Source organism: Pseudomonas sp. NFPP07, from assembly GCF_900115645.1.
Taxonomy (GTDB): domain Bacteria; phylum Pseudomonadota; class Gammaproteobacteria; order Pseudomonadales; family Pseudomonadaceae; genus Aquipseudomonas; species Aquipseudomonas chlororaphis.
Window position 1 is genome coordinate 1 of record NZ_FOXG01000013.1, and the last position, 48,836, is coordinate 48,836.

Here is a 48,836-nt window from a genome sequence, read left to right on the forward strand (position 1 = left end):
TAGGTTGGGTGTGTAAGCGCTGTGAGGCGTTGAGCTAACCAATACTAATTGCCCGTGAGGCTTGACCATATAACACCCAAGCAATTTGCGCGTAACAGCCAGATTGCGGTGTGTGAAGACGAAACGAACCGAAAGTTCGAGAAAACACACAAACTATCGCATACCCAATTTGCTGAAACGTCGAAAGACGGCTCGGCACACCGAATTTCTTGACGACCATAGAGCATTGGAACCACCTGATCCCATCCCGAACTCAGAAGTGAAACGATGCATCGCCGATGGTAGTGTGGGGTTTCCCCATGTGAGAGTAGGTCATCGTCAAGATTAAATTCCGAAACCCCAATTGCGAAAGCAATTGGGGTTTTGTTTTTGTGCGACAAAAAATGCCTCATCCCTCGCAACATTCACGTTGGTCCTCTCAGCTGTCACTGCTGCGTGACAGTGCTAAGGTTCGGCCCTAGCTTTTGCATTTTCCAAGGAAGCCCTTATGCCGGACGCCATGTCCCTCAGCGCTGGTTTTATGGTGGTTCACGGTAACCGCCTGGACGAGTTGCGCAGCCTGGTGGTCAGCTGGATGCGGCGTTACCCCTTGGCGCCGCTGGAGAATGAGATCGCCCTGGTCCAGAGCAACGGCATTGCCCAATGGCTGAAGCTGGCCTTGGCTGAGGATCCTGAGGATGACGACATGGGTGGCTGTGGCATCGCTGCTGCCATCGATGTGCAGCTCCCCGGCAGTTTCATGTGGCAACTTTATCGCATGGTGCTGGGACGCGATGAAATCCCGCCCAAATCACTACTGGATAAAGCGCCGCTGACCTGGCGCCTGATGCGGCTTTTGCCCGAACTGATCGATCAGCCGCACTTCGAGCCCCTACGCCGTTTCCTTACTCACGACACGGATCTGCGTAAGCGCTATCAATTGGCCGAGCGCCTGGCTGACCTGTTCGACCAATATCAGGTCTATCGCGCCGACTGGTTGGAAGACTGGGCCGCAGGCAGGCATCAACTACGCAGCGCTCGAGGTGAGCCCAAGGTCCTGACCCCCGCTAACTGCTGGCAGGCCGAACTGTGGCGGGCGTTGTTGCTGGATGTGGGGGAGGAGGGCATGGCGCAGAGTCGCGCCGGTGTTCATCAACGTTTCATCGAACGAATCCTCAACCTGGAAACAGCGCCACAAGGATTACCTTCGCGAGTGATCGTTTTCGGGATTTCCTCCCTGCCGGCGCAAGCCCTGGAAGCCCTGGCCGGACTGGCCCGCTTCAGCCAGGTTCTGCTGTGTGTACACAACCCTTGTCGTCACCATTGGGCGGATATCGTCGCCGACAAGGACCTGCTGCGCCATCAATACAAGCGTCAGGCGCGCAAGGTGGGAATGCCCGCGGTGCTCGACCCACAGACCCTGCATCAGCATGCCCACCCGCTGCTTGCCGCCTGGGGTAAACAGGGCCGTGACTACATCAATCTGCTCGACAGCTATGACGATCCCAACAGCTATCGCTCGGCCTTTCGCGACGGCCGTATCGACCTGTTCAGCGAGAATCAGCCGCAGACCCTGCTGAATCAGCTGCAGGACGATATCCTCGAATTGCGCCCGCTGGAGGAGACCCGCCAGTTATGGCCGGCGGTCGATCTGCACCAGGACAAGTCGATCCGTTTTCACATTGCCCACAGTGCCCAGCGCGAAGTGGAAATTCTCCATGACCAGCTGCTTGCGCGCTTCAGTGAGGACCCTGAATTGCGTCCGCGGGATGTGATCGTGATGGTCCCGGATATCGACAGTTACGCGCCGCATATTCGCGCGGTCTTCGGTCAGTTGGAGCGTGACGATCGACGTTTTATTCCGTTCACCCTGACGGACCAGGGCCAACGTGGCCGCGACCCACTGCTGATTGCCGTGGAGCATCTGCTCAAGCTGCCGGACAGCCGGTTCCCCGTCAGCGAAATCCTCGACCTGCTGGATGTTCCGGCATTACGCGCACGTTTTGGCATTGATGAGGCCGATCTGCCGACCTTGCATCGCTGGATCGAAGGCGCCGGCATCCGCTGGGGCATGAACGCCGAACAACGGGCCGACCTGGGGTTGCCGGAGGAACTGGAGCAGAACAGCTGGCGTTTCGGCCTGCGCCGCATGTTGCTGGGTTACGCCGTGGGACGCTCCGATGCCTGCGAGGGGATCGAGCCTTACGATGAGATCGGTGGCCTGGATGCGGCCCTGATCGGGCCGCTGGTGGCTCTGCTCGATGCCCTGGAGATAGCCTATCAGAACCTCACTTTGCCGGCTTCGCCGCCACAGTGGGGCGAGCGCCTGCAAGCCCTCACGCAGCAGTTCTTCCTGGCCAGTACCGAGCATGACGACTACCTGCTGAGCCAACTCGAAGACTTGCGCGAAACCTGGCTGGAAACCTGCGAGTCGGTTGGCCTGCATGATGAGCTGCCGCTGACCGTGGTCCGCGAAGCCTGGCTGGCTGGCCTGGACCAGGGCCGCTTGTCCCAGCGTTTCCTGGCCGGTGCGGTGAACTTCTGCACGCTGATGCCAATGCGTGCGATTCCCTTCAAGCTGGTATGCCTGCTGGGGATGAACGACGGCGACTACCCGCGGGCGCAGCCACCGCTGGATTTCGACCTGATGGGCAGCGACTACCGGCCCGGTGACCGTTCGCGGCGCGAAGACGACCGTTACCTGCTGCTGGAGGCACTGCTTTCGGCGCGGGATCAGCTGTACGTCAGTTGGGTCGGTCGCAGCATTCGCGACAACAGCGAACGCCCGTCCTCGGTGCTGATCGGCCAGTTGCGCGATCACCTGGCCAGTGGCTGGAAGCTGGCGAATGACCAGGACGATCTGCTCGACGCCATGACCCAGGAGCATCCACTGCAACCTTTCAGTGCCCGCTATTTCCATGAAGGCCATGGGCTGTTCAGCTATGCCCGTGAGTGGCAGCTGTTGCACCAGACCCCAGTGGCTCCTCAAGCGCTTGAGCCTTTGGCGCCCTATATCCAGGAGGAGCCGTTGAGCCTGGGGCAGTTGCAGGACTTCCTGCGTAACCCGGTACGGCATTTCTTCAGTCAGCGCCTCAAGGTGTTCTTCGAGGCCGCCGACGCGCCGTTGGCGGACGAAGAGCCTTTTGTGCTCGACGCGCTGCAACGCTACAGCCTGAGCGACAGCTTGCTGGAGGCGGCGTTGAACTGCGCCGATGATCCGGACCAGGCCCTGCAGGCCCAGGCGCAACGGCTACAGGCCAGCGGTTTGCTGCCCATGGCCGGTTTTGGCGAGAGCCTGCAACGAGAGCTGATCGAGCCCTTGCCGGATCTGCTGATGCGTTATCGGCAATTGCTGGAATTATGGCCAACGCCGGTCACCAGCGCCTTGCCGATTACCCTTGAACTCAAGGAAGTGAAACTCGAAGGCTGGCTGAGCGGCCTGCACCAACGTAGCGACGGCGGGTTGCTGTCGGTCACCACCATCCCCAACAGCATCGGCTCACCCAAGACCCGCAAATGGCACCGCCTGACCCGGCCCTGGGTCAATCATCTGGTGGCCTGTGCCAGCGGCTACACCTTGACCACCGCGCTGGTGGCCAGCGACGACACCTTGTTGCTGCCGCCTCTGGACCGCGATGCGGCGCTGCAAAGCCTGGGCGATCTGCTGCTGGCCTGGCAGGCGGGCATGTGCCAGCCGCTGCCGGTAGCTGTGAAAACTGCCTTTGCCTGGCTGGGCCAGAGCGACCCGGGCAAGGCCGAAGCGGCGGCGCGCAAAGCTTATGAAGGCGATGGCCAGACCAGCGATGGCGAGCGTCGGGAAAGCCCGGCCCTGGCGCGCCAGTACCCGGACTACAACGCGTTGATCGCCGACGAAACCTTCAGCGGTTGGGTTGATGCGTTGTACCGCCCACTCTTACAGGCGCCCTGGCGCTCCGCGGCCAATGGGGAGGCTGACGCATGACCCGGCAAGCACCTTTGGCCTTGGCGTTCCCGCTACGAGGCAGCCAACTGATCGAAGCCAGCGCCGGTACGGGCAAGACCTTTACCATCTCGGCGCTTTACCTGCGCCTGGTACTGGGGCACGGCGGCGAGCCGGCCGGGTTCGGTCGCGAGTTGCTGCCGCCGCAGATTCTGGTGGTGACCTTCACTGACGCGGCGACCAAGGAACTGCGTGAGCGGATCCGCACCCGCCTGGCTGAAGCCGCACGCTTTTTCCGCGATGAAACCGCCGCGCCCGACGCGCTGATTGCCGAGCTGCGCGATCAGTTCGCCGCCGAGCAATGGCCGGGTTGCGCCAGCCGCCTGGACATCGCCGCGCAATGGATGGACGAGGCCGCGGTCTCGACCATCCACAGTTGGTGCCAGCGCATGCTGCGCGAGCATGCGTTCGACAGCGGCAGCCTGTTTACCCAGACCCTGGAAACCGACCACAGCGATCTGCTGGGCGAAGTGCTGCGCGACTACTGGCGCCTGTTTTGCTACCCGATGCAGGGTGATGCGCTGAACTGGGTGCGGGCCAACTGGGGCGGGCCCGCGGCCTTGCTGCCCAGGGTGCGCGCGCTGTTTGGCAGCGAGCGGGAAGTGGACGCGGAGCAGACGCCGGCGCAGTTGATCGAAGCCTGCTTGCTGGAGCGTCGCGCGGCGTTGGTGCAGCTCAAGGCGCCTTGGCGACAATGGGCTGAGCAACTGCGGGAGATCTGCTTGCAAGGCGTCGCCAGCAAGGCCGTCGATGGCCGCAAGATGCAGGCGCGCTTCTTTGAGCCCTGGTTCGAAAAGATCACCGCCTGGGCCGAAGACGAGTCCATAGAACAACTGGATATCGGTACCGGCTTCAGCCGCCTGACCCCCGAAGGCATGGCCGAGGCCTGGAAAGGCGATGCGCCGGATCATCCCGCGCTGGACGCCATGGCCGGGCTCAAGGCCGCGCTCGATGCCTTGCCGAGCCCCGACGCCGCGGTGTTGCAACACGCTGCGCGTTGGGTCGGCGCGCGCTTCGAGGAGGAGAAGCGCCGCCGTGCCGAGATGGGCTTCGACGACATGCTGCTGCGCCTCGACGCCGCGTTGCAGGCCGAGGGTGGCGAGCGTCTGGCGACGCTGATTCGCGAGCAGTTCCCGGTGGCCCTGATCGACGAATTCCAGGACACCGACCCGGTGCAGTACCGGATCTTCGAAAGCATCTACCGCATCGAGGACAACAACCCCGAGACCGGGCTGTTTCTGATCGGCGACCCCAAGCAGGCGATCTACGCCTTCCGCGGGGCGGACATTTACACCTATCTGCGCGCTCGCCAGGCCACCAGCGGCCGCTTGCATACCCTGGGCACCAACTTCCGTTCCAGCCACGCCATGGTCAAGGCGGTGAACCACGTATTCGAGCGTGCCGAGTCCCGTGAACAGGGGCGCGGCGCGTTCCTGTTCCGGGAAAAGAACGGAGAGAACCCGGTGCCGTTCCTGTCGGTGGCCTCCCAGGGGCGCAAGGAGCAGCTACACAGAGAAGGGCAGGTGGTGCCGGCGCTGAATGTCTGGCACCTGTCCTCGGAGCAAGCCATTTCCGGGGCGCTGTATCGGCAGCAACTGGCGGCGGCCTGCGCCAGCGAAATTGTCGCCTTGCTCAACGGCGGGCAGCAGGCCAGCGCCGGCTTCGCCCGTGACGGCCAGCCCTTCAAGGGCCTGCTGCCGGCGGACATCGCCATCCTGGTGCGCGATGGCAAGGAGGCCCAGGCCGTGCGCGGCGAACTGGCCGCGCGCGGGGTGCGCAGCGTGTATCTGTCGGACAAGGACTCGGTGTTCGCCGCCCAGGAAGCCCACGACCTGCTGGCCTGGCTCAAGGCCTGTGCCGAACCGGATATCGAGCGCCCGCTGCGCGCCGCGCTGGCCTCCATCACCCTGAACCTGCCGCTGGTTGAGCTGGAGCGCCTGAACCAGGACGAGCTGGCCTGGGAGAGCCGGGTCATGCAGTTCCGCGGTTATCGCCTGATCTGGCGTACCCAGGGTGTGCTGCCGATGTTGCGACGCCTGCTGCATGACTTCCAGTTGCCCCAGGCCCTGATCGCCCGCAGCGATGGCGAACGGGTGCTGACCAACCTGCTGCACCTGTCCGAACTGTTGCAGCAGGCGGCCGCCGAGCTGGACGGCGAACAAGCGCTGATCCGCCACCTGGCCGAGCACCTGGCCTTGTCCGGGCAGGCTGGCGAAGAACAGATCCTGCGTCTGGAAAGCGACGAACAACTGGTCAAGGTGGTGACCATCCACAAATCCAAGGGTCTGGAGTACCCGCTGGTGTTCCTGCCGTTCATCTGTTCGGCCAAGCCGGTGGATGGCAGTCGCCTGCCGCTGCACTACCACGACGAGTCGGGCAAGGCCCAGGTGACGCTACGGCCAACCCCGGAGTTGATTGCCCAGGCCGACGACGAACGTCTGGCCGAAGACCTGCGCCTGCTCTACGTGGCCCTGACCCGTGCCCAGCATGCCTGCTGGCTGGGTGTCGCCGACCTCAAGCGCGGCAATCACAACAGCTCGGTATTGCACCTTTCGGCCTTGGGTTATCTGTTGGGCGGCGGTGCGTTGTTGAACGAGTCCAGCGGCCTGGCGCGCTGGCTGCAAGATCTGCAGCAAGGCTGCGAGGCCATGAGTGTCAGCGAAATGCCCAGCGCCTCCGACAGTCGCTTCCATCCGCCGCGCAACGACGCCACCCTGCTGGCACCCCTGGCTCCCAAGCGGCGCGCCACGGAAAACTGGTGGATCGCGTCCTATAGCGCCCTGCGCATCAGCGACAGCCTGGGGGCCGGTAATACCGAGGCGCCGGAAAGCCCGCAGGCGCAGAAACTCTTCGACGATGAACGCCTCGACCCCGATGCCCCACGTGAAGTCGTGGCCAGCGGCGCGGACATCCATCGCTTCCCCCGTGGGCCGAACCCGGGGACCTTCCTCCACGGCCTGCTGGAGTGGGCCGGTGACGAGGGGTTCGCCGCCGACCCCGTCGCTATCGAGGACGCCATCGCTCGGCGCTGTAATCGCCGCGGTTGGCAAGGCTGGATCAAGACCCTGAGCGACTGGTTGTGGCACCTGTTGCAACTGCCTTTGCCCGCCGGGGCGGGGCAATCGCCGGTGGTGCTCGCGCAGTTGAGCCAATACCGGGTCGAGATGGAGTTCTGGTTCGCCAGCCACAAGGTCGATGTGCTCAAGCTCGACGAGCTGGTGCGCCAGTACACCCATCAAGGCGTGCCGCGGGTGACCGCCGAACCTGTCCTGCTCAATGGCATGTTCAAGGGCTTCATCGACCTGACCTTCGAGCATCAAGGGCGCTATTACGTGGCCGACTACAAATCCAACTGGCTGGGCGTGGATGACGCCGCCTATACCGAGCAGGCCATGGAACAATCGATTCTCGACAACCGTTACGACCTGCAATACGTGCTGTACCTGCTGGCCCTGCATCGCCAGTTGCGCGCGCGTCTGGCGGACTACGATTACGACCGGCACATGGGCGGTGCCCTGTACCTGTTCTTGCGTGGCACGGGTTCGGCCAGCCGCGGCGTGTTTTTCACCCGGCCACCCCGTGAGCTGATCGAGCGCCTGGACCGTTTGTTCCAGGGCAAACCCGAGCAGCCCAGGGCCGAGCCGGCGTGGGAACAGGGAGTATTGCTGTGATCGAGGATCTGCTGACGCCGCTGGAATCCCAGCCCGACCTGGCACCCCTGGTTCGGGCCGGCGATTTGCTGCTGTTGCTCGATCGTTGGGTCGAGCGCGGCTGGTTGCGCGCCCTGGACAAGGCTTTCGTAGGCTTCCTCCATGAGCTGGAGCCACAAGGCGATCCACTGGTGCTGATGGCCGCGGCGTTGACCAGCCATCAACTGGGCCACGGGCATGTTTGCCTGGATCTGTTCGAAACCCTCAAGGAGCCGGACTTCGCCCTGTCCCTGCCGCCGGAAGGCGACCTGCAAAGCACGGCGGTGGTACTGCCGTCGCAGGTGCTGGCGACGCTGGACGGCGCGCACTGGTGCAAGGCCCTGGCGGCCAGTCGCCTGGTGGCGCTGGCGGCCGACCAGAGCGAGCAGGCTCGCCAGCGGCCTTTGGTGCTGTCGGGCAAGCGCCTGTATCTGCGCCGTTACTGGGCCTATGAGCGGCGCATCGACAATGCCTTGCGCCAGCGCCTGGCGGTGCAGGAGGAGACCCCCGCGGATTTGGCCGAGCGTCTCGGCGGCCTGTTCGGCGCGGCCAAGGCGGCGGGGCCGGTGGACTGGCAGAAGCTTGCCTGTGCGCTGGCCACCCGCGGCGCCTTCAGTATCATTACCGGCGGGCCGGGAACCGGTAAAACCACCACCGTGGTGCGCCTGTTGGCCTTGCTCCAGGCCCCGGCTGTCGAAGCCGGCAAGCCTTTGCGCATCCGCCTCGCCGCGCCCACTGGCAAGGCGGCAGCGCGCCTCACCGAATCCATCAGCCTGCAAGTGCGCTCCCTGTCGGTCGACGACAGTGTGCGCGAGAAGATCCCCAGCGACGTGACCACGGTGCACCGCCTGCTGGGCAATCGTCCGGGCACCCGGCACTTCCGCCATCATGCCGGCAACCGCTTGCCGCTGGATGTGCTGGTGGTCGACGAAGCCTCGATGATTGACCTGGAGATGATGGCCAATCTGCTCGATGCGCTGCCGGTGCACGCGCGCCTGGTGTTGCTCGGCGACAAGGATCAACTGGCCTCGGTGGAAGCCGGCGCGGTGCTTGGCGATCTGTGCCGCGACGCCGAGGCCGGCTGGTACAGCCCGCAGACCCGCAGCTGGCTCGAGGCCGTCAGCGGCGAACAGCTGGCGGAAAGCGGACTGCAGGAAGACAGCGCCGGCACTCATCCGCTGGCCCAGCAGGTGGTGATGCTGCGCCACTCCCGGCGCTTCGGCGAAGGCAGCGGTATCGGCCAGCTGGCGCGCTGGGTCAACCAGCAGCAGGCCGAGGAAGCGCGCCGCCTGTTGGCCGCCCGCAGCCACGCCGACCTGTATGGCTTGAGCCTCAAGGGCGAGCAGGACCGCGCCCTGGAGCGCTTGCTGCTGGAAGGCCACGGCGACGGGCCGCAGGGTTACCGGCATTACCTGAGCCTGTTGCGCGGCCAGCGCCCGCCTGCCGATACGGCGCTGGAAGATCCGCGCTGGACCGCTTGGGCCCGCGATGTGCTGCTGGCCTTCGACCAGTTCCAGTTGCTCTGCGCGGTGCGCAAGGGGCCTTGGGGTGTCGAGGGGTTGAACCAGCGGATCACCGCCGCCCTGTTCAAGGCGCGGCTGATCGAAAGCGATCAGCAGTGGTACGAAGGTCGTCCGGTGCTGATGACCCGCAACGATTACGGCCTGGGCCTGATGAACGGCGATATCGGCATTGCCTTGAAGTTGCCCGAGCACGAAGGCACGCAAGACGGGCGCCAGGTGCTGCGGGTGGCCTTCCCGCGCAACGATGGCCAGGGTGGCGTGCGTTTCGTGCTGCCGAGCCGGCTCAACGATGTGGAAACCGTGTACGCCATGACCGTGCACAAATCCCAGGGCTCGGAATTCGCCCACACCGCGCTGATCCTGCCCGAGGCGCTGAACCCGGTGCTGACCAAGGAACTGATCTACACCGGCATCACCCGGGCCAAGGACTGGTTCAGCCTGATCGAGCCGCGGGCCGGGGTGTTCGAAGAGGCGGTGCGGCGCAAGGTCAAGCGCCTGAGCGGGTTGATGCTCGACCTGGGTTGAACGCCGGGGAACTGGCGTTCGGCACTCGATCAGAGCGCCGCCGCCAGTGCCGTCGCGCTTGGCTGCTCCAGCCCCATGAAGCGTCTGACCCGTTCCCCCGCCGCTGCTTCGCGGATCGCTTGCGGGCTGGCGTCCAGCTGGATATTGCCGCCCTCCATGAAGATCACCCGATCGGAAATCGACAGGGCGAAGTCCATCTCGTGGGTGACGATCAACATGGTCATGCCTTCTCGGGCCAGGTCGCGGATCACATTCAACACATCGCCCACCAGCTCGGGATCGAGGGCCGAGGTCGGCTCGTCGAAAAGCATGATCTGCGGCTCCATCGCCAGGGCCCGGGCAATCGCCACGCGCTGCTGCTGGCCGCCGGACAGCTGGTGCGGGTACTTGTGGGCGTGGGCCAGCAGGCCGACCTTGTCCAGCAAGGCGTAGGCCTGCTGCTCGCTCAAGGCCTTGCTGCTGCCGTGGTAACGCGGCGCCAGGCAGATGTTGTCGAGGATGCAGCGATGGGGGAACAGGTTGAAGTTCTGGAAGACCATGCCGATGTGCCGCACGCCCTCGCGCACCTGCGGGCTGTTGAGGTTGTCGCCGGCGCTGATGAAGCTGTTGCCGAACAGCACGATCTCGCCCTGATCGATGCGCTCCAGGCCGTTGATGGTGCGGATCAGCGAGGTCTTGCCCGAGCCGGACGGACCGATGATGGAAATCACCTGGCCACTGGCGACGTTCAGGTCGACGCCCTTGAGCACCTGATGATCGCCGTAGCGCTTGTGGATGTTTTGCAGTTGCAGGGCCGGGGCGCTGCCGGCTACCGGTCGTGGGCGAGGGCGGCTGTGCTGTGGTTGTGCCTGTTGCCGGAGCCGCTCGGTGCCGGCGGCATCCAGGGTTTGCGGGGTGCGCAGGTTCAGGTCCAGGTGGCGTTCCAGGCGCTGCAGCAGCCAGGCGAACAGGGTGACGATCAGCACGTAGTACACCGCCACCGCGGCCAGGGTCTCCATCACCAGGAAGTTCTGCGCATACAGGCGCTGGCCGACGGTGAGCAGTTCGGTCAGGGAGATCACCGAGATCAGCGAAGTCAGCTTGACCACGGTGATGTACTCGTTGATCAGGGTCGGCAGGGAAATGCGGAAGGCCTGGGGGATGACGATCAGCCGTTGCAAGCCGATCAGGCCGATGCCCAGCGCGCGGCCGGCTTCCTTCTGCCCCTTGGCCACCGAGATCAGCCCGCCGCGATGGATTTCCGCCATGTACGCCGCTTCGGTCACCACCAGGGCGAGCAGCCCCGAGTAGAAGGGGTTGGACAGCACCGAACCGGTGGCTGGAAACAGCTGGGGCAGGTTGTAGACGAAGACCACCAGCACCAGCAGCGGAATGCTGCGAAAGAACCAGATGTACAGCGCTGCCGGGGTTCTGATCCAGGCGGCCGTGGAGAGTTTGGCCGAGGCCAGGAGAAAGCCCAGCAGCATGCCGATGAACCAGGCCAGGGCGCTGAGCTGGACCACGGTGACGCAGGCATGCCAGAAGCTGGGCAGGGAAAACAGGGAGATGAAGTAGGACCAGTCGAATTGCATAAACACCTCAGGCGGCTTCGGATCGCAGGCATCAGGACGGGCGCTGCGCGCTCGATCGGGGGCCGGTCACGGGCGCATCCGTGCGCCGCAGTGGCTTGTCAGTCAGTCACCGGTTCCAGGTTGTATTTGCCGAGGATCGCGGCGTACTCGCCGTTCTTGCGACTCTCGGCGAAGGCTTCCTGCAGCGCCTTGTAGGTGGCGTCGTTGCCTTTCTTGACGAAGATGCCGAGGGTTTGCTGATAGATCAGGTGCTGGCTGGTGACCACCACCCGACCCTGGGTGCGTTCGGCGATCATCTTCGCCGCGCCGGCGATTTCCACCTGGGCCTGGATGTTCTTCGACAGCAGGGCCTGGGTCACCTCAGGTGCCGAGGGGTACTCGCTGACACTGATCGCGCCTTTGTTGTTCGGCACGCAGTAGTCGCTGGAGAGCTTCTGCAACTGGCTGACCCAGGTGGTGCCCTGTTCCAGCCCCACCTTCAGGCCGCACAGGTCTTCAGGGGTTTGCGGATTCAGGCCGCTGTCCTTGGACGTCATGATCGCCGCGCCGGTTTTCGCATAGGCGATGGTCATGGCTTGGGTCTGCCGTTCCGGGGTGATGTACATGCCGGAAATGATCGCGTCGTAGCGACCGGCGTTGAGGCCGAGGATCAGGCTGGGGAACTTGGTGTCGACGAACTCGGCCTTGGCGTTCAGGTGCCTGGCCAGGGCGTGGGCCAGTTCCGGGTCGGAGCCGACCACGTTCTTCTCGCTGTCATAGGACTCGAACGGCGGGTAGGTGATTTCCATGCCGATCTTCAGCTGTCCGGGTGTCGCGGTCGAGGCCAGGCCGGCGGTGGCGCACAACAGGCCGGCGGTGAGCAGGGTCAGGCGAGCAACGTTGTTTTTGTTAAGCATCGTGGGTCTCTCCAGGGGATGGAAGCAAAGGGCAAAAGGGTGGTCAGGACGCTTGCGACTGGTGTTTCAGGTGGCCGAAGCTCGAAGGCTTGCGGGCTTTTTCCGGCAAGCGGATCTCACCGTTTTCCACGCGCTTGCGCAGGTACTGGTAGGTCTGCAGGGCCTGGCCATACATGTGTTCGCCGATGGCGATCTGCTCGTAGTCGTCCGAGGCCTTGGCGAACTGCGGCAAAGGCTTGATCTGGGTATGGAAGTCGCAGGCGTAGAACAGCGGGAACGAGTAGCGCTCCTCGCTGACGCTGCGCACCCGGTGGGCGGTGGCGACAAAGGCGCCGGCGGTCATCACCTCCAGCATGTCGCCGATGTTCACCACAAAGGCGTCGGCCAGCGGCGGGGCATCGATCCACTGGCCCAGATTGTTCATCACCTCCAGGCCCGGCTTGTCGGCCAGCAGGATGGTGAAGCACTCGTAGTCGGTGTGGGCGCCGATGCCGGGCGCATCCTGGGCCGCGTCGTCGAACGGGTAGTGGATCAGGCGCAGCTTGGAAGGCGGGCGGGTGACCAGGGCGTCGAAATAGTTTTCCTCCAGGCCCAGGGCCAGGGCGAACCCGCTGAACAGGCGCCTGCCGAGGGCGAAGACGGCCGCGTAATAGGCTTGCACCGCTTCCTTGAAACCGGGCAGTTCTGGCCATTCGTTCGGCCCCAGCAGCGGCGTGTTGGCCAGGACCAGGGGATCGTCGGCCGGTACTTCGAAGCCGATGTCGAAGGCTTCCTTGTGATCCGGCTTGCCCTTGGAATACACCTCCTCGCCCTCAGGGACGAAACCCTTGTGGCTTTTCGAGGTGCCGATGTAGTGCTGCATCTTGCTGTCCAGGGGCTGGGCGAAATAGTCCCTGGCGGCCTGGCGCAGGCCGGCGATCAACTGCGGGTCGATGCCATGACTGGTGATGTAGAGAAAGCCCACTTCGCTGGCGGCCGCTCCTAACTGCTCGGCGACGGCCAGCCGGTGCTCCAGCTCGATGCTGAACAGGCCGGCGATGTCCACCACCGGAATGTGCTTGAAGTTGGCCTTGGCCGGGGTGTTATCGATCTTCTCGGGCATGACGCAAGAACCTCACGGACGGGTTGAGTGGGTGAAGCGGTCGAAGTGTTCGCGCTCGGTCCTGGCCATCCACTGGTTCAGCGACCAGAGGTCGGCCACCGGCACGTTGGTGAAGGGCAGGTGATGCAGGTAGCCGTCGGCGCCGAACTCCGGGGTCAGGGTGCTGACCTGGTAGCCACGGGCCTTTTGCGCATGCCAGATGGCTTCCCAGTGCTGCTGGTGGAACGCCAGTTCACGGGCATATTCCGGGGCGGCGGGGTGCGGGACTTGTGGCCCCTGGTCATAGCCGACCCGGGCCTGGATATGGTGAACGCGCTCGACGAAGGCGCTCAGGTCATCGAAGGGGTCATCCAGCAGGCGTTCGCAGGTGACGACCCAGTGGCTGATATCGCTGGTGAAACGCAGGTCGGGCAATTGCCGGATCAGCTCCAGGGTGACCCAGGGATTGAACAGCGAACGGGCGCGGTGGGTCTCGAAGCTGCAGAACTGGCCATGCTTGCGCGCCAGTTCCAGGGCCTGGCCGAAGAACTCGACTTGCTGGGCCAGGGGCCAGCGGTCGTTGCCGGCCAGCACATTGACGAAGCGCGGCGCCAGTTCGGCGGCCCAGGCGAGCTTGCGCTCCAGGTCCAGCAGGTGTTCCTGGAACGCGGCCGATTGTTTTGGCAGGACGTCGTAGGCGGTAAAAACCGTGCAGATGTAGGCGAGGCGATTGCCCCGCAGGAAAGTGCCGAATTCGCCGCGTTCGCGGGCTTGCAAAGGCAGGCGGGCTTCCATACCGTCGAAGCCGGCGGCCAGCAGCTCGTCGAGGGCCTGGGCTGGGCTGGCGGTATAGCCCCAGAGTGTGCGGAATATTTCCAGTTGCATCGGCTAACCTCAAAGATGTCTTGGGCTACTCATGGCACCGCAAAGGCACTGGGCCGAAGCGGCGATACTGGGCAGTAGCAAAAGACATTCCTTGAGCCGGGTCTCTGCGGATCCGGTCTCACCGAGGGCGGTCTGGACGGCTCGCTCTCTGGCGCCGATCTTAAGCAGGCGATGCAGGCATGAAGAATAGGAAGGCTCAAATCGTTACTTCATTTTTTTCTAAACCAATAGCCTGCTACTCATACTTGGGAACCTCGCGGCGGTTTCACCGGCTGTGCTATCGTTGCGGCATCATTGTATGAAGATCAAAGAGAATTCCTGCATGAACGTGGCTGTCTCGGCGACAGAGCGCTTTTCGGGCTGGAGGCAGGTACTGCTGTCCGCCCTGGTCTGTCTGTTGAGCACTTTTGCCGTCGCGCAACCCGAGCCTGCTGCCACCAGCTTGGCAGACCAGCGCGCCAAGGCGGTGACTCAAGTGGTGCTGGGGATTCTCAGTTATGCACGCTGGCCGGTGGAGCCGGCGCAATTGCGTCTGTGCGTGGTGGGGCCGACCGAATACACCGACGACCTGGTCAAGGGTACGACCCAGGCCACGGGCCGCCCGGTTCTGGTGCAGCGCTTGCTGGCCGACAACCCGGCCATCGTCAGCGAGTGCGATGCGGTGTACATCGGCAAACTGACCGACGACCAGCGCGCCCGCCTGTTCACTTCCCTGGTCGGTCATCCGGTATTGAGCATCAGCGAGGGCGGCGACCAGTGCACAGTCGGTAGCCTGTTCTGCCTGCGCGTCAGTGACAATCAGGTGTCATTCGAGGTCAACCTGGATTCGGTGGCGCGCAGTGGCGTGCGGATTCATCCAAGCGTGCTGCAACTCTCCCGTCGTCGACCGGCGGTGCCATGAGCCTCTTCAAATCTCCTGCTCGCCCTACATTGCATTCGGTCATTGGCCGCGGGAACCTGACTGTCGCGTTGCTGGCCATTTCCATGGCCAGCCTGTCCCTGACATTGCTCGGGGTGCTGGCGTTGCGGGTGTATGCCGATCACAACCTGCATCTGATCGCGCGTTCGATCAATTACACGGTCGAAGCGGCGGTGGTGTTCAACGACAGCGCCGCGGCGACCGAAGCCCTGGCCCTGATTGCCTCCACCGAAGAGGTGGCCGATGCCCAGGTACTCGATGCCCGGGGGCGTGTGCTGGCCCATTGGGAGCGGCCGGAAATCGGTTTGCTGACCGATCTGGAAATGCAGATCGCCCGGGCCTTTCTCGAGAAGCCCATCACCGTGCCGATCATGCATCAGGGCCAGGAAATCGGCAGCATCGCCCTGACCGGGCACGGCGGCAGCCTGCTGCGCTTCCTGCTCAGTGGGCTGGTGGGGATTGTCCTGTGTATCGCGGTGAGCGCCTGGGTGGCGCTCTCCCTGGCGCGCCGGCAGTTGCGCGGCATCACCGGGCCGCTGCGCAGCCTGGCCGATGTGGCCCATGCCGCGCGCCGCGAGCGGGCATTCGACGTTCGGGTGCCGCCGGCGGAAATTGCCGAGCTGGACAACCTGGGCAACGACTTCAATGCCCTGCTCGATGAGCTGGAAGCCTGGCAAACCCACTTGCAGAGTGAAAACGAAACCCTGGCCCACCAGGCCAGCCATGACAGCCTGACCGGGTTGCCGAACCGGGCGTTTTTCGAGGGCCGGCTGATCCGCGCGCTGCGCAGCGCCAGCAAGCTCAACGAACGGGTGGCGGTGCTGTTTCTCGACAGTGACCGTTTCAAGGGCATCAACGACAACTTCGGTCACGCCGCCGGCGACGCGGTGCTGATGGCGGTGGCGTCGCGGGTGCGCGCGCAGTTGCGCGAGGAAGACCTGGTGGCGCGCCTGGGGGGCGACGAGTTCGCCATTCTGCTGACCCCGCTGCACCGCATCGAGGATGCCGAGCGTATCGCGGAAAAAATCATCGCCAGCATGGAGATGCCGATTGCCTTGCCAGGCAGTACTTCGGTACTGACTTCGCTCAGTATCGGTATTGCCGTCTACCCTGATCATGGCACCACCCCGGGTGCTCTGCTCAACGCCGCCGATGCGGCGATGTATCAGGCCAAGCGTGTCTCTCGAGGCGGGCAACACACCGCGGGGTCGGAGCCCCCCGTCGTTCACGTTCAATCCAGGAGCTAATTCTTTGTTTTCACTGACTCGACCGTTCTTGCGACTTTTCACCACCGGCCTGTTGCTGGCGCTGCTTTCATTGACCGGTTGCCAGAGCGTGCCGCCCAAGGGGCTGACCCCGCAGCAAGTGGCGGTGCTCAAGCAGGAGGGCTTTGAGCTGACGGACGAGGGCTGGGCCTTCGGCCTGTCCGGCAAGGTGCTGTTCGGCAGTGATATCGAGACACTGAATGCCGCCAGTACCGAGATCGTCGAGCGCATCGGCAAGGCCCTGGTCAGCGTGCACATCGACAAGGTCCGGGTCGATGGACACACCGATGGCTCCGGCAGGGAAAGCTACAACCAGCAACTGTCCCTGCGCCGGGCGAAAAGCGTGAGCAAGGTACTGGTGGCCACGGGCATGCGCGAAGAAAACATCCAGCTGCGCGGCCTGGGCAGCAGCGAACCGGTAGCCTCCAACAGCACGGTGGCCGGACGTACCGAAAACCGTCGCGTCTCGATTGTGGTCATCGCCGACTGATGGGCGAAGACCATCAGCGGCTTTACCCCATCAGCAGGCCCTGATCCTGTTCCCGTCATTCTGCGCAGCAGGATGATCCGCTAGAGTTTGCGCAGGTCTTTGCAGCGCTGTTGGCAGGAAGCCTAGGGCCGGAATGGATCAGGCTCGCCCTCGCATTTTTTCAAGCGAGCGATCACGTCAGCGGCAGTTTTAGTGGTGTCGATCCTGCCTGCTGCATCAAGGTAGATGTCTATCATCCGCCCCCATTTGGGTGTGATGTCGATGCACCGCTGAAAGCCCTTGTCAGTCCACCAAAAGAACATCATGAAGAAGTCTTCATCAGGGAAAATGTGGCTAACCTCGACTGAGGAGCCACCCCCTGGGGGCATGTCTCCTTTATAAATTCGGTGCTGTGTGTTCCAGATATAGCGAAACTCCTCCTGCCCATCATGTGAGAAGTTGACTGCTACGACTGGAGATGCGAAATACCAAAACGCAATAGGGGAGACCACAAGGAGTAGAAATATCCACCGGCCATATCTGAATTTAGGTTTATTTACATTCATGTACTTTGACTCCCTTCCCCCACTCTTGCGGTGTGACCGCAAGTACTTCATCCATTATCAGTTTCGCCGTGACGCCCCCGTTTGGGTATTGCCGATAGAGCTTGATGCCAATGCCAATGGAAATTCGATCCGGGGCATCGTCCCATGCTCGCATACCGTCGATATCTGCTGAGCGGTGCGGGCCTGGTAGTTTCCATTGTTCTTTGGGTTTGAATACTACTTCTTCAGCCTTCCGATACGTATCGGACCCTATTTGCTCTAATCCTGCGCCATCAAGTAGGACTCTTTCGGAAAGACCTCCGGCCATCCCCACATAGCCATAGTGGACGTTCGACCAGATATCGTAGAAGTAATCGTAATCACCCTGTTTGTGGTAAACGACGCCGTTGTACTTCCTTGAGAGTATTGGCTTGTGGTCCCATGGGCGACCCTGACCGACTCGCTCTGTCCAGATAGCCAAAGCCTTCGCTCTCTTTCCCAGCGCTAAGCTGTAGAAGTCAGGGCTTTGACCAAGACGAAGATAGAAAGGAAGTTCCTTATACTTCTTCATTTCAGCTGTTGGGCTAAAGCTGTTGAGGTCTTTCATTTGTCGCACAGACGGGCTGTTGATATTGGTATTCATCTCGCCCGCAATGTAGCTCGCCAGTTCTTCCATCTGGTCAGGGTCATTACAGACCTTTTCTTCTGGATTCTCTTCAGGAGCCTTAGAGGCCTCATTGGGATCGACTAAAGCATTTGCAGCGGCGGCCTTCTCGGTCAGCTTCGGATCAGCCAACAAGGTCGCCATCTTTTCATCGTCTACAGAGCCATCTGAGCGGAACACTCCGAGCATTGCGAAGTTGATGATTGCGGCCCCCTCCATAGGTCCCATGACAAAGCCACCGAAGGTATCGCCTGATCCTGTGATGATCGTCCCGCCGTGACTGGTAGGACTCCCCAAGTGCGCCATAGGACGACCATTCAGGATGATCGAAGGAAACCCTGTGGTAATGACTGCGCCACAGCCGCAAGTGTCACCGACTCGGGCTGCTCCCATGAAGTTGATGTTGATGTCACCAGAAGCGGAAGCAATAGGTGTCGTACCGTGACCGGGAAGCGGGCAGAGGTGTTTATCGCCCAGGCGAGCAGAAGAAAGCATTGATCGTCCTTGTGTGTTGGCGGGTCCGTGAGGCTCTTTGTCGAGCTTCGCGAACCTAACAAGTGACGATGGGCAAGGCTTTAGGACGATTCTGAACTTGGATGAAGCCCGCTCTCATTGCGATCAGCTTTCGCGATTCCGTGCAGGCTATGAGTCGGCAAACACCATCTCCCGGCTCTGCCCCATCAGCAGGCCCTGATTCTGTTCGGTCACGCTGCGGATGTAATCCCACAACAGGGTGATCCGCTTGAGCTTGCGCAGGTCCTCGCGGCAGTACATCCAGAACTGCCGGGTGATGTCTATTTCCACCGGCAGCACTGGCAGCAGGCGCGGGTCCTGGGCTGCCAGGAAGCACGGCAGGATCGCCAGCGAGCGTCCTTGCTGGGCCGCCACGTATTGGGCGATGACGCTGGTGCTGCGCAGGTTGGCGCTGGCGCCGGGCAGCACGTTGGCCAGGTACAAGAGCTCCGAGCTGAACGCCAGGTCGTCCACGTAGCTGATGAATTGATGCTCGCTCAAGTCCGCCGGGCGGCGGATCGGTGGGTGCTGGTCGAGGTATTCCTGGGTCGCATAGAGCCGCAGGCGGTAGTCGCAGAGCTTGCAGCAGACGTAGGGGCCATGCTCCGGGCGTTCCAGGGCGATGACGATATCGGCTTCGCGCTTGGACAGGCTGATGAAGTGCGGCAGCGGCAGGATATCCACCGAGATCGCCGGGTAGGCGTCGACGAAATGGCTCAGCTGCGGGGTGATGAAAAAGCTGCCGAAACCTTCGGTACAGCCCATGCGCACATGCCCGGACAGGGCCACGCCCGAGCCCGAGACCTGTTCGCAGGCCATGTGCAGGGTGCTCTCGATCGACTCGGCATAACCCAGCAGGCGCTGGCCCTCGGCGGTCAGGACAAAGCCATTGGTCCGGGATTTTTCGAACAGCAGGGTGCCCAGCGCGCCCTCCAGCGAACCGATGCGCCGCGACACCGTGGTGTAGTCCACTGCCAGGCGCTTGGCCGCGCTGCTGGCCTTGCGGGTGCGCGCCACTTCGAGGAAAAACTTCAGGTCGTCCCAGTTCAGCGAGCCGAGGGAGGTGATGTTTTTTTGCATGATGGACCGGCTTTTATGTGCGTTCTTATTAGAAGTTTGCACATCTATACTCCAAAAACAGTCCGACAACCAACTCGCGACGCACGCCTCATTTCAAGGCGGTCCCACGCCTTGGCTCCCTGCATAAGAACCTCAAGAAGTCAGGAGACCCGTATGAACGCATCCCTCAAGTCCGACGGCACCACCTTGCAGCAGGTCAAGCTGCTGATCGACGGCCAGTGGGTCGAATCCCAGACCCGCGAGTGGCACGACATCACCAACCCGGCCACCCAGCAGGTGCTGGCCAAGGTACCTTTCGCCACGGCGGATGAAGTCGATGCCGCCATCGAAGCCGCGCATCGCGCCTTCCAGACCTGGAAGCTGACCCCGATCGGCGCGCGGATGCGCATCATGCTCAAGCTGCAGGCGCTGATCCGCGAACACTCCAAGCGTATTGCCCAGGTGCTCAGCGCCGAACAGGGCAAGACCATCGCCGATGCCGAAGGCGACATTTTCCGCGGCCTGGAAGTGGTCGAGCATGCCTGCTCGATCGGCAGCCTGCAGATGGGCGAGTTCGCCGAGAACGTCGCCGGTGGCGTCGATACCTACACCCTGCGCCAGCCGATCGGTGTCTGCGCCGGGATCACCCCGTTCAACTTCCCGGCGATGATCCCGCTGTGGATGTTCCCGATGGCCATCGCCTGCGGCAACACCTTCGTCCTCAAGCCTTCGGAACAGGACCCGCTGTCGACCATGCTGCTGGTGGAGCTGGCGCTGGAAGCCGGCGTTCCGCCTGGCGTGCTCAACGTGGTGCATGGCGGCAAGGACGTGGTGGACAAGCTGTGCACCCACCCGCACATCAAGGCGGTGTCGTTCGTCGGCTCCACTGCGGTGGGCACTCACGTCTACGACCTCGCGGGCAAACACGGCAAGCGCGTGCAGTCGATGATGGGCGCGAAGAACCACGCCGTGGTGCTGCCCGACGCCAACCGCGAACAGGCGCTCAATGCCCTGGTCGGTGCCGGGTTCGGTGCGGCCGGCCAGCGTTGCATGGCCACCTCGGTGGTGGTCCTGGTGGGCGCGGCGAAACAATGGCTGCCGGACCTCAAGGCGCTGGCGCAGAAACTCAAGGTGAATGCCGGCAGCGAGCCGGGCACCGATGTCGGGCCGCTGATTTCCAAGCGCGCCAAGGAGCGTGTGCTGAGCCTGATCGAAAGCGGCATCAAGGAAGGCGCCAAGCTGGAGCTGGACGGTCGCGACGTCAAGGTGCCGGGGTTCGAGCAGGGCAACTTCGTCGGTCCGACCCTGTTCTCCGGGGTGACCACCGACATGCAGATCTACACCCAGGAAATCTTCGGCCCGGTGCTGGTGGTGCTGGAAGTGGACACCCTCGACCAGGCCATCGCCCTGGTCAACAGCAACCCCTTCGGCAACGGCACCGGCCTGTTCACCCAGAGCGGCGCGGCGGCGCGCAAGTTCCAGACTGAAATCGATGTCGGCCAGGTCGGGATCAACATCCCGATCCCGGTGCCTGTACCGTTCTTCAGCTTCACCGGTTCCCGTGGTTCCAAGCTGGGCGATCTGGGGCCCTATGGCAAACAAGTGGTGCAGTTCTATACCCAGACCAAGACCGTCACCAGTCGCTGGTTCGACGATGACAGCGTCAACGATGGCGTGAACACCACCATCCATTTGCGTTGAGGAGTCCGCTCATGAAAATCGCATTCATCGGTCTGGGCAACATGGGCGCACCCATGGCGCGCAACCTGCTCAAGGCCGGGCATCAGTTGAACCTGTTCGACCTGAACCAGGCCGTGCTCAAGGAACTGGCCGAACTGGGTGGCAGCATCAGTACCTCGCCGCGCGCCGCCGCCGCAGACAGCGAGCTGGTGATCACCATGCTGCCGGCCGCGCCCCATGTGCGCAGCGTCTGGCTGGGTGACGACGGGGTACTGGCCGGTATCGCCCGTGGCACGCCGGCGGTGGATTGCAGCACCATCGACCCGCAGACCGCCCGCGACGTGGCCGCGGCGGCCGCCAAGCAAGGCGTGGCCGTGGCCGATGCGCCGGTATCCGGCGGTACCGGCGGCGCGGCGGCGGGCACCCTGACCTTCATGGTCGGCGCCAGCGCCGAACTGTTCGCCACCCTGCAGCCGGTGCTGGCGCAGATGGGCCGCAATATCGTGCACTGCGGTGAAGTGGGCACCGGGCAGATCGCCAAGATCTGCAACAACCTGCTGCTGGGCATCTCGATGATCGGTGTCAGCGAAGCCATGGCCCTGGGCGATGCCCTGGGGATCGACACCAAGGTGCTGGCGGGCATCATCAATAGCTCCACCGGGCGTTGCTGGAGTTCCGACACTTACAACCCCTGGCCCGGCGTGATCGAAACCGCGCCGGCCGCCCGCGGCTACACCGGCGGCTTCGGCGCCGAGCTGATGCTCAAGGACCTGGGCCTGGCCACCGAGGCCGCCCGCCAGGCGCACCAGCCGGTGGTGCTGGGCGCCGTGGCGCAGCAGCTATACCAGGCCATGAGCCAGCGCGGTGAAGGGGGCATGGACTTCTCGGCTATCGTCAACAGCTATCGCAAGCCCCAATAGGGGATTTTTCCGGGAGCCCGCGTCGGGCGGGCTCCCGGTTTTTTGCCATCTCTCTTACCTCAATGGACCTCGCTCCCCTGTAGCCGCTGGCACGGGCCGGGATCGAGTGCGCCGTCCTCGGCAATCGCGCTTGTACAGAAAAATCACATCGGTTTATGACCGTTCTTTACGGTCGAATATCGTCCGTAATATTGGCAAGGCAGGCGATGAAGATTCGCAAGTAGCTTTATCGCGACAATGTATAAGGCATGCTCTGGCAGTATCGGGATTGATAGCTAAGGTGACTTGTGTCGACAGCGTCTCTGTCGAATGACGACATGTCATGGATATGGCATGTATATGAGGTTTTATCAGGGAGATAGACCATGGCAGATGTCCTGAGATACGGAGACAAAGTTCATATCAAGAATGGTTACAATAATTGGGATGGCGGTTATCTCGATACTTGTAATCATGCCACCGCCCCGAACAGCCTTTACGGCGTAGTCACCGCAACCACTCCTCATCGCGGCCCGGGTACTGGCACCTGGATCATCGAGTCCGCGACAGGTAAGGCAGTAGGAACCGAGGTTGAAAGTTGCGATGTGATTCTGCTGTGGAACCTCTACAACAACGAGGGTGGCTATCTGGACACCAATGGCCACGCGACAAAACCGTCGATCTACAACGTGGTCACGGCCCTCAAGGAATCGCGGCCGGCGGATACCCTGCACTGGCGAATTTTCGCCGATACCTCAGATCCCAAGGATTTCAAGGTGAGAGAGGGGGATGTCGTGCACTTCCTGAATGGCTACAACGATGTGCGCGGCGGGTTCCTGGATACCTGTGGGCATGCCAGTGGCGAGGGTGTCAAATATGCGGTATCGACGACCCCCTATCTGAATCGGGACGGCAATACCGGCTCATGGAAAATCTCGAAAGCCAAAGACTAAGTGCCCGATACACCGCCAGGCTCCAGGATGTGCAGAAGGGGACGTTGAAATCGTCCCCTTTTTAGTCGTTGTATTAATAGACTTTCTAAAATTTTAAATGCGGGTTGTCTGCTTGGTTTTTTTGTTTAAGCAAGCTTGCTGGAAGTTTAAATGGGCTGTCTGTATTCGCTGGGGTGAGATGGGTGAACTTCTGGTTGGCCAATATCATTAGGCCGGGAAGTGTATGGCGGGGTGTCTGCCTTATTGCTGTGACTTTATAAAAAGAGGCGCTCCTCAATGATGTGAGCGCCTCTTGATGTTTCGCGGAAAGTCCTTCGCTGGATCGATCAGGCAGTTTGCAAAACGGCGGCCTGAATCTTCGGATATCAGGCGAACACGAAATACTTGCGCACGGTCTCGACCACTTCCCAGGTGCCTTTCATCCCCGGCTCGACCACGAAGATATCGCCGGCGCGCAGGTGGATCGGGTCCATGCCGTCCGGGGTGATCACGCAGTAGCCTTCCTGGAAATGGCAGTACTCCCATTTCACATAGTCCACGCGCCATTTGCCGGGCGTGCAGATCCAGGTACCCATGATCTTGCTGCCGTCTTCGCTGGTGTAGGCGTTGAGGTTGACGGTGTGCGGGTCGCCTTCGAGCTTTTCCCATTTGCAGGCATCGAGAACCGGCAGCGGGTGGGTGTCGCGCAGAACGGTGATGGGGGCAGTCGCGGTCATGAGGACTCCGGGGCGTTGGCTGAGAACTGAAGTCGCACCCTATAGCGCCCGGCACCCGGCCAGTTGTCTGTACTCGACATCGGGGTGCCCAGAAACGCAGTACCCGCCCGTGAAGTGTTGCCGCGGTTTGCATTGAAATTTCCGAGCGAGAATCAGTGATTTCCTGGCAGTTCATGCGAAAGATTCTGCGGTCGCCGGAGTATTTCGCAAGAATCTTCACGGGCATCGCTCGTATGATTCAGATCGAAATGGCCGAGAGCAGCGCTATGAGCACAACCCCAAGCTGGTGGGACATCAGCCCGCCCCTGAGTACCGCGACCCCGACCTGGCCGGGCGATACGCCGTTCCAGGAAGAGCGGGTCTGGCAATACGGGCCCGAATGCCCGGTGAACGTCGGGCGCATCACCCTGTCGCCGCACACCGGTGCCCATGTCGACGCGCCGCTGCACTACAGCGCCGATGGCGCGCCGATCGGCGAGGTGCCGCTGGATGTCTACCTCGGCCCGTGCCGGGTCGTGCATTGCCTGGGTTGCGGGCCGCTGGTGTTGCCCCGGCACCTGGAGGGGCACCTGGACAACCTGCCCGAGCGGGTGCTGCTGCGTACCTATCGACAGGCGCCGTTGAGCACCTGGGACCCGGACTTCAGCGCTGTGGCCAAGGAGACCGTCGAGCTGCTGGCCAGCCACGGTGTGCGCCTGATCGGCATCGACACCCCGTCCCTCGACCCGCAGCAATCGAAAACCATGGAGGCCCATAACACAGTGGCCCGCCATGGCCTGGCGATTCTCGAGGGCATCGTGCTCGATGAGGTGGCTGAAGGCGACTACGAACTGATCGCGCTGCCCCTGCGTTTCGCTCATCTGGATGCGAGCCCGGTGCGCGCCATCCTGCGGCCTTTGCCGCGATAATTCCTACAATAGTATTTACAACAACGAAGCTTCGACCCCGCGCGCCCTCGATCAAGGCCGGCGCCGGGTGATCGACCGGCCGCGACCTGACATGAGGAGCCCACGCGATGAGTCAATGTCCCTATTCGAACAACCCGCCGCCCGACAACTGGCATAACGCCGAGCTGAATTTTTCCGACTCCATGAGCTACGGCGACTACCTGGACCTGGGACGCATCCTCAATGCCCAGCACCCCTTGTCGCCGGACCACAACGAAATGCTCTTCATCATCCAGCACCAGACTTCGGAGCTGTGGATGAAACTGATGCTGCACGAGCTCAAGGCGGCTCGCGAGCACGTGCATCAGGGGCAGCTGCCACCGGCGTTCAAGATGCTGGCGCGGGTGTCGCGGATCTTCGACCAACTGGTGCATGCCTGGGCGGTGCTGGCGACCATGACCCCGTCCGAGTACAAGTCGATCCGCCCGTACCTGGGGCACTCGTCGGGTTTCCAGTCGTTCCAGTACCGCGAAATCGAGTTCATCCTCGGCAACAAGAGCGCGACCCTGCTGCGCCCCCATGCCCATCGTCCGGAACTGCTCAAGGAACTGGAGCTGGCAATCGCCACGCCGTCGCTGTACGACGAAGCCATCGGCCTGATGGCCAAGGCCGGGCTGGCCATCGACCCCGAGCGCCTGGCCCTGAACAGCCAGGCGCCGACCCAGCATGACCCGTCGGTGGAGGCCGCCTGGCGCGAGGTCTACACCGACCCGTCGCGCTACTGGGATCTGTACCAGTTGGCGGAGAAGTTCATCGACCTGGAAGACTCCTTCCGCCAGTGGCGCTTCCGCCATGTGACCACGGTGGAACGCATCATCGGCTTCCAGCCCGGCACCGGCGGCACCGAAGGCGTCGGTTACCTGCGCAAGATGCTCGACACCGTACTGTTCCCCGAGCTGTGGCGCGTACGTTCGACGCTGTAAGCGGCAAGCCAACAAAAAGGCCCGGCATTCATCGAATGCCGGGCCTTTTTGTTTATGCCGAGCTGTAGCCGCTGGCGCAGCCTGCGATCGGCTCCGCAGGAGCCGCAAAACCGCTCACTGCGGTGGGGCAGGCTGAACGCGGTCGCCTATTTTACGGCCGCTGCGCGCCCGATCGCAGCCTCGCGGGGCTCGGAGCGGCTACAAGGTTTCCTCGTTTTCTGTAGCCGCTGGCGCAGCCTGCGATCGGCTCCGCAGGCGCCGTAAACCGGCCACTGCGGTGGGACAGGCTGAACACGGTCGCCGGTTTTGCGGCCGCTGCGCGCCCGATCGCAGCCTCGCGGGCTCGGCAGCGGCTACAAGGTTTCCTCGTTTTCTGTAGCCGCTGGCGCAGCCTGCGATCGGCTCCGCAGGCGCCGTAAAACCGGCCACTGCGGTGGACAGGCTGAACACGGTCGCCTGTTTTGCGGCCGCTGCGTACCCGATCGCAGCCTCGCGGGGCTCGGCAGCGGCTACCGGGGCAGGTGCCGCCGTTGTCAGGCCATCGCGCGAGCGCCAGACCTGGCCACGCGCAGGCGGTAGAACGCCCAGATCAGCGCAACCCACACCGGGATGGCGTAGACCGACACCCGTATGCCGGGAATCATCAGCATCACGCTGACGATCATCAGCATGAAGGCCAGGCACAGGTAGTTGCTGAACGGAAACCAGAAGGTCTTGAACGACGGCACTATGCCTTGCTGGCCCATGGACTTGCGGAACTTCAGGTGGGTCAGGCTGATCAGCGCCCAGTTGATCATCAGGGACGCGACGACCAGCGCCATCAGCAGTTCCAGCGCTTCCTGCGGCGCCAGGTAGTTGACCACGACGCAGAGCAGGGTGATCAGCGCCGAGACGCCCAGGGCCAGCAATGGCACGCCCTGCTTGTTCAGCTTCATCATCGCCCTGGGCGCGTCGCCCTGTTCGGCCAGGCCGTAGAGCATGCGGCTGTTGCAGTACACGCCGCTGTTGTACACCGACAGCGCCGCGGTCAGGACCACGAAGTTGAGGATGTGCGCCGCGGTGTCGCTGCCGATCAGGGCAAAGATCTGCACGAACGGGCTGCCGCTGTAGGAGTCGCCGGAAGCGTTGAGGGTCTGCAGCAACTGGTCCCAGGGGTACAGCGACAGCAGCACGGTGAGGGCGCCGACGTAGAAGATCAGCACCCGGTACACCACCTGGTTGATCGCCTTGGGGATTACCTTGCGTGGCTCGCTGGCCTCGGCGGCGGTGATGCCCACCAATTCCAGGCCGCCGAAGGAGAACATGATGAAGGCCATGGCCATCAGCAGGCCGGTGCCGCCATTGGGGAAGAACCCGCCGTGGCTCCACAGGTTGCTCACCGCCGCCTGCGGGCCGCCGCTGCCGCTGGCCAGCATGTAGCAGCCCAGGGCGATCATGCCGATGATGGCCACCACCTTGATGATGGCGAACCAGAACTCGGCTTCGCCGAAGAACTTCACGTTCATCATGTTGATCAGGTTGACCAGCACGAAGAACACCGCCGCGCTGACCCAGGACGGGATTTCCGGCCACCAGAACTGCACGTACTTGCCCACGGCCGTGAGTTCGGCCATGCCCACCAGCACGTACAGCACCCAATAGTTCCAGCCGGCGAGAAAGCCGAAGTAACCGCCCCAGTATTTGTGCGCGAAGTGGCTGAAGGACCCGGCCACCGGTTCCTCGACGATCATTTCGCCGAGCTGGCGCATGATCAGGAAGGCGATGAACCCGGCTATCGCATAACCGAGGATCATCGAAGGGCCGGCGGACTTGAGCACGCCGGCGGAGCCCAGGAACAGTCCGGTGCCGATCGCCCCGCCCAGGGCAATCAGCTGGATATGGCGGTTCTTCAAGCCACGCTTGAGTTCGCCGGGTTTCAGGATCTCATCCACTAATCACGCTCTCTTCTCATTGTTATCGGATCTGTCCGTATTCGCGGCCAGATCGCGGCTGACGGCGGACGGATCAGATATTACTCTCGGTGAACTTCTCGTAATACAGCTGGACGCTCTCAAGTTGCTGATCTTGCAACCAGTTCCTGATCGACTCGACCATCGGTGGCGGCCCGCAGACGTACATGTCCACCGGAGTATCGCGCAGTTCGCTGCAATCGAAATGCTCGGCGATATAACCGCGCTTGCCCGGCCAGTCCGCCGTCGGCTCGCTGATCACCGGAGTGTAGCGAAAGCCCGGCAGTTGGCCGGCATAGGCCTCGATACGCGCGGTTTCGCACAGGTCAGCGACGTTGCGCACCCCGTAGTACAGGTGCACCGGCTGGGTGCAGCCGTCGGCGACCAGTTGCTCGAGCATGGCCAGCAGCGCCGACAGCCCGGTGCCGCCGGCCACCAGCACCAGCGGCCGGACGATATGGCGCAGGTAGAAGGCGCCCAGCGGCGCCTCCAGCTCAATGCGGTCGCCGACCTGGCAGCGTTCGCGGAGGTAATTGCTCATCGCCCCGTCGGGCAGCAGGCGCAGGAGGAATTGCAGCTGCTGGCTGCCCGAACGGTTGGCGAACGAGTAGGAGCGCTTGCTCGACGTGCCGGGGACCGACAGCCGGGCGTATTGCCCCGGCAGGAAGTCCAGCGCCGCCTGACCCTCGTCGAGCTGCAGTTGCAGGATCGCCGTGCTGTCGGAGATCTGGCGCACTGCGCTGACTGTGGCGCCGAGCTGTGCGGGCCCCGCGGCGCTGCACAGACTGGAATCGAAGTCGAAGTAGAAGGTGGCATCGGACTGCACCCGGGTCTGGCAACTGAGCATCTTGCGCTGCTCCAGGTCGGCGCTGGAGAGGGCTTCCTCGTCCACGTAGTCCTGGCTGTAGGTGCCCGATTCGCAACGGCCCTGGCAGGTACCGCAGACACCCTCGCGGCAGTCGAGGGGAATCTTGATGCCGTTGCGCAGGGCGGCGTCGAGCAGTATTTCATTGGCGTTTACAGGGAAGAACAGCGTCTTGCCGTCGGCAAAGCTGAACGCGACCTTGTGGTTCATGCCCGGTCTCCGTCAGAGGTGGTAGAAATCGAGCACCGAGTTGATGGTGTCGTTGAGCAGCAGCACATGCTTGCGGGTGATCAGCCAGCTGTCGCCGTGGGCCTTGAGGCTGTAGGTGGCATGGCCGAAGAACTGCTCGGCGGTGGCCAGGCGATAGAACAGCGTGTGCCAGTTCAGCCGTACTTGCAGGCTGCCGTCGGCCAGCTCGGCGATTCGCACGTTGCTGATGTTGTGCAGGGTGCGCGGCATCGGAATGGTCGAGGCGGCCTTGCCGGTACGCAGGCGGAACACCCGGTCTTCCAGGCCCGAGCGGTTGGCGTAGTAGATCAGCGACATGCCGCGTTTCGGGTCGGTGGTGTAGACATGCTCGGAGTCCCACTGCGGCAGGTGGAACTCGCTCTGCGGGTCGAAGAGTTCGAGGTAGGCGTCCCAGTCCTGGGCGTCGCACAGCTCGGACTTGCGGTAGAAAAACTGCTCGATACGGTATTGCAGTTGCGCACTCATGTTCACACCTCACGCAGTTTCAGGGATTGCCGGGCCAGCCCGTCGAGGAGGAATCTCTGCCAGTTGCGGTGCTGGTTGACGTACAGCCCTTCGTGGGTGAATTCGGTGCCGGTCATGGCTGGCTGGATGCCGATGGCTTCGCTGTTGCGGGTCGGCCCGGTTGCCCAGCGGTGGCTGCCGCGGGAGATGTCGCTCCAGCGTTCCAGGCGGCCCTGGAAACCGCGCTGGGCTTCGCGGAATTCCACCAGGTCGTCGGGGGTGCCCATGCCCGAGACGTTGAAGAAGTCCTCGAACTGGCGGATGCGGTTTTCCCGGTCGGCGTCGGACTCGCCCTTGACCCCGATGCACTGGCTGATGATCTCGGTCTTGTTCCAGGCCAGCGGGCGGATGATCCGCAGCTGCGAGCTGATCTGGTCGAGGAAGAACAGGCTCGGGTAGACGTTGAGGTTGCGCAGGCGGTGCATCATCCATTCGGCTTTTTCCTGGCCGTACTCTTCCACCAGTCGCGGCATGATGGTGGCGTAGCCGGAGCGCACCGCGGGGTTGGGCATGTCGCTGAACAGCACGCTGTGGCCGTTGTTGAAGGCGAACCAGCCGTCGTCGGTGTTGGCGTCGCCGGCGCCGAGCTTGCTGTAGTCGAGGGTGGCGCTGGCGCCGCCGTTCTCGCTGTTGACCTGCTGGCGGTGCTGCACCGTGGCCACGTAGTTGTAGTGCACGGTGCTCACGTGATAACCGTCGAGGCCGTTCTCGTTCTGCAGTTTCCAGTTGCCGTCGTAGGTGTAGGCGGACTTGCCGGGCAGGACTTCCAGCTCACCAGTGGGCGACTGGGCGACCATCATGTCGAAGAACACCTTGGCGTCGCCGAGGAAGTCCTCCAGGGAGTTGTCAGCGTGGACGTCGAGGCTGATGAAGACGAAGCCCTTGTAGCTGTCGATGCGGGCCTTCTTCAGGCCGCGGGTGGCCTTGTCGAAGCCTTCGGGGTATTCCCCCGGCGCCTTGACCTTCACCAGGCGCCCGTCGCTCTTGTAGCACCAGGCGTGGAACGGACAGGTGAAGGTGGACTGGTTGCCCTTGCCGAGCCGGGTCAGGGTGGTGCCGCGGTGCTGGCAGGCGTTGATCAGCGCGTTGAGCCGGCCTTCGCCGTCGCGGGTGATGATCATTGGCTGGCGCCCGGCGCGCATGGTGACGAAGTCGTGGTTGTTGGCCAGCTCGCTTTCGTGACAGGCGTAGATCCAGTTCTTCTCGAAGATCAGTTCCATCTCCAGGTCGAACAGCTCGGGTTCGGTGAACATGTCCCGGGCGATGCGGAATACGCCGTCGTCCGGACGAAAATCCAGGCAGCCGTCGATGAAGCTTTTCCATTGTTCTGTGTTTCTTGCACCACTCATGAGTGAGTACCTTTCTTGTTCAGGCCAATCGGTGCATGCATTAGAGAGAGTGCGGGGCAGGGGTGGCTATCCGCTTAGTCGGCCAAGGCCATCCACAAAATTGCATGGCCACGTTCATCTGTAGCCGCTGCCGCAGGCTGCGATCGGCTCGGTCCGCGTTCGGGCGCAGCAGGCGCAAACCGGGTATTGCGGTGTTTCAGGAGGATCGCGGGCTCAGGTCTTGCGACGACTGCGTCGTCGATCGCAGCCTGCGGCAGCGGCTACGGGGCGGCGTTCAGGTGTGGTGGAAATACCCAGGGCCTGGGTGGCAGGCGATCAACGGCTGCACCGCGATGTCGCGATGAGCTACTGTTTGGCGCAGTCTTGCGTGGGTTTTGCGCACCGGGTGGACGGGTTCTATCCACTTAGTCGGCGATTGCTATCCAGTCGGTTGGCAGTGCCGGGCGGTGGCGCAAAACTTGCTCTTGCAGGTCACTACTTCAAATCAGACGCGCCGTCAGAGCGCGCAAAAAAAATATTGCCGTGGGTGCGCCGTGATGAATAGCAAGGCTGATTCGCAGTTTCGCGATATTCGTATCGATCGTTACGACCTCGAGGGGGCGAGAAGCTGGATGTCTGGCATTTGCGGGCCGCATCGGCTCGAAACCAGCACCCCCGAGCGCATCCGCTTTCACCACAGCGCCAACGTGTTCAAGTCGCGGGCCACGACCCTGGGCACCATCGAATACGGCACCGACGTCACCATCGATATCGAAGACGCCGAGCGCTTCAGCAGCTACAGCCTGAGCCTGCCGCTGAGCGGCGATCAGGAACTGAGCAAGGACGGCCGGTTGCTGCGTTCCAACCGCGACCAGGGGGTGATCATCGCGCCCAATGAAAGCCAGATGCTGGCGATCTCCGGTGACTGCCGCAAAGTCCAGGTGGTGATTACCCGGGCGGCCATGGGCGAGGCCCTCGAAGCCTTGCTGCAACGCCCGCCGCAAGCGCCGCTGCGCTTCGAGGCGGTGATGGATGCGGTGGAGGGGGCGTCGGCGTCCTGGTGGCGCATGGCGCGCTATTTCATCGCCGAGCTGGAGCGCAGCAGCGAGCTGTACGAACAGCTGGCCTTCACCCGGGACCTGGAAAGCTCCTTGATCAAGGGCCTGATCCTGGCCCAGCCGAACAACTACTCGGCGCAGCTGCGCGAGGTGCTGGAGGTCAAGTTGCCCCACTACCTGGTCCGCGCCCGCCAGTACATTCACGCCAACGCCCGCGAACCGCTGGGCCTGGAAGACCTGGAAGCCGCCGCCGGGGTTTCGCGCTTCAAGCTGTTCGAGGCCTTCAAGAAGTATTTCGCCCTGTCGCCGATGGTCTACCTGAAGAAGTACCGGCTCAACGCGGTGCGCCAGGAGATCCTCGAACACGGCTCGGCGCGGACCATTTCCGAGATCGCCCTGGGCTGGGGCTTCTGCCATCTGGGGCGGTTCTCCGCCGAATACCGCAAGCTGTTCGGCGAGTCGCCCAGCGTCACCCTGCAGCGCCACGACGCGCGGCGCCTGGGTGGTTTCTAGGCAAGCCTACTTGCGCAGCACCAGGTCCAGCAGGCCGTCCTGTTCCTTGATTTTCTGCAAGACGATTTCCGAGCGGATGTCGGTGACCCCGGACGTGCGGTTCAGGTGATTGACGATGAAATCCGAGAAGTGCTTGAGGTTGCGCGCCTGGACCCGCAGCACATAGTTGCTGGCGCCGGTGACCACATAGGCGGTCACCACTTCCGGCCACTGCTGGACCTTCTTGATAAAGGTCTCGTGCCAGTCCGCCACGTCCTGGCGCAGCGACACATGAACGATGGCCTCCAACTCGATCCCCAAACGCTCGGCATTCAGTACCGCGCGATAGCCACTGATGATGCCTTCGCCCTCCAGCAGGCGCAGGCGACGCAGGCAGGCCGAGGGCGAGAGGGCGACTTTCTCCGCCAGCTCCTGGTTGCTGATACGGCCGTCCTGTTGCAGGAAGTGCAGAATTCGCAGGTCTGTAGAGTCGAGAATCATGGTTGGCATTTATCCGCGTTTTTTTAAGTTGTAGTCGAATAATCTTCGAGACTATGCCGCTCTCATAGCGCATTTTGCACGAAAATTCTCCAGGGCTTCGTTCATTATTTCTTCACCGCGCAGCCGCCGATGCCGCCCCTGGCATGGCGTGTGCCGCCGCATGCCTTAGTGAAAAACAGGACTTCCCATGACAACAAGAAACCACTGCCTGGCCCTCGATGCACAGGACCCGCTGGCACCGCTGCGCAACCAGTTCGCGCTGCCCGACGGGGTGATCTATCTCGACGGCAACTCCCTCGGCGCCCGCCCGGTCGCGGCCCTGCAACGGGCGCAACAGGTGATTGCCGAGGAATGGGGCAATGGCCTGATCCGCAGCTGGAACACCGCCGGCTGGCGCGACCTGTCGCAGCGCCTGGGCGACCGCCTGGCCAAACTGATCGGCGCCGATGCCAACGAAGTGGTGATCACTGACACCACCTCGATCAACCTGTTCAAGGTGCTCAGCGCCGCCTTGCGGGTGCAGGCGCTCAAGGCGCCGCAGCGGCGGGTGATCGTCAGCGAGAGCAGCAACTTTCCCAGCGACCTGTATATCGCCGAAGGCCTGACCGAGATGCTGCAGCAGGGTTATTCCCTGCGCCTGGTGGACAGCCCCGAGGAGTTGCCCCAGGCCATTGGCGAAGACACCGCGGTGGTCATGCTGACCCACGTCAACTACAAGACCGGCTACATGCACGACATGCAGGCGGTGACCGCGCTGACCCACGAATGTGGCGCGCTGAGCCTGTGGGACCTGGCCCACTCCGCCGGCGCGGTGCCGGTGGACCTGAAGCAGGCCGGCGCCGACTACGCCATCGGCTGCACCTACAAATACCTCAACGGCGGCCCGGGCTCGCAAGCCTTCGCCTGGGTCTCGCCGGCCGTCTGCGACCTGGTCAGGCAGCCGTTGGCCGGCTGGTTCGGCCATGCGCGGCAGTTCGACATGGAAGCGCAATACCAGCCGAGCAGCGGCATCGCCCGCTACCTGTGCGGCACCCAGCCGATCACGTCGCTGGCCATGGTCGAGTGCGGCCTGGAGATCTTCGAGCAGACCGACATGGCCAGCCTGCGGCGCAAGTCCCTGGCCTTGACCGACCTGTTCATCGAACTGGTGGAACAGCGCTGCGCGGCCCATGGCCTGAAGCTGGTCACCCCGCGCGAACACGACAAGCGCGGCAGCCATGTCAGCTTCGAACACCCCGAAGGTTATGCGGTGATCCAGGCCCTGATCGCCCGGGGCGTGATCGGCGACTACCGCGAACCGCGGATCATGCGCTTCGGCTTCACGCCGCTGTACACCCGCTTCAGCGAAGTCTGGGACGCGGTGCAGATCCTCGGTGAAATCCTCGACCAGAAAACCTGGTCCCAAGCGCAGTTCCAGGTGCGCCACAGCGTCACCTGATACCCCTGGCCTCGTTGTCCTGCCGTGGCGATTTTTTCGGCGGCGGGGCTTCGGTCGCCTCCAATAAAGCGTTCTGAGAAAACATAATAATAAGGAACATGCAGAATGAAGCCGCCCCTCTGGTCAGCCTTGCCGCTTGCCATCAGTACCTGTCTCGGCCCACTGGCGTATGCCGCCTCCGACCATGGATTCGTCGAAGACAGCAGCCTGACCCTGACTAACCGCAACTTCTATTTCTATCGCAACAACCTCAACAACCCCGGCGCCCAGAACTATCGGAACGAGTGGGCTCATGGGGTCCTGCTGGATTACCGATCCGGCTATACCCAGGGAACCGTCGGCTTCGGCATCGACGCCTTCGCGCAGGTGGGGATTAAACTCGACAGCGGCAAGGGGCGTAGCGGTACGGGTTTGTTGCCACTCGACTCCGACGGTCGCGCCGAGGATGAATACTCCGAAGCGGGCGGTGCGCTCAAGATGCGGATCTCGAAAACCGAACTCAAATACGGCAACCTGACACCGCTCAACCCGGTGTTCGGCACGGGCAACGCGCGACTGTTCACCCAACAGGCTAACGGCTTTCAGCTGACCAGCAGCGAGTTGAACGGCCTGCTGCTCGACGCCGGGCACTTCACTTCAGGCAACGACAGTGCATCGACCAATGACGACGGCGCCCTCAAAGCCTTGTATGCCGGCGTGGAAACCCGCAGCGTCGATTACCTGGGTGGCGTCTATAGCCTGAACGACCAGTTAAGCGTCAGCCTGTACGGCTCGCAGTTCACCGATATCTGGCGGCAGTACTATGCCAATGCCAGCTACACCTACCCAGTCAGCGCAAGCCAGTCGCTGAACCTTGACTTCAATATCTACCGCACCAACGACACCGGCCAGAGCCTGGCCGGGAAGATCGACAATACCACCTGGTCGCTGGCCGGTTCCTACAAGGTCGGCGCACATCGCTTGACCCTGGCCTATCAACGCGTCGATGGCGATGAGCCGTTCGATTATCTGGGGTTCGATCAGCAGCCGGGCACCTCGATCTTTCTCGCCAACTCAATACAGATCGTTGATTTCAACGCACCCAACGAACGTTCCTGGCAACTGCGATATGACTTGGACATGGCGCCTTTCGGTGTGCCGGGGCTGAGTTTCATGTCGCGGTATGTCAGCGGCGATCATATCGACGACAGCCACTATGACGGTGGCGTCAATGGCGCCTATGGCCGTTACGGTAGCGACGGAAAACGCTGGGAACGGGACATTGAAGCGCGCTACATCGTGCAGTCCGGCAAGGCCAAGGACCTGTCGCTGCGAGTGCGCCAGGGCTCGCTGCGTTCAACCAGCCAGGTGGCTCGAGCGGATACCACCGACAACAATGAAGTTCGACTCATTATCGAATATCCGCTGAGTATTTTCTGATCCATTCGCTGCCGCATATGACGGCCCCAGGCATCACCCCAACAATGTGCTCTCTTCAAGAAAGACAATATTCAGAGGACAGAAACATGAACGATAACACCGGCTTTGAAGCCATATCCAAGCGTGAGCATGGCCTCAGGCGCCAGCTAACGGCCGGGCAGATGAGCATGATCGCCATCGGCGGGGCGATCGGTACCGGCCTGTTCATGGGCAGCGCCTACGCCATCGGTTACGCCGGGCCCAGCGTGCTGCTCAGCTACGCCATCGGCGCGCTGATCACCCTGCTGCTGATGGGCTGCCTGGCGGAAATGACCGTGGCCCATTCCACCTCCGGCTCCTTCGGCGCCTACGCCGAGTTCTACATCAGCCCGCTGGCCGGGTTCCTGGTGCGCTATGCCTATTGGGCGGCCATCGTGCTGGCGGTCGGCGCCGAGGTCACGGCCATCGCCATGTACATGAAGTACTGGTTCGCCCACGTGCCGGAATGGGTGTGGATCGTCTCGTTCTCCAGCGTGCTGATCCTGCTCAACGCCATCAGCGTGAAAACCTTCGGTAGCTTCGAGTACTGGTTCTCCACCATCAAGATCGCCGCCATTGTCGGTTTCATCATCCTCGCGGTGTACGTGGTGTTCGGCTCCGGCAATGCCGACTACGGCCTGCACAATTACACCGCCCACGGCGGCTTTTTCCCCCACGGTGTGCAGGGCATGTGGATCGCGGTGATCGTTTCGATCTTCAGCTACCTGAGCGTGGAGATGATCGCGGTGGCCGCCGGCGAAGCCGAGGACCCGCAGCGGGCGGTGAAAAAGGCCTTTCGCGCGACCATGGTGCGGCTGGTGGTGTTCTACCTGCTGACCCTGGCGCTGATGCTGGCCATCGTGCCCTGGGTCCAGGCCGGCAAGGCGCAGAGCCCGTTCGTCACGGTGATGCAGACCATCGGCATTCCCGGCGCCACCGGGGTGATGAACTTCGTGATCCTGATCGCCGCGCTGTCGGCGATGAACAGCCAGCTGTACATCACCACGCGCATGATGTTCAGCCTGTCCCGCGGCGGTTATGCACCCAAGTCCATGGGCGCCCTGAGCAAGAGCGGCATCCCGTTGAACGCCTTGCTGCTGTCCAGCTCGGGCATTGGCCTGGCGACCCTGATCAACGTGCTGTACCCGGAAAGCTCGTTCACCCTGATGATGGCGATCTCGATGTTCGGCGCGATCTTCACCTGGTTCATGATCTTCCTCACGCACTACTGCTTCCGCCGTTACCACCAGCGCCATGGCGAGCAACAGCTGTCGTTCCGCATGCGCCTGTTCCCCTGGAGCACGTTGCTGGGCCTGGTGCTGATGGGGGCGGTGATGATCACCACCTACTTCACCGAGGCCTTCAAGATGACCCTGGTGTTCGGCGTGCCGTTCCTGCTGATCCTGACGGCGGTCTACTTCGCCTGCTTCAGAAAAAACCGGGCCGCCGCCGAGCTGAACCCGTCCAAGGTCTGACCCAAAACCTGTAGGAGCGAAGCTTGCTCGCGATCCGCGCAGCGGCCATTCACCGCGGCGTTGCGACGAACGCTATTCGCGAGCAATCGAGCGTCGACCGGCGGCTCCTACAAGGGGCTCAGGGTTTCCAGGAGAGCCTTGGCGTAGGGCGGCAGGGCGTTGAAGTCGCGGGCACAGAGCAGCAGCTTGCGTTGCGCCCAGGCCTCCACCAGCGGCAGCACGTTGAGCGATGCATCCGGCCCCCGGCGTTCGACGGCGGCCCGGGGCACCACGGCCAATCCGGCGCCCCGGGCGACCATGCGCATGACTCCGTCGAAGCCGTCGGCGCGGATGCGGATCGGCATTCGCAGCCCCAGGTGCAAGGCCTGTTCTTCCAGGTACACGGCCAGGGCGCTGTGGGCAGCGAGGCCGACATAGTCGTGGTGCAGGCTGTCGCTGAAACTCACCGCCCGGCCGTCCGCCAGCGGGTGGTGGGCAGGCAGGACCAGTACCAGCGGGTCGTCGCGAAACGCCAGGGTCTGCAGGTCCTGGGTATCCACCGCGTCGGAGACTATCCCCAGGTCCGCCGCGCCCTGGCGCAGGGCGTGGGTGATGTGCAGGCTGGGCAGTTCCTGCAGGTCGATGTCGAGGTTGGGGTGGGCGCAGAGAAAGTCCGCCAGCGGCTCCGGCAGGTATTCGGTGATCGCCGTGGTGTTGCACAACAGGCGCACCTGGCCTTTGACGCCCCGGGCGTATTCGGCCAGGTCCTGGCGCAGGTGCTCGGCCTGTTGCAGCAGGCCGCGCGCGTGCTGGGCCAGGGCCTTGCCGGCGGGCGTCGGGCTCACGCCTCGGCGGCCGCGCTGCAGGAACTCGGTGCCCAGGGACGCTTCCATGGCGCGGATTCGTGCGCTGGCCGCGGCCAGGGACAAATGGCTGCGGCTGGCGCCGGCGGTGATATTGCCGGCGTCGAGGATGTTCAGGTACAGGCGCAGGTCGGTCAGGTCGAAGTGCATGAGGGTGTCCTTGATAGCGCCGCTGTGCGGCTATCGCGAGCAAGCTCGCTCCTACAGGGGCCACACCCTTCGATGTAGGAGCGAGCTTGCTCGCGATAGGGGCATCACAGCCGCTGAAAATCCAAAGCCTCTCGCCAGACAAGAGGCTGCCTCAGTATATGGCAGATTTTCAGCCCACCGCCGCGGGCGCAGGATAGCGCCATGAACACGTCCCTCGCGTTTTACCAGAACCTCGGTTTACTCCTGTCCCTGCTGGTGATCGGCACCTTTGTCCTGGCCGGCATGATCAAGGGCGTGATCGGCCTCGGCCTGCCGACCATCGCCATGGGCCTGCTCGGCCTGGCTATGGCGCCGACGCAGGCTGCGGCTTTGTTGATCATTCCGGCGACCCTGACCAATGTCTGGCAGCTGGCGTTCGGCGGGCATCTGTGGACATTGCTCAAGCGCTTGTGGCCGCTGCTGCTGGCGATCTTTATCGGCACGGGCCTGGGTAGCCTGTGGCTGGGCATCGACGGTGGGCGCTGGGTGGTGCGGGCGCTGGGGGCGGCGTTATTGCTCTATGCCCTGAGCGGGTTGCTGCTGCCGACCCTGCGGCTGCGACCACGCATGGAAAGCTGGCTGGGCCCGGCCTGTGGCCTGGTGACGGGCGTCATCACCTCGGCCACCGGGGTGTTCGTGATTCCGGCGGTGCCTTATCTACAGGCCTTGGGGCTGCACAAGGACGAACTGGTGCAGGCCCTGGGGCTGTCGTTCACCGTCTCGACCCTGGCCCTGGCGGCCGGGCTGTACTGGCGCGGCGCCCTGGGCGGCGGCGAACTCAGCGCCTCGCTGCTGGCCCTGATCCCGGCCCTGCTCGGCATGTGGCTGGGCCAGGCACTGCGCCAGCGCATCAGCGCGGTGTTGTTCAAGCGGGTGTTCTTCAGCGGCCTGGGGTTGCTTGGTGCTCACCTGTTAATCAACGGCTAGCGGACGACGGGCTGAGCATGTCGATGCGGCGGATATCGAAGTCGCGTTCCAGGTAATCCATGCGCTTGTCGAAGAACGCCTTCATATGCGGCAGGTTGGAGTGCACGTCCAGGTGCGCCTGGGATTCCCAGATCTCATAGAAGATGAACAGGCTCGGGTCCTGCTGGTCGCGCAGCATGTGGTATTCGATGCAGCCGGGTTCGGCGCGGCTGGGTTCGACATAGGCGCGAAACAGCGCCTCGAAGGCCTCGGACATTTCCGGGCGGGTCTTGGCGTGGAGGATAAAACCGTGCTGTTCGGACATGCTGCGTTCCTGGGTAAAGGGAGTTTTAAAAATTCTACGACACGAATCCGCCGCCTATTCGTGCGTATTGGTCAAATGCTTTTTGCCTGGATCGCGCTTATTCATATCGTCTTTCAACGATATTCTCCGCCCCATCGTTTTTTAATCTTCTCGACCCGGCCCTGCGGCGCAGCGCCAAAGGGTTGTTCCTGATGAGGCTGGATCATGAAAAAAGTACTGTTGCTCAACGGTGGCAAGAAGTTCGCCCACTCCGACGGCCGCTACAACGCGACCCTGCATGAAGCCGCGGTGATGGTGCTGGACCGTGGCGGCGTGGACGTCAAAGTCACCCACATCGACGAGGGCTACGACATCAAGGAAGAAGTGGCCAAGTTCCTCTGGGCCGACGTGATCGTCTACCAAATGCCGGGCTGGTGGATGGGCGCGCCCTGGATCGTGAAAAAGTACATCGACGAAGTCTTCACCGAGGGCCACGGCAGCCTCTACGCCAGCGACGGCCGCACCCGTTCCGATGCCTCGCAGAAGTACGGCAGCGGTGGCCTGATCCACGACAAGCAGTACATGCTGTCGCTGACCTGGAACGCTCCGCAGCAAGCCTTCGACGACCCCACCGACTTCTTCGAAGCCAAGGGCGTGGACGCGGTGTACTTCCCGTTCCACAAGGCCAACCAGTTCCTCGGCATGCGCGGCCTGCCGACCTTCCTCTGCGTCGACGTGATGAAGCGCCCGAACATCGAGGCCGACGTGCAGCGCTACGAAGAACACCTCAAGGCGGTGTTCAACCTCCCCGCGTAAATCCGGCTACTATCGGTGGCGTGCCACAAGCCTGACACAGGATGTAGCCGCTGCCGCAGGCTGCGATCGCCACCGAAGGGGGCGCAAGGTCGTGAGATCGCTGAAGGCCTTCGGCCTTATCGCAGCCTGCGGCAGCGGTTACAGGCGCCCAACCGAGATAGAGGACTTACGTGAAAGCCAGATCCGACGAACTCCAGATCTTCGTCTGCGTCATCGAGTGCGGTTCGATTTCCGCGGCGGCCGAGCAGGTCGGGCAGACGCCGTCGGCGGTCAGCCGCACCCTGTCGCGCCTGGAAGCCAAGCTCGACACCACGCTGATCAACCGCACCACGCGGCGCATGGACCTGACCGAAGAGGGCAAGTATTTCTTCGAGCAGGCCAAGCTGATCCTCGACCAGATGGACGAACTCGAAGAGCGCCTGTCGTCCCGCCAGCAGACGCCGTCCGGGCGCCTGCGCATCAACGCCGCCTCGCCGTTCATGCTGCATGCCATCGTGCCCTACATCGCCGAATTCCGTAGCCTGTACCCGGACATCCAGCTGGAGCTCAACAGCAACGACCTGATCATCGACCTGCTGGAACAGAGTACCGATATCGCGATCCGCATCGGCACCCTGGCGGACTCGACCCTGCACGCGCGTTCGCTCGGTTGCAGCCCGCTGCACATCCTCGCCAGCCCCGACTACCTGAAGCGGCACGGCACACCCGCCAGCGTGGCCGAGCTGAGCGACCATACCCTGCTGGGCTTCACCCAGACCGAAACCCTCAACCACTGGCCGTTGCGCCATGTGCACGGCGACCGCTGGCCGATCCAGCCGGGCATCAGCGCCTCCAGCGGCGAGACGGTGCGCCACCTGGCGCTGGCAGGGCAGGGCATCGCCTGCCTGTCGCACTTCATGACCATCGACGACATCCGCGCCGGGCGCCTCACGCCGCTCCTCGCCCAGTTCAACAGCGGCTATCGCCAGCCGATCAACGCCGTGTACTACCGCAACTCGCAGCTGGCCCTGCGCATCCAGTGCTTCCTCGACTTTATCCAGGGCAAGCTGGCCGAGTACGCCAACCCGCTGTTCGAAGGCTGAGGCCTTTCTGCTGTAGGAACCGGCTCGCCTTGCACCGCCCGGGCAGGCGCCGTCGCTGGCAAGTCGGCTCCTGCAGCGGCCAATCTCCGTGGGAAGACCGATCCCTGATTTGTGATCCCTGCGCAAGAGTGATTTGGGCCAACCTGCCTGTTTCGGCAGGAGTCGCCCGTCGATACTGGCGCCATCACTTACCCACCCAGGGAGTTTCTCCATGAATGTATTCGTTACCGGCGCCGCGGGTTTTATCGGCGGCTCCATCGCCACCGGCCTGGTTAAGGCCGGCCATCAAGTCACCGGCCTGGTGCGCAGCGCCGAACAGGCCGCCGAACTCAGCGCCCTGGGCATCCAGCCGGTACTCGGCAGCCTGGACGACAGCGCCGTGCTGAGCGAACAGGCCCGTGCCGCCGACGCGGTGATCAACGCGGCCAGCAGCGACCATCGTGGCGCGGTGGAAGTCCTGCTCGCGGCCCTCAAGGGCTCCAATAAAGTCTTCTTGCACACCAGCGGTTCGAGCATCGTCGGCGACGCTTCGGGCGGCAAGGTCAGCGACGTCGTCTATCAGGAAAACAACCTGCCAGAGCCCACCGTCGACAAGGCCGCGCGCGTGGCCATCGACAACCTGGTGCTGGCCGCGGCCAAGGACGGGGTGAACTCGGCGGTGCTCTGCAACACCCTGATCTACGGCCACAGCCTCGGCGTGAAACGCGACAGCGTGCAGCTGCCGCGGCTGCTTAAGCAGGCGCGCAACAGTGGCGTGGTGCGGCATGTCGGGCCGGGGCAGAACATCTGGTCCAACGTGCATATCGAAGACGTGGTGGCGCTGTACCTGCTGGCGCTGACTCGCAACATTCCAGGCACCTTCTACTTCGTCGAAAGCGGTGAAGCCTCCTTCATCGACATGACCACCGCCATGGCCCAGGCCCTGCACCTCGGCGCGCCGCAGGACTGGCCGCTGGCCCAGGCCGAAGCCGAATGGGGCTATGAAATGGCCAACTACGGCCTGGGTTCCAACAGCCGCGTGCGGGGCAAGAACGCCCGCGAATTGCTGGGCTGGGTACCGCGGCGCACCTCGGTGCTGGAGTGGATTCGCCACGAGATGGTCTGACCCGCTATCCCTGTAGCCGCTGTCGAGCTTGCGAGGCTGCGCTCGGCGGCGTAGCCGTCGTAAACCGGCTGGCGCGTTTTTCCAGGCAGTTCGTGGATTCAGGTTTTGCGGCAACTGCGTTGCCGATCGCAGCCTCGCAGGCTCGGCAGCGGCTACACGGGCAGCGTGATCCTGTAGCCGCTGCTGCAGGCTCGGGCCGCGTTCGGACGATCGACCGGTACGGTCGTGACGACCTCAAGCGCGGCACCGTAGCCACCGTCACTCGTCCCCTCGCCAGACGGCCGCTTCAAGCGGCCGTTTTTATTTGCCGATTGCTCCGCCCCCGATCTTGCCCCTATCGTTCGACCTGCCAAAAAACAATAAAAGGACGGACCTTATGCGCATTGTTCTGTTTAAGACCATGGCTCTGACAGCGGCCATCGCCGCCAGCTCGCCGACCTTCGCCGCGTTGCTGGAAGGTGGCGCGGTCGCCGCGCCGAACCAGTATGGCGCCGACGTCGCGGCGCAGATTCTCAAGAAGGGCGGCAACGCGGTGGATGCCGCGGTCGCCACCGCCTTCACCCTGGCGGTGACCTACCCCGAGGCCGGCAACATTGGCGGTGGCGGTTTCATGACCCTGTTCATCGACGGCAAAGCCTACTTCCTCGACTACCGCGAAACCGCGCCCAAGGCCGCGACCCGCGACATGTACCTGAATGACAAAGGCGAGGTGATCGAGAACCTCAGCCTGGTCGGCGCGCGCGCCGCCGGGGTGCCGGGCACGGTGATGGGCCTGTGGGAGGCGCACAAGAAGTTCGGCAAGTTGCCCTGGAGCGAACTGATCACCCCGGCGGTGGGCTATGCGAAAAACGGTTTCAAGGTCGCCGACAAGCAGTACCAGTACCGCGAGGACGCGCTGAAGCTGTTCAAGGACAGCACCAATTTCGGCGACTATTTCGGCAGCATGAAAGTCGGCGAAACCTTCCGCCAGCCGGAGCTGGCCGCGACCCTGGAACGCATCGCCGACCAGGGCGTCAAGGAGTTCTACGAGGGCAAGACCGCCGACCTGCTGGTGGCGCAGATGCAGGCCGACAAAGGCCTGATCACCAAGCAGGACCTGCAGGACTACAAGGTCGCCTGGCGTGAGCCGCTGCAGGTCAACTGGCGCGGCAATACCCTGTACACCGCGCCGCCGCCCAGCTCCGGCGGCGTCGCCCTGGCGCAACTGATGACCATCAAGGAAGAACGCACGGCGGACTTCAAGGGCGTCGAGCTGAACTCGGCCAAGTACATCCACTTGCTGGCGGAAATCGAAAAACGCGTGTTCGCCGACCGCGCCGATTACCTTGGCGACCCGGCGTTCTCCGAGGTGCCGGTCAAGCAGCTGACCGACCCGGCCTACCTGAAAAAACGTGCCGCCGAGATCAACCCGACGGCCATCTCGCCCACCGAAAAAGTCCGCCCGGGCCTGGAGCGGCACCAGACCACCCACTTCTCCATCGTCGATGCCGACGGCAACGCGGTGAGCAATACCTACACCCTCAACTGGGACTACGGCAGCGGCGTGGTGGTCAAGGGCGCGGGCTTCCTGCTCAACGACGAAATGGACGACTTCAGCGCCAAGCCCGGGGTGGCCAATGCCTTTGGCGTCGTCGGCGGCGACGCCAACGCCATCGCGCCGGGCAAGCGCATGCTGTCGTCCATGAGCCCGAGCCTGGTGACCCGCGACGGCAAGGTCACCCTGGTGCTGGGCACGCCGGGCGGGTCGCGGATCTTCACCTCGATCTTCCAGGTGCTGAACAACCTCTACGACTTCAACCTGCCGCTGGAAAAAGCCGTGGCCGCGCAGCGCGTGCATCACCAGTTGCTGCCCAAGGACACCATCTACTACGACGCCTACGCGCCACTCAGCGGCAAGGTCGCCGACGAGCTGAAAGCCCTGGGCTACACCCTGGAAGACCAGGGCTGGGAGATGGGCGATATCCAGGCGATCCGGGTCACCGGCAGCCAGCTGGAAACGGCCTCCGACCCACGCGGACGCGGCGTGGGCAAAGTCGTCAAATAACCTGCCCCTGTAGGAGCGAGCTTGCTCGCGATGGCGTCCTGCCTGACCCACCGTGTGGTCCTGATCGCGAGCAAGCTTCGCTCCTACAGAAAGCCATTCCTCCCCGTGGCCACTGGCTGCGGGGTTCTGCTCCTTGCGCTACAGCGGATGAAAATCCCCCTCGCCAATTTTCATTATTCGCGACACGACTTGTCTGTCCGCGACAAAGCGTGTCTCTGTGCGAAAGTTACTTTCATGTGGTTTGAAAATCAGGTCACGAAATGATTTATGAGTTTCACAAGCATTCGACGTGACCCTTTTTCGAGGAGTACCGCATGACACCTGCATCGGGCTACTGGCTGCTGGGCTATGCCGCCATCGCCATCATCGCGCTGATCGTCCTGATCGCGCGCTACCGGATCAATCCGTTCATTGTCATCACCCTGGTCTCGGTGGGCCTGGCGCTGATGGCCGGGATGCCGCCGTCCGGCGTGGTCGGGGCCTACGAGGCGGGTGTCGGCAAGACCCTCGGGCACATCGCCCTGGTGGTGGCGCTGGGCACCATGCTCGGCAAGATGATGGCCGAGTCCGGCGGCGCGGAGCAGGTGGCGCGAACCCTGATCGATCGTTTCGGTGAGCGCAACGCGCATTGGGCGATGGTCTGCATCGCCTTCCTGGTGGGCCTGCCGCTGTTCTTCGAGGTCGGTTTCGTGTTGCTGGTGCCGATCGCCTTCACCGTGGCGAAGCGTGTCGGCGTGTCGATCCTGATGGTCGGCCTGCCGATGGTCGCCGGCCTGTCGGTGGTGCATGCCCTGGTGCCGCCGCACCCGGCGGCGATGCTGGCGGTGCAGGCCTACCAGGCGTCGGTGGGGCAGACCCTGCTGTACGCGATCCTGATCGGCATTCCCACGGCGATCATCGCCGGCCCCCTGTACGCCAAGTTCATCGTGCCACGCATCCAGCTGCCGGCGGAAAACCCGCTGGCGCGCCAGTTCATCGAGCGTGAACCGCGCACCCGGTTGCCCAGTTTTGCGATCACCATGGCCACCATTCTGTTGCCGGTGGTGCTGATGCTGGTCGGCGGCTGGGCCAACCTGATTTCCACCCCGGGCAGCGGCCTCAACCAGTTCCTGCTGTTTATTGGCAACTCGGTGATCGCCCTGTTACTGGCGACCCTGTTGAGCTTCTGGACCCTGGGTCTGGCCCAGGGCTTCAACCGCGAATCGATCCTCAGGTTTACCAACGAATGCCTGGCGCCGACCGCCAGCATCACCTTGCTGGTGGGCGCCGGCGGCGGCCTCAACCGGATCCTGGTGGACGCCGGGGTCACCGACCAGATCGTCGGCCTGGCCCATGAATTCCAGCTGTCGCCGCTGCTGATGGGCTGGCTGTTCGCCGCGCTGATGCGCATCGCCACCGGCTCGGCCACCGTGGCCATGACCACCGCTTCGGGCGTGGTAGCGCCGGTGGCCATCGGCCTGGGGTATCCGCACCCGGAACTGCTGGTGCTGGCCACCGGCGCCGGCTCGGTGATCTTCTCCCACGTCAACGACGGCGGCTTTTGGCTGATCAAGGAATACTTCAATATGACCGTCACCCAGACCTTCAAGACCTGGACGGTGCTGGAGACCCTGATCTCGGTGGTCGCCTTCGCCCTGACCGTCGGTCTTGCCCAACTGCTTTGAGCCCAGGTGCCGTCCATGGACATCCTCTACCAGATCCGTTCCCGCCAGGATTCCTTCAGCGCCGGCGAAGGCCGCATCGCGCGCTTGATGCTCGATGACGTCGGTTTCGCCGCCTCGGCCAGCCTCGAACAGCTGGCGCAGCAGGCAGAAGTCAGCGCCGCCACCCTGTCGCGGTTTGCCCGCAGCGTGGGCTGTCGCGACCTGCGCGACCTGCGTTTGCAACTGGCCCAGGCCAGCGGCGTTGGTAGCCGTTTTCTCGACCCGGCGGGCACCCCGGAGCAGTCGGGTTTCTACCGACAGATCGTCGGCGATATCGAGTCGACCCTGCACCAGCACCTGGCGGGGTTCGACGAGTCGCGCTTTCGCGATGCGGTGCGCTTGCTGGGCAAGGCGCAGATGATTCACGCCTTCGGCATGGGCGGCTGTTCTACCTTGTGCAGCGACGAATTGCAGGTGCGCCTGGTGCGCCTCGGCTATCCCATCGCCGCCTGCCACGACCCGGTGATGATGCGGGTGACCGCCGCGGCCCTGGGCCCGCAACACGCGCTGATCGCCTGCTCCCTGACCGGCATCACCCCCGAATTGCTGGAGACCGTCGAACTGGCCCGCAGCTACGGCGCCAGGGTGCTCGCCATCACCCTGGCCGACTCGCCGCTGGCGGAACTGGCCGACGTGCTGCTGCCGCTGCAGAACGCCGAAACCTCCTTCATCTACAAACCCACGGCCGCGCGCTACGGCATGCTGCTGGCCATCGATGTGCTGGCCACCGAGCTGGCGCTGGCCCTGCCCGAAGACAACCAGGAACGCCTGCGCCGGATCAAACTGGCCCTGGACGATTACCGCGGCGGTGACGATTGCCTGCCGCTGGGAGACTGAGATGCGCTACGACACCCTGATCCGCAACGCCCTGGTGATCGACGGCAGCGACCGCCCGGCTTACCCCGCCGATGTCGCCCTGCTCGAGGGCCGCATCGCCCGCATCGGCGACCTGCAAGGCGCCCGCGCCAGCGAAGAAATCGACGCCGCCGGGCGGGTGCTGGCCCCCGGTTTTATCGACGTGCACACCCACGACGACACCGTGGTGATCCGCCAGCCGCAGATGCTGCCCAAGCTCAGCCAGGGCGTGACCACGGTGATCGTCGGCAACTGCGGTATCAGTGCCTCGCCGGTGAGTCTGCGCGGCGAGCCACCGGACCCGATGAACCTGCTGGGTAGCCAGGCGGCCTTCGTCTACCCGCGTTTTCGCGACTACCGCGCGGCGGTGGACGCCGCGCAGCCGGCGGTCAATGTGGCGGCGCTGATCGGCCACACGGCGCTGCGCAGCAACCACCTGGACGACCTGTATCGCACCGCCACGACCGAGGAAATCGCCGCCATGCGCGAGCAGTTGCGGGCCAGCCTGGAAGACGGCGCCCTCGGCTTATCCACAGGCCTGGCCTACGCCAGCGCCTTCTCGGCCGAGACCGACGAGGTGCTGCAACTGGCCGCGGAACTGAGCGCCTTCGGCGCGGTGTACACCACCCACCTGCGCAGTGAATTCGAGCCGGTGCTGGAGGCCATGGACGAGGCGTTCCTGATCGGCCGCCAGGCCAAGGCGCCGGTGATCATTTCCCATCTCAAATGCGCGGGGGCGGGCAACTGGGGGCGCAGTCCGCAATTGCTGGCGTCCCTGGAGCTGGCGGCGAAAGACCATCCGGTGGGCTGCGACTGTTACCCCTACGCGGCCAGTTCCTCGACCCTCGACCTCAAGCAGGTCACCGATGCCTTTCGCATCACCATCACCTGGTCCACCCCGCACCCGGAACTGGGCGGCCGCGACCTGATGGACATCGCCGCCGAGTGGGGCACGACTCTGCTGGAGGCCGCGCGGCGCCTGCAACCGGCCGGCGCGGTGTACTACGGCATGGACGAAGCCGATGTGCGGCGCATTCTTGCCCACCCGCTGTCGATGATCGGTTCCGACGGCCTGCCGGAAGACCCGTTCCCCCATCCACGGCTGTGGGGCGCTTTCCCGCGGGTACTCGGGCACTTCAGCCGCGACCTCGGCCTGTTCCCGCTGCACACCGCGGTGCACAAGATGACCGGGCTGTCGGCGGCGCGTTTCGGCCTCAAGCAGCGTGGCGAAATCCGCGAAGGGCACTGGGCCGACCTGGTGCTGTTCGACCCGGCGCGGGTCCGCGATGTGGCCGACTTCAAAAGCCCGCAACAGGCCGCCGAAGGGATCGAGGGCGTGTGGGTCAACGGCGTGCGCAGCTATGCCGAAGGCCAGGCCAACGGCCGCCGGCACGGGCGCTTCCTGGCGCGGGAAGGGGATTTACGCGAAGGGTTCAATGGCTGAAGGCGCGCGGCGTCGAATAGGTGAACACCGTCACAGTGATGGCCTGATGATATTAAAGAAAGCCTTGGCCTAGCCGAAGTGCTGACATCCACCTGCTATACCGTGGACATCTTTCATCAGGGAGTCGCGCAATGAGCTTTGGCAGAACCACCCCCATCCTGCGGATCTTCGACGAGGCCAAGGCGCGGGAGTTTTATATCGACTTCCTCGGCTTCACGCTCGACTGGCAGCACCGCTTCGAAGACAACTTCCCGCTGTATATGCAGGTGTCGCGCGGGGAGTGCGTGCTGCACCTGTCGGAGCACCATGGCGACAGCACGCCGGGCTCCGCGTTGCGCATCGAGACCGACGAGCTGGAGGCCTTCCAGCAGCAGTTGCTGGCCAAGGATTACCGCTTCGCCCACCCACAGATCCAGGCCATGCCCTGGGGCAGCCAGGACCTGACGGTGCTCGATCCGTTCGGTAATCGGCTGGTGTTCACCAACGCCATCAGCGTCTGAGCCAGCACCTCGCATCTTGCGCCTGAACCTTGTAGCCGCTGCCGAGCGCAGCGAGGCTGCGACAGGACCG

General features: G+C 63.2%; 38 protein-coding genes, 1 rRNA gene and 1 pseudogene. 25 read left to right on the forward strand and 15 right to left on the reverse strand.

What is annotated here, in order from left to right; genetic code table 11:
- Positions 1-208 precede the first annotated feature (208 nt).
- The 4 genes from rrf to recD all read left to right on the forward strand — a co-directional run bounded on the left by rrf (position 209) and on the right by recD (position 9,695).
- Positions 209-324, forward strand: a 5S ribosomal RNA gene (gene rrf, locus BM019_RS28165).
- Positions 325-487: 163 nt separating this feature from the next.
- Positions 488-3,940: an exodeoxyribonuclease V subunit gamma gene (gene recC, locus BM019_RS28170; RefSeq protein ID WP_092422030.1), complete on the forward strand. Its 3,453-nt coding sequence runs from the start codon at positions 488-490 to the stop codon at positions 3,938-3,940.
- Positions 3,937-7,629 (forward strand): exodeoxyribonuclease V subunit beta, encoded by a 3,693-nt coding sequence (recB, locus tag BM019_RS28175; RefSeq protein WP_092422033.1) that lies wholly within the window; start codon positions 3,937-3,939, stop codon positions 7,627-7,629. The genes recC and recB overlap by 4 nt, the downstream gene beginning before the upstream one ends.
- Positions 7,626-9,695 (forward strand): exodeoxyribonuclease V subunit alpha, encoded by a 2,070-nt coding sequence (gene recD / locus BM019_RS28180; protein WP_092422036.1) that lies wholly within the window; start codon positions 7,626-7,628, stop codon positions 9,693-9,695. The genes recB and recD overlap by 4 nt, the downstream gene beginning before the upstream one ends.
- 29 nt (positions 9,696-9,724) lie before the next feature.
- Here recD and BM019_RS28185 read toward each other — a convergent pair whose 3' ends face one another.
- The 4 genes from BM019_RS28185 to BM019_RS28200 form a co-directional block, all read right to left on the reverse strand.
- On the reverse strand, positions 9,725-11,266 hold the full coding sequence (locus BM019_RS28185) for an amino acid ABC transporter permease/ATP-binding protein (protein ID WP_092422039.1): 1,542 nt from the start codon (positions 11,264-11,266) through the stop codon (positions 9,725-9,727).
- 98 nt (positions 11,267-11,364) lie between these two features.
- The gene (locus BM019_RS28190) at positions 11,365-12,162 is read right to left on the reverse strand and encodes an ABC transporter substrate-binding protein (protein ID WP_007922149.1); all 798 of its coding nucleotides are present in this window, start codon (positions 12,160-12,162) and stop codon (positions 11,365-11,367) included.
- 43 nt (positions 12,163-12,205) lie between these two features.
- Complete coding sequence (locus BM019_RS28195; protein ID WP_062823748.1) at positions 12,206-13,264, reverse strand: isopenicillin N synthase family dioxygenase; 1,059 nt, start codon at positions 13,262-13,264, stop codon at positions 12,206-12,208.
- A 12-nt stretch (positions 13,265-13,276) separates the two neighbouring features.
- Positions 13,277-14,128: a sugar phosphate isomerase/epimerase family protein gene (locus BM019_RS28200; RefSeq protein WP_092422042.1), complete on the reverse strand. Its 852-nt coding sequence runs from the start codon at positions 14,126-14,128 to the stop codon at positions 13,277-13,279.
- A 322-nt stretch (positions 14,129-14,450) separates the two neighbouring features.
- Here BM019_RS28200 and BM019_RS28205 point away from each other — a divergent pair, with 322 nt between their 5' ends.
- From BM019_RS28205 to BM019_RS28215, 3 genes are read left to right on the forward strand one after another with little or no spacing between them, the layout of a single operon-like run.
- Positions 14,451-15,029 (forward strand): regulatory sequestration protein YfiR, encoded by a 579-nt coding sequence (locus tag BM019_RS28205; RefSeq protein ID WP_062823746.1) that lies wholly within the window; start codon positions 14,451-14,453, stop codon positions 15,027-15,029.
- Complete coding sequence (locus BM019_RS28210) at positions 15,026-16,294, forward strand: diguanylate cyclase DgcN/YfiN (protein ID WP_009042047.1); 1,269 nt, start codon at positions 15,026-15,028, stop codon at positions 16,292-16,294. Before BM019_RS28205 ends, BM019_RS28210 begins: the two co-directional genes overlap by 4 nt.
- 4 nt (positions 16,295-16,298) lie before the next feature.
- Entirely contained in the window at positions 16,299-16,802 is a 504-nt protein-coding gene (locus BM019_RS28215; RefSeq protein ID WP_053277333.1) for an outer membrane lipoprotein YfiB, read from the forward strand.
- A gap of 122 nt (positions 16,803-16,924) precedes the next feature.
- On the opposite strand, the gene BM019_RS28220 is transcribed toward BM019_RS28215, so the two are convergent.
- From BM019_RS28220 to BM019_RS28230, 3 genes are all read right to left on the reverse strand, one after another.
- Positions 16,925-17,347, reverse strand: coding sequence for a hypothetical protein (locus BM019_RS28220; RefSeq protein WP_092422045.1), 423 nt, complete (start codon positions 17,345-17,347; stop codon positions 16,925-16,927).
- Complete coding sequence (locus BM019_RS28225; protein WP_092422048.1) at positions 17,334-18,485, reverse strand: polymorphic toxin type 44 domain-containing protein; 1,152 nt, start codon at positions 18,483-18,485, stop codon at positions 17,334-17,336. The genes BM019_RS28220 and BM019_RS28225 overlap by 14 nt, the downstream gene beginning before the upstream one ends.
- A gap of 147 nt (positions 18,486-18,632) precedes the next feature.
- The gene (locus BM019_RS28230) at positions 18,633-19,583 is read right to left on the reverse strand and encodes a LysR family transcriptional regulator (protein ID WP_092422051.1); all 951 of its coding nucleotides are present in this window, start codon (positions 19,581-19,583) and stop codon (positions 18,633-18,635) included.
- 153 nt (positions 19,584-19,736) lie between these two features.
- On the opposite strand from BM019_RS28230, the gene BM019_RS28235 reads away from it, so the two are divergent.
- The 3 genes from BM019_RS28235 (at position 19,737) to BM019_RS31100 (ending at position 23,094) form a co-directional block, all read left to right on the forward strand.
- Positions 19,737-21,263 carry a CoA-acylating methylmalonate-semialdehyde dehydrogenase gene (locus BM019_RS28235; RefSeq protein WP_007922163.1) on the forward strand — a complete coding sequence of 509 codons (1,527 nt, stop codon included), beginning with the start codon at positions 19,737-19,739 and terminating at the stop codon, positions 21,261-21,263.
- A gap of 11 nt (positions 21,264-21,274) precedes the next feature.
- Positions 21,275-22,162: a 3-hydroxyisobutyrate dehydrogenase gene (mmsB, locus tag BM019_RS28240; RefSeq protein WP_053259553.1), complete on the forward strand. Its 888-nt coding sequence runs from the start codon at positions 21,275-21,277 to the stop codon at positions 22,160-22,162.
- 365 nt (positions 22,163-22,527) lie between these two features.
- Positions 22,528-23,094 carry a hypothetical protein gene (locus BM019_RS31100; RefSeq protein WP_037004463.1) on the forward strand — a complete coding sequence of 189 codons (567 nt, stop codon included), beginning with the start codon at positions 22,528-22,530 and terminating at the stop codon, positions 23,092-23,094.
- Positions 23,095-23,459: 365 nt separating this feature from the next.
- Here the strand turns inward: BM019_RS31100 and BM019_RS28250 are convergent, their stop codons facing one another.
- Positions 23,460-23,810 carry a cupin domain-containing protein gene (locus tag BM019_RS28250; protein WP_007922165.1) on the reverse strand — a complete coding sequence of 117 codons (351 nt, stop codon included), beginning with the start codon at positions 23,808-23,810 and terminating at the stop codon, positions 23,460-23,462.
- Between the two features lie 266 nt (positions 23,811-24,076).
- Here BM019_RS28250 and kynB point away from each other — a divergent pair, with 266 nt between their 5' ends.
- Together kynB and kynA are read left to right on the forward strand one after the other, a co-directional pair.
- The gene (gene kynB, locus BM019_RS28255; protein ID WP_092422210.1) at positions 24,077-24,718 is read left to right on the forward strand and encodes an arylformamidase; all 642 of its coding nucleotides are present in this window, start codon (positions 24,077-24,079) and stop codon (positions 24,716-24,718) included.
- Positions 24,719-24,825: 107 nt separating this feature from the next.
- Positions 24,826-25,680, forward strand: a complete 855-nt coding sequence (kynA, locus tag BM019_RS28260) for a tryptophan 2,3-dioxygenase (protein ID WP_053259555.1) — start codon at positions 24,826-24,828, stop codon at positions 25,678-25,680.
- A 509-nt stretch (positions 25,681-26,189) separates the two neighbouring features.
- Here kynA and BM019_RS28265 read toward each other — a convergent pair.
- The 4 genes and pseudogenes from BM019_RS28265 to antA all read right to left on the reverse strand — a co-directional run bounded on the left by BM019_RS28265 (position 26,190) and on the right by antA (position 30,596).
- Positions 26,190-27,611 (reverse strand): annotated as a pseudogene (locus tag BM019_RS28265) (amino acid permease).
- 73 nt (positions 27,612-27,684) lie between these two features.
- On the reverse strand, positions 27,685-28,704 hold the full coding sequence (gene antC, locus BM019_RS28270; RefSeq protein WP_092422054.1) for an anthranilate 1,2-dioxygenase electron transfer component AntC: 1,020 nt from the start codon (positions 28,702-28,704) through the stop codon (positions 27,685-27,687).
- Positions 28,705-28,716: 12 nt separating this feature from the next.
- A complete protein-coding gene (gene antB, locus BM019_RS28275) occupies positions 28,717-29,208 on the reverse strand; it encodes an anthranilate 1,2-dioxygenase small subunit (protein ID WP_062823738.1) in 492 nt (163 codons plus the stop codon).
- A gap of 2 nt (positions 29,209-29,210) precedes the next feature.
- Positions 29,211-30,596: an anthranilate 1,2-dioxygenase large subunit gene (gene antA, locus BM019_RS28280; RefSeq protein ID WP_062823737.1), complete on the reverse strand. Its 1,386-nt coding sequence runs from the start codon at positions 30,594-30,596 to the stop codon at positions 29,211-29,213.
- A gap of 536 nt (positions 30,597-31,132) precedes the next feature.
- On the opposite strand from antA, the gene BM019_RS28285 reads away from it, so the two are divergent.
- Complete coding sequence (locus BM019_RS28285; protein WP_092422058.1) at positions 31,133-32,146, forward strand: AraC family transcriptional regulator; 1,014 nt, start codon at positions 31,133-31,135, stop codon at positions 32,144-32,146.
- 6 nt (positions 32,147-32,152) lie between these two features.
- Here BM019_RS28285 and BM019_RS28290 read toward each other — a convergent pair whose 3' ends face one another.
- Positions 32,153-32,626 (reverse strand): Lrp/AsnC family transcriptional regulator, encoded by a 474-nt coding sequence (locus tag BM019_RS28290; protein ID WP_007927404.1) that lies wholly within the window; start codon positions 32,624-32,626, stop codon positions 32,153-32,155.
- A gap of 187 nt (positions 32,627-32,813) precedes the next feature.
- Between BM019_RS28290 and kynU the strand changes: the two genes are divergently transcribed.
- The 3 genes from kynU to BM019_RS28305 all read left to right on the forward strand — a co-directional run bounded on the left by kynU (position 32,814) and on the right by BM019_RS28305 (position 36,976).
- Positions 32,814-34,064: a kynureninase gene (gene kynU / locus BM019_RS28295; RefSeq protein ID WP_092422061.1), complete on the forward strand. Its 1,251-nt coding sequence runs from the start codon at positions 32,814-32,816 to the stop codon at positions 34,062-34,064.
- A gap of 105 nt (positions 34,065-34,169) precedes the next feature.
- Positions 34,170-35,483 carry an OprD family porin gene (locus BM019_RS28300; protein WP_092422064.1) on the forward strand — a complete coding sequence of 438 codons (1,314 nt, stop codon included), beginning with the start codon at positions 34,170-34,172 and terminating at the stop codon, positions 35,481-35,483.
- Between the two features lie 86 nt (positions 35,484-35,569).
- Positions 35,570-36,976 carry an amino acid permease gene (locus BM019_RS28305; protein WP_092422067.1) on the forward strand — a complete coding sequence of 469 codons (1,407 nt, stop codon included), beginning with the start codon at positions 35,570-35,572 and terminating at the stop codon, positions 36,974-36,976.
- Positions 36,977-37,083: 107 nt separating this feature from the next.
- Here BM019_RS28305 and BM019_RS28310 read toward each other — a convergent pair whose 3' ends face one another.
- The gene (locus BM019_RS28310; RefSeq protein ID WP_092422070.1) at positions 37,084-37,968 is read right to left on the reverse strand and encodes a LysR substrate-binding domain-containing protein; all 885 of its coding nucleotides are present in this window, start codon (positions 37,966-37,968) and stop codon (positions 37,084-37,086) included.
- 201 nt (positions 37,969-38,169) lie between these two features.
- On the opposite strand from BM019_RS28310, the gene BM019_RS28315 reads away from it, so the two are divergent.
- Positions 38,170-38,934, forward strand: coding sequence for a sulfite exporter TauE/SafE family protein (locus BM019_RS28315; protein WP_092422073.1), 765 nt, complete (start codon positions 38,170-38,172; stop codon positions 38,932-38,934).
- Here the strand turns inward: BM019_RS28315 and BM019_RS28320 are convergent.
- The gene (locus BM019_RS28320; protein ID WP_016704181.1) at positions 38,924-39,238 is read right to left on the reverse strand and encodes a putative quinol monooxygenase; all 315 of its coding nucleotides are present in this window, start codon (positions 39,236-39,238) and stop codon (positions 38,924-38,926) included. The two genes, BM019_RS28315 and BM019_RS28320, sit on opposite strands and share 11 nt — an antisense overlap.
- Before the next feature lie 204 nt (positions 39,239-39,442).
- Between BM019_RS28320 and BM019_RS28325 the strand changes: the two genes are divergently transcribed.
- The 8 genes from BM019_RS28325 to BM019_RS28365 all read left to right on the forward strand — a co-directional run bounded on the left by BM019_RS28325 (position 39,443) and on the right by BM019_RS28365 (position 48,766).
- The gene (locus BM019_RS28325) at positions 39,443-40,033 is read left to right on the forward strand and encodes an NADPH:quinone oxidoreductase MdaB (RefSeq protein WP_092422076.1); all 591 of its coding nucleotides are present in this window, start codon (positions 39,443-39,445) and stop codon (positions 40,031-40,033) included.
- Positions 40,034-40,203: 170 nt separating this feature from the next.
- Positions 40,204-41,115: a LysR family transcriptional regulator gene (locus BM019_RS28330; protein WP_009042067.1), complete on the forward strand. Its 912-nt coding sequence runs from the start codon at positions 40,204-40,206 to the stop codon at positions 41,113-41,115.
- A gap of 211 nt (positions 41,116-41,326) precedes the next feature.
- Positions 41,327-42,220 carry an NAD-dependent epimerase/dehydratase family protein gene (locus tag BM019_RS28335; protein WP_092422079.1) on the forward strand — a complete coding sequence of 298 codons (894 nt, stop codon included), beginning with the start codon at positions 41,327-41,329 and terminating at the stop codon, positions 42,218-42,220.
- A 376-nt stretch (positions 42,221-42,596) separates the two neighbouring features.
- On the forward strand, positions 42,597-44,264 hold the full coding sequence (gene ggt, locus BM019_RS28340; RefSeq protein ID WP_092422082.1) for a gamma-glutamyltransferase: 1,668 nt from the start codon (positions 42,597-42,599) through the stop codon (positions 44,262-44,264).
- Between the two features lie 314 nt (positions 44,265-44,578).
- The gene (locus BM019_RS28350) at positions 44,579-45,928 is read left to right on the forward strand and encodes a GntT/GntP/DsdX family permease (RefSeq protein ID WP_092422085.1); all 1,350 of its coding nucleotides are present in this window, start codon (positions 44,579-44,581) and stop codon (positions 45,926-45,928) included.
- A 15-nt stretch (positions 45,929-45,943) separates the two neighbouring features.
- A complete protein-coding gene (locus BM019_RS28355) occupies positions 45,944-46,804 on the forward strand; it encodes a MurR/RpiR family transcriptional regulator (protein ID WP_092422088.1) in 861 nt (286 codons plus the stop codon).
- A 1-nt stretch (position 46,805) separates the two neighbouring features.
- Complete coding sequence (locus BM019_RS28360; RefSeq protein WP_092422091.1) at positions 46,806-48,266, forward strand: N-acyl-D-amino-acid deacylase family protein; 1,461 nt, start codon at positions 46,806-46,808, stop codon at positions 48,264-48,266.
- A 131-nt stretch (positions 48,267-48,397) separates the two neighbouring features.
- Positions 48,398-48,766: a glyoxalase superfamily protein gene (locus BM019_RS28365; RefSeq protein ID WP_009042073.1), complete on the forward strand. Its 369-nt coding sequence runs from the start codon at positions 48,398-48,400 to the stop codon at positions 48,764-48,766.
- Positions 48,767-48,836 lie beyond the last annotated feature (70 nt).

What these genes read in the sequence shown, in the direction of transcription:
- kynA (WP_053259555.1), top strand. Translation starts at nt 24,826, where the DNA reads ATGAGTCAATGTCCCTATTCGAACAACCCGCCGCCCGACAACTGGCAT.
- kynU (WP_092422061.1), top strand. Translation starts at nt 32,814, where the DNA reads ATGACAACAAGAAACCACTGCCTGGCCCTCGATGCACAGGACCCGCTG.
- recC (WP_092422030.1), top strand. Translation starts at nt 488, where the DNA reads ATGCCGGACGCCATGTCCCTCAGCGCTGGTTTTATGGTGGTTCACGGT.
- BM019_RS28350 (WP_092422085.1), top strand. Translation starts at nt 44,579, where the DNA reads ATGACACCTGCATCGGGCTACTGGCTGCTGGGCTATGCCGCCATCGCC.
- BM019_RS28230 (WP_092422051.1), bottom strand. Translation starts at nt 19,583, where the DNA reads ATGCAAAAAAACATCACCTCCCTCGGCTCGCTGAACTGGGACGACCTG.
- BM019_RS28195 (WP_062823748.1), bottom strand. Translation starts at nt 13,264, where the DNA reads ATGCCCGAGAAGATCGATAACACCCCGGCCAAGGCCAACTTCAAGCAC.
- antA (WP_062823737.1), bottom strand. Translation starts at nt 30,596, where the DNA reads ATGAGTGGTGCAAGAAACACAGAACAATGGAAAAGCTTCATCGACGGC.
- BM019_RS28325 (WP_092422076.1), top strand. Translation starts at nt 39,443, where the DNA reads ATGAAAAAAGTACTGTTGCTCAACGGTGGCAAGAAGTTCGCCCACTCC.
- BM019_RS28210 (WP_009042047.1), top strand. Translation starts at nt 15,026, where the DNA reads ATGAGCCTCTTCAAATCTCCTGCTCGCCCTACATTGCATTCGGTCATT.
- antB (WP_062823738.1), bottom strand. Translation starts at nt 29,208, where the DNA reads ATGAGTGCGCAACTGCAATACCGTATCGAGCAGTTTTTCTACCGCAAG.
- BM019_RS28235 (WP_007922163.1), top strand. Translation starts at nt 19,737, where the DNA reads ATGAACGCATCCCTCAAGTCCGACGGCACCACCTTGCAGCAGGTCAAG.
- BM019_RS31100 (WP_037004463.1), top strand. Translation starts at nt 22,528, where the DNA reads ATGGCAGATGTCCTGAGATACGGAGACAAAGTTCATATCAAGAATGGT.
- BM019_RS28225 (WP_092422048.1), bottom strand. Translation starts at nt 18,485, where the DNA reads ATGCTTTCTTCTGCTCGCCTGGGCGATAAACACCTCTGCCCGCTTCCC.
- BM019_RS28190 (WP_007922149.1), bottom strand. Translation starts at nt 12,162, where the DNA reads ATGCTTAACAAAAACAACGTTGCTCGCCTGACCCTGCTCACCGCCGGC.
- BM019_RS28355 (WP_092422088.1), top strand. Translation starts at nt 45,944, where the DNA reads ATGGACATCCTCTACCAGATCCGTTCCCGCCAGGATTCCTTCAGCGCC.
- BM019_RS28320 (WP_016704181.1), bottom strand. Translation starts at nt 39,238, where the DNA reads ATGTCCGAACAGCACGGTTTTATCCTCCACGCCAAGACCCGCCCGGAA.
- kynB (WP_092422210.1), top strand. Translation starts at nt 24,077, where the DNA reads ATGAGCACAACCCCAAGCTGGTGGGACATCAGCCCGCCCCTGAGTACC.
- BM019_RS28185 (WP_092422039.1), bottom strand. Translation starts at nt 11,266, where the DNA reads ATGCAATTCGACTGGTCCTACTTCATCTCCCTGTTTTCCCTGCCCAGC.
- BM019_RS28365 (WP_009042073.1), top strand. Translation starts at nt 48,398, where the DNA reads ATGAGCTTTGGCAGAACCACCCCCATCCTGCGGATCTTCGACGAGGCC.
- BM019_RS28315 (WP_092422073.1), top strand. Translation starts at nt 38,170, where the DNA reads ATGAACACGTCCCTCGCGTTTTACCAGAACCTCGGTTTACTCCTGTCC.
- BM019_RS28205 (WP_062823746.1), top strand. Translation starts at nt 14,451, where the DNA reads ATGAACGTGGCTGTCTCGGCGACAGAGCGCTTTTCGGGCTGGAGGCAG.
- BM019_RS28290 (WP_007927404.1), bottom strand. Translation starts at nt 32,626, where the DNA reads ATGATTCTCGACTCTACAGACCTGCGAATTCTGCACTTCCTGCAACAG.
- BM019_RS28200 (WP_092422042.1), bottom strand. Translation starts at nt 14,128, where the DNA reads ATGCAACTGGAAATATTCCGCACACTCTGGGGCTATACCGCCAGCCCA.
- BM019_RS28305 (WP_092422067.1), top strand. Translation starts at nt 35,570, where the DNA reads ATGAACGATAACACCGGCTTTGAAGCCATATCCAAGCGTGAGCATGGC.
- BM019_RS28300 (WP_092422064.1), top strand. Translation starts at nt 34,170, where the DNA reads ATGAAGCCGCCCCTCTGGTCAGCCTTGCCGCTTGCCATCAGTACCTGT.
- ggt (WP_092422082.1), top strand. Translation starts at nt 42,597, where the DNA reads ATGCGCATTGTTCTGTTTAAGACCATGGCTCTGACAGCGGCCATCGCC.
- BM019_RS28360 (WP_092422091.1), top strand. Translation starts at nt 46,806, where the DNA reads ATGCGCTACGACACCCTGATCCGCAACGCCCTGGTGATCGACGGCAGC.
- BM019_RS28335 (WP_092422079.1), top strand. Translation starts at nt 41,327, where the DNA reads ATGAATGTATTCGTTACCGGCGCCGCGGGTTTTATCGGCGGCTCCATC.
- recB (WP_092422033.1), top strand. Translation starts at nt 3,937, where the DNA reads ATGACCCGGCAAGCACCTTTGGCCTTGGCGTTCCCGCTACGAGGCAGC.
- BM019_RS28220 (WP_092422045.1), bottom strand. Translation starts at nt 17,347, where the DNA reads ATGAATGTAAATAAACCTAAATTCAGATATGGCCGGTGGATATTTCTA.
- mmsB (WP_053259553.1), top strand. Translation starts at nt 21,275, where the DNA reads ATGAAAATCGCATTCATCGGTCTGGGCAACATGGGCGCACCCATGGCG.
- BM019_RS28250 (WP_007922165.1), bottom strand. Translation starts at nt 23,810, where the DNA reads ATGACCGCGACTGCCCCCATCACCGTTCTGCGCGACACCCACCCGCTG.
- BM019_RS28310 (WP_092422070.1), bottom strand. Translation starts at nt 37,968, where the DNA reads ATGCACTTCGACCTGACCGACCTGCGCCTGTACCTGAACATCCTCGAC.
- antC (WP_092422054.1), bottom strand. Translation starts at nt 28,704, where the DNA reads ATGAACCACAAGGTCGCGTTCAGCTTTGCCGACGGCAAGACGCTGTTC.
- BM019_RS28285 (WP_092422058.1), top strand. Translation starts at nt 31,133, where the DNA reads ATGAATAGCAAGGCTGATTCGCAGTTTCGCGATATTCGTATCGATCGT.